This window comes from Acinetobacter sp. B51(2017), from assembly GCF_003711395.1.
Classification (GTDB): Bacteria; Pseudomonadota; Gammaproteobacteria; order Pseudomonadales; family Moraxellaceae; genus Acinetobacter.
This window is the reverse complement of record NZ_PJRJ01000023.1, coordinates 1-42,615: the sequence shown is the minus strand read 5'-3', so window position 1 is coordinate 42,615 and position 42,615 is coordinate 1. Positions and strand designations below refer to the sequence as shown.

The window sequence follows — 42,615 nt, the reverse complement described above, 5'->3', positions numbered from 1 at the left end:
CAATTACTGACAAAAAATTTGCTCAAATAAACTTCGAGAAATTCTTACCAATTATCAATGAAAATATATTCGATTGATCAACCAGTAAAAATCCACACAAGTTGTTCTTCATAATCTCTTAATGATTAACTTTATAGCTCGTCGCTAAAAAGTTAAAACACATTAAAACTCAATAATTTAACACTTGATGCTAAATCTATTTCGCTTTACTGCGTCGGTATGCAGGCCATTATAGGGTGTTTTTTTTGCTTAGCAAGCGCTATTTATAAAATAATATTATGAATGTTTATTTTTTAATCTAAAACGATTAAAAATACTGTTTTTAGGCAATTTTATAAGTCATTTAGCTTTAAAAAACTGAAAAATAGTATCTTTTAATCCTATTTATTTAGTTTTTAACTAAATGTGCCATGACTTCTAATAGCATCTCTTGCTTACCTTGATAATCTTCCGCCATACAAAGTATTTTGGCACGTTTAGGCAAATACTCTTGAACTAATGCAAATAATAAATACAAAGCGGCGATATCTAATTGCTTAAAATAGGCTAAGACTTGCTGATATTGTTGTTGCTTGATCTTCTTGGGTTGGTGTTCAAATAGAAATTTGAATACGCCATCTATATGTTGATCGTAGTAATGTTGTGTTTGGTAATACATGTCGTGATCTTGATTATAATAATGACTTTATTATTCATATTTACTGCTTATGCAAAATGGTCATTTTTTAATATTCATTATATTGCAAATTGATGTATAGCTATAAATGATCATGCAATAAAAATAGCGCTTTTCTTCACCTTTCGCTGCATAGTACATTTTTTCATCTTTGATTAGACTCAATCTTATTTTAATTGTGCTTACCTCATGCCAACTCAACTTTTACTGCGTTTAAGTATATTGCTCTGTGGTTTAATCCTGCTTGCCTTCGCGGTTGCCATATCGATTCGTTCTAATCTAGGTACATCGCCAATTTCATCTTTACCTTATGTATATAGTTTTATCTTGCCACTTTCTGTTGGCACACTCACTATTTTGATGCATGTGCTTATGATTGCGCTGCAAAAATTATTATTAAAAGATAATTTTCGTTGGACACGCTGGCTACAACTGCCTGTAGGTTTAATTTTTGGTTTAGGTATTGATCTCATGTTATGGCTCACCCAAAGTTGGTCACCTATAACTTATCTACAGCAAATTTTATATTGTTTAAGTAGCTGTGCCATTACAGCGATTGCTGTCTGTATGATTATTAAAGCCAATCTAATCTTTTTAGCGGGTGAAGGTTTATATCAAGCTTTTTCTTTACGCTTTAATTGGAACTTTGGTTCCTGCAAACTTTATGGTGATATTGCTTTAATTAGTATTGCAGTACTCAGTTCTTTATTTGTATTTCATCAAATTTTAGGGGTGCGTGAAGGTACTATTATCGCGGCAGTTTTGGTTGGAATATTGGTCAAGATGATGTTACCGCGTTTGGCATTTATTGAGTTTAAATAAGCATTGATTTTAAAGCGGCATAATGTACCCGAGCAGGGCCTTTTTTTAGACATAAAAAAAGAAAGAGATCTCTCCCAAAATCTCTCTCTCGGAGTTAGATCATCAAATGCGATCCAGTGTGTCTTATTATAATTATTTTCGTTAAATTCTTTGCTCAAAATTAAGATATCTTCCTTGAACGATATTCCTAATTTACACCCTCTGGACTGTGCTACACAGTCATAAGATGAAATCCATCCTAACGAGATTTTTATTCAAACGCAAGACTTTGGAAAAATTTAAACCTTGTTTTTATAAGGTTTTTTTTGAATTTGCTTATTTGTAATATAAATATAAAACTTTAGTTATAAAAAAAGCAGACCAAAGTCTGCTTTTTTTCAATAACTTAAAACAACTTAAGCGTTAAGTCTTAGTCAACAAAAGTGACTTTAGCAATGGCTTTTTTACTGGCTTGCACAATTAAAGTTGCTTTTTCTTTCACCGAATAACTGGTATCGACTGGCTGCCAGTCTACTTTCACCGCACCGCGACCTAAAGCATCTTTGGCTTGTGCTGAGTTTTTCACCAAACCTGCTTCACGTAAAATTGAAGTAATGAATAATTCACCACCAAATTCAGACAATGAAATCGTGATTTCTGGCGTACCTTCAGGCAATTCACCTTCAGTAATAATATTACCCGCACCTTTATGTGCATTGGCAGCAGCTTCCGCACCGTGGAATCGTTCAACCAATTCAAGGGCAAGAATCTTTTTCACTTCTTGTGGGTTACGACCTTCAGCCACTTCTTTTAATAGCTGTTGAATTTCTTCAATTGATTTAAAGCTTAATAGATCAAAGTAACGTTCAATTAAGGCATCTGGCATTGAAAGTACTTTTTGGTACATCGCGCCTGGTGCATCAAACACTGCAATATAGTTACCTAAAGATTTAGACATCTTATTCACGCCATCTAAACCTTCAAGAATTGGCACAGTAATACACACTTGTGCTTCTTGGTCATAACGACCTTGTAAGGTACGACCCATCAATAGGTTAAAGGTTTGGTCTGTACCACCAAGCTCAACATCTGCTTCTAAAGCCACAGAGTCATAGCCTTGTACCAATGGATACAAGAATTCGTGAATAGCGATTGGCTGATGGTTGTTATAACGCTTAGTAAAGTCATCACGTTCTAACATACGCGCCACAGTTTGCTGTGAAGCCAATTGAATTAAATCAGCCGCAGATTTTTGACCAAACCATTCAGAGTTAAATACCACTTTGGTTTTAGCAGGATCAAGAATTTTAAACACTTGTTCTTGATAGGTTTTCGCATTTTCTAACACTTTTTCACGCGACAATGGCGGACGTGTTGCGCTTTTACCAGTTGGGTCACCAATCATGGCAGTATAGTCACCGATCAAGAAATACACTTCATGACCAAGATCTTGGAATACTTTTAATTTATTAATTAAAACCGTGTGACCTAAGTGTAAGTCAGGTGCTGTCGGGTCAAAACCCGCTTTAATTTTTAATGGACGGTTCTGTTTTAATTTCTTTAGAAGATCTTCTTCAGAAATAATTTCGTGGGTGCCTCGTTGGATGAGGGCAAGTTGTTCTTCAGCCGGCAGGAAATTTGACATCACAAAATCCAAATAGATCAGTTATACAATTTGTGCGATATACTAACACTTTTTCAGCATCTTGCAGGCTTTAGAATAATCATGACAGCGATCTATATTGGGGTAATGACCGGCACAAGTATGGATGGTGTCGACATTGTTGCTGCTTCTTTTGATCCTCTGCAACTTCATGCCACCTTAACTTTGCCTTTTGATCCAGATCTACGTGATGAACTTATGGCACTCACTTTACCTGACGACAACGAAATTGATCGTATGGGGAAAGCCGATGTCGCGCTCGCACAAATGATTGGTCATGGCATTAATCAACTGATTCAAGACAATAATTTAGATAAAACCCAAATTAAAGCCATCGGCTCACACGGACAAACTATTCGTCATCGTCCTGAACACGGCTTTACCTTACAAATTGGCGACCCGAATATCATTACCGAAATCACGCAAATTCCGGTGATTTCTGATTTCCGCCGTCGTGATATGGCCGCAGGCGGTCAAGGTGCACCTTTAGTTCCGGCTTTCCATCAAGATATTTTCCAACATGAATCGATTCATCGCGTGATTTTAAACTTGGGCGGCATTGCTAATGTGAGTATGTTACCTGCCGGTCAACCAGACCAAGTATTTGGTTTTGATACAGGCCCTGCCAATATTCTCATGGACGCATGGTGTCATCGTTATACCGGTCAACCCTATGATGAAAATGGCAATTGGGCAGCCTATGGCACGCCTATTCGTAGCTTGCTAGACCGTTTACAAGAACATGAATTTTTCTCAAAAGAACCACCCAAAAGCACCGGTCGTGAAGACTTTAATTTAGAGTGGTTAGATGAGCAAATTTTAGATTGGCGCAGCAGTTTAGAATATGACGAGCTTGAAGATACGCCTGAAAACATACAAGCAACCTTAATGAAACTCACCACACGCGCCATTAAAAAAGCCATTTATCGTTCTGACATGCCAACTGGTGAAGTATATGTCTGTGGGGGTGGCGCCTATAACTCACATTTACTGGAACAATTGCGTTGGCGTTTACGTAAACATCAATGGACAGTGCAAACCACAGCAGACTTAGGTTTAAGCCCAACTTGGGTCGAAGCGACTGCTTTTGCTTGGCTCGCGATGCGTTTTGTTAACCAATTAAGTGGTAATTTACCTGCTGTAACCGGTGCTCATGGCTACCGTGTTTTAGGCACTATGACCTACGTGTGATTTTTAAAGCATAAAAAAAGCCCCAGATTCGGGGCTTTTTTTGATCGCAATCTTTAGATTGAGAAAGAAGAACCACAACCACAGGTTGTTGTCGCATTTGGGTTTTGCACCACAAAGCGCGAACCTTCTAAACCTTCAATATAATCAACAACAGATCCAACTAAATATTGGTAACTTAAAGAGTCAACCAACATTTTGACATCGCCATTTACAAACTCTGCATCATCTTCATTTTGGCTTTCAGCAAAGTTAAAGCCATAAGAGAAACCTGAACAACCACCACCTGTTACATAGACACGTAACATTAAATCTTGGTTGCCTTCGCTCTCACGCAATTGGCGAACTTTGTTCGCAGCACTATCCGTCAGCTCAAGCGCTTGATCAGTCATGGGGAGATTCCTCTAGTTAATCTGGTGGTCTTATGCGGCTAAGACAATTATGCAGTATAGCATAATCAATATATGGGGCACTTTTGAAGCTTTAAAGTGCTTAAAGTTGAGCTATTTTATCAAGTTTATTTTTCGAACAATATCAAAATTGCTTAGGTTTTGGCTTTTTTCTAATTTCCATTAGAATGAGGCATATTTTTTCTCTGTTCGATAATTTCATGATTCAGTTAGAGCAACTTTCTTTACGTCGCGGTGGACGTGTTCTTTTTCAAAAAGCGTCTATGCAATTGCATCCCGGTTGGAAAATTGGTTTAACAGGGGTCAATGGCGCTGGTAAATCGACTTTATTCTCTGCCCTACTCGGTGGTATGGAATCCGATAGCGGTAGTTTAACTCGTCCATCGGTATGGACAGTTGCGCATATGGCGCAGGAAATCAAGGCGCTCGATATGAAAGCCATTGATTTTGTATTGTCAGGGGATGAGGAATATTGGGATATTCAACATAAATTGGCTCATCCTGAACAGTTAAATAATGATGAAATGGCGCATCTGTATGGCCGTTTTGATGAAATTAATGGTTATTCAGCACCGTCTAAAGCATCACAACTCATGGCAGGTTTGGGTTTCTTTGAACATCAGTCTAATCTTGATGTGTCAAGTTTTTCAGGCGGTTGGCGTATGCGTTTGAATTTGGCGCGTACCTTAATGAGCCGTTCAGATTTACTCTTACTTGATGAGCCGACTAACCATTTAGATTTAGATGCAATTTTATGGCTTGAAGATTGGCTCAAAGCTTATGAAGGCACTTTAATTCTTATTTCACATGACCGTGATTTCTTAGATGCCATCACTGATCATATTTTACATATCGAAAATCAAGAGTTAGTACTATATACCGGTAACTATTCAACTTTTGAACGTACTCGTAGTGAACGTTTAGCACAGCAACAACAAGCCTTTGAAAAGCAACAAGAAACGCGTGCTCATTTACAGAAGTTCATTGATCGTTTTAAAGCCAAAGCGACAAAAGCTAAACAAGCGCAAAGCCGTATTAAACAGCTTGAACGTATGCAGGAGCTTTCAGCTGCCCACGTCGATACACCCTTTACCTTTAGTTTCCGTGAACCGACCAAAATGAGTTCACCACTTTTACAGATGGAAAGTGCCGACATTGGTTATGGCGACAAACTCATTGCCACCAATATCAATCTACAAATTACCCCAAATAGCCGTATTGGTTTATTGGGTATGAATGGTGCAGGTAAATCTACCTTAATTAAATCATTAGTAGGTGATTTACCCTTATTACGTGGCGAACGTAAAGCTTCTGAATTACTCAATATTGGTTATTTTGCGCAGCATCAAATGGATGCTTTAGATGGTAATGCCAGCCCAATGTTGCAATTAGCACGTATTGCCGATCCGAAAATTTCTGAAGCCAGCTTACGTTCATTTTTAGGGAGTTTTGGTTTTAGTGGCGAACGTATGGATACGCCAAGTGAGAGCTTCTCAGGCGGTGAACGCGCACGTTTAGCACTGGCTTTAATTGTATGGCAACGTCCAAACGTATTGGTACTCGACGAACCAACTAACCATTTAGACTTAGATATGCGTCATGCCTTAACCATGGCACTACAAGATTTTGAAGGTGCAGTGGTGTTGGTATCGCATGAACGTCAACTGATTGCCAGCGTATGTGACGAATTGATCTTAGTCAATAATGGTCGTTGCCGTGAGTTTGATGGTGACTTAGTTGCCTATGCCGAATGGTTACGTCAAGCACGTCTTGAGATGATGAAAAATGCAAATATTCCTACTGCACCTGTCACTTCACAAGTCGCTGATAAACCTACCATCTCTAAACTTGATAAAGAAGCACAGCGTAAATTGGCTGCACAGCGTCGTGAGCAAACGCGTCCAATTCGTAAAAATATCGAGAAAAATGAAGCACAAATTGCTAAATTACAGCCACGTTTAGCCCAAATCGAAACCTTGCTTGGTGATACCGCACTATACGAAGCCAGTCGCAAAGATGAGTTGCTGAAATTAATGAATGAGCAAACTGAGCTTAAAGCTAAAGTTGAGCAAGCCGAAGAACAAATGCTAGAACTGATGATGGAACTTGAGGAGCTTGAGGCTTCATTTGAAGAATAGATGAAGATATACACAGCTGCCTAAAAGTTATCCACAGTTTAGCGCCAAATAATCCTAGTTATCCGCAATAAAAGAGCACCTCTCGGGGTGCTTTCTTATCTTTATATATCATTAAAGCAAAAGAGGATAACTCAAAAGTTATCCACAGCATATGCTTAAATCAGCTGGTTTATCCGCAGCTGCTATATCTAACCTTATTTTAAAAAACGTAATTCGGTAATTTTCCATTCATTGTTATATACCCAAGTTTCTTGAATCTTACGTCTATCCTCTAAACTAATCAGTACTTTGCAATGTTGATTATCTACATCAAAGTCAAAATCTTCTGCTTCTACATCTAATTTTTGTGGTTTCCATACCCCATTTTGCACCGCGTGTGCAATTAAATCATAACGGGTGTAATTACTCTCAACTCGACCGTCTTGTTCATAAACGACTTTAAATTTTTGATCTTCATATTGGGCCAATACATCGTAATTACCAGTAAAAAATGCATCCATCCAAATATCGCGAATGCTTTCTAATTGCGTCGTATCCATCTTCTTCACCTCAATTTGAGTCACGATTATTGACGACTTTTTCTTCAACATAGCATAAAAAAAGCGCCCCAAAAGGCGCTTTTACAATTTAACACGATGGCTTAATTAAGCATCAATATCGGCATTTAACGCATTTTCTTCAATAAAGGCACGACGCGGTTCTACATCATCACCCATTAAGCAAGAGAACATACGATCTGCTTCAATCGCATCATCAATGGTCACTTGCAGCATGTTACGGTTTTCAGGATCCATGGTGGTTTCCCAAAGTTGTTCCGCGTTCATCTCACCCAAACCTTTATAGCGTTGGATCATCATGCCACGACGTGAGTCTTGTAAAATCTGCTGCCAAACTTGACGGAAAGTAGATACTTGAATTTTACGCTCGCCTTTTTGTAAGTAAGCACCATCTTCAAGCAAAGTAAACCAGCTCTTGGAGTTCTTTAATAAACGTGCATATTCAGCTGAAGCCAATAACGTATGATCAAGCAAATACGCATGCGGTAAGTTATGCACATACACCGTGATACGTGGGTAGTATGCAATGACAGCCTGACCCTCAGCATCTTGCTTTTCAAAGCTCTCTAAAGACAATTCGGGACGTAAATTTTCTTGTTGTTTCGCAATGGCTAAACGTAATTGCTCACCCCAATTTTCTACGTAATCACGATCTGTGACCTGATCAAGCTTAAATGCTTCTAGACCCAACAAACCATCGAGTAATGTTGCAGGATAACGCTGCGTTAAACGCTGAATACTCTTTTGCGAAGTTTGGTAATCTGTGATCACAGCGGCTAAAGCTTCACCACGAATTGCTGGTGCTTCAGCACTAATATGCAATTCAAGATCATCAATTGCGTTTGAAATTAAATATGTTTCAAGCGCATCGTTATCTTTAATATATTGCTCTTGCTTACCTTTTTTCAGTTTGTATAAAGGTGGCTGAGCAATATAGATATGACCACGTTCTACCAACTCAGGCATTTGACGGAAGAAGAAAGTTAATAACAAAGTACGAATATGTGAACCATCTACGTCAGCATCGGTCATGATGATGATTTTGTGGTAGCGCAATTTATCCGGATTGTATTCTTCACGACCAATACCACAGCCCAGTGCGGTAATTAAAGTACCCACTTCAGCTGAGGAAATCATACGGTCAAAACGCGCACGTTCTACGTTTAAGATTTTACCCTTAAGTGGCAGAATGGCTTGCATTTTACGGTTACGACCTTGTTTAGCTGAACCACCCGCAGAATCACCTTCGACCAAGTAAAGCTCTGATAAAGCTGGATCTTTTTCTTGGCAATCGGCTAATTTACCTGGTAAGCCGGCAATATCAAGCGCACTCTTACGACGTGTCATTTCACGCGCTTTACGTGCTGCATCACGGGCACGCGCTGCATCAATAATTTTGCCAGCAATTGATTTAGCTGCTTGCGGATTTTCTAATAAGTATTCAGAGAATGACTTATTCATCGCCTGTTCAACCGCTGTTTTCACTTCACTTGAAACCAATTTTTCTTTGGTTTGTGAAGAGAATTTTGGATCAGGTACTTTCACTGATACAATTGCAGTTAAACCTTCACGCGCATCATCACCAGAAACGGCAACTTTCTCTTTTTTGAGTAAGTTTTCGTTTTCCATATAGCTGTTTAAGCCACGGGTTAATGCCGCACGGAAACCAGCTAAATGCGTGCCGCCATCTTTTTGCGGAATATTATTAGTAAAGCAGCGTACATTTTCTTGATATGAATCATTCCATTGCAAAGCAACTTCAACACCAATGCCGTTTTCAGCTTGGGTGGTGAAGTGGAAGATTTCGTTCAGATGAGTTTTGCCTTGGTTAATGTATTTAACAAACTCAGATAAACCACCCGCAAAGTCAAATACGTGTTCTACATTAATACGCTCATCGCGTAAAACGATACGGACACCCGCATTTAAGAATGAAAGTTCACGTAAACGACGCGCTAAAATGTCTACACTAAAAATGGTTTGGCTAAAGGTTTCAGCACTTGGCCAAAAACGTACACGAGTACCCGTTTTTTCGGTTTCGCCAATCACAGTTAATGGAAATTGTGAATCACCATGACGGTATTCTTGCTGGTGAATTTTACCAGCACGATGAATAGTGAGTTCAAGTTTTTCTGATAATGCGTTTACAACAGAAACACCTACACCGTGTAGACCACCAGATACTTTATAGCTGTTATCGTCAAACTTACCGCCAGCATGCAGAATCGTTAAGATCACTTCTGCAGCAGACACACCTTCTTCAGGGTGAATATCGGTTGGAATACCACGACCGTTGTCGGCAACAGATACCGATTCATCTTCGTGAATAGTCACTAAAATTTCGTCACAGTGACCTGCCAAGGCTTCGTCAATTGAGTTATCAACGACCTCAAACACCATATGGTGTAAGCCTGTACCATCGTCTGTATCACCAATATACATGCCAGGACGTTTACGAACCGCGTCGAGGCCACGTAATACCTTGATACTAGAGGAATCATAAGCCTTTTCAATGGTTTGTTCTGTAGTAGAGACAGATTGATCTTCTGAACTCATGGTTTCTCCCTAGTGAAAAAATAGGTCTATCCAAAGATGGTTAAATCATTGTGTGACAAGGCGAACCTCACCGTTTTCAACTTTGAATAATTGATAAGAAATAGACAAATCATGTAAGTGCGTTTGCACTGCCTCATGGTCTAAAGTGGTAATAAAAACTTGGCTACCCAGTTGGCTCAAGCGCCCAATTAAACGTTGTTGTGCGGTTAAATCTAATTCTGCCGTCAGATCATCTAATAATACCACAGTTTCCTTATCACAAGCATGAAGCATTGCAATCTGTGACAGTTTTAAAGCAATGATTAACAGCTTTTTTTGCCCGCGTGATAGCACGACATCGGCATCACCCATCGGGGTTTTTAAACGTAAATCAGCACGATGCGGCCCATATTCGGTATAGCGTCGATCAAAGTCTTTTTGATGGTGACTGATGAGATCATTTAACAAACCTTGTTCACTATGAAAGCCAGCTTGATAATCGAGTTTAATCTCTAAATCAGGTAATAAGTGTTGTAAATCTTCAGCTAAATACTGCTGCCATTGCTCCACAATCATCAAGCGCTGCTGATGCAATATTTCGCCATACTGACTGAGCATCTGATTCCAAGGTTCTAAATCTTGCAAACTTAAATTGCGCTGGCTTTTTAGTAAGCTGTTGCGCTGTTTTAAAGCACGCGAATAATACTGCCAAGTATGGTAAAAATCAGGTTCCACGTGAAACATGAGCCAATCGAGTAATTGTCGACGTGGCTTGGCGCCATGATCGATAATATCGGTACTTAAGGGGTCAATCAGTTGCAGCGGTAATAAACGCGCTAACTGCCCTTGTGTCGCGATGTTATCACCATTGAGCTTAATGGTTTGTTCACCCGAAATCAGCTTTTGCATACCAATTTTATCGCTTGGCGATTGGGCAAAAACAATGGCATCAGGTTTGCTTTGCTGAATATAGTGTTTAGGCATATGGGTTCGAAAAGAGCGCCCTGTAGCAAGCAAATGAATGGCTTCTAATACCGAGGTCTTACCTGAGCCATTTGCCCCATAAAAGACGTTAAACGGCTGCAACTCTTGGAGTGCAACCGCTTCTAGATTTCGAACACGTTGAATATTTAAACGCGTAATATGCATAATGCTAAACGCTTAGACACGCATCGGCATGACCACATAAGTCTGATCAGGATGTGCTGTATCTTGTACTAATACCGAATGATTGGCTTCGGTCATGGTCATCGAAACGTCTTCGCCATCGAGTACATTCAGTACTTCAAGTAAATATTGCGAGTTGAATGACATCTCGAGTTCATCGCTATTGTACTGAATCGCCAGCTCTTCAGTTGCTTCATCTTGCTCTGGGTTATTGGCACGTAATTGCAATGCATCTTGTTTAAAGATTAAAAACACACCACGTAATTTTTCATTACTTAAGATCGATACACGTTGTAAAGATTGCTTAAATACGTCGTGACCAATCACCACAGTTTTATTACCACCACGCGGAATCACACGACGATAATCAGGGAATTTACCATCGATCAGTTTAGTCGTGAAACGTACAGTAATATCTGGCTGTTCTTTGTCACGATTTGGGGTATTAATCGTGATATTAAGTAATTCACGACCAATCAACAGTGATAATTGCTCATCTTCAATACTGAGTAAACGCTGCAATTCTGCCACTGCTTTACGCGGTACAATCGCTTGAATGGCTTGTGTGGCATTCGATGAAGCTAAGGTTTCACACAGTGCCAAACGATGACCATCGGTGGTTACTGCACGCAGTTGATTCTCTTCAACTTCAAGTAAAGTACCGGTTAAGTAAAAACGTACATCTTGTACTGCCATGGCAAAAGCAGTTTTTTCAAAGAGGCGTTTTAACTCACGCTGCGTTACAGTGACTTGTGTGCCCTGCGTGCTTTCTGTAGTTAACAGCGGATAATCTTCAGCAGGCAATGTCCCTAAAACAAAACGGCTACGACCTGAAGTCAGTACACAGCGTTGATCTTCAGACACCTGTAAATCAACGACTGCACCGTTCGGTAATGATTTACAGATATCGACGAGCTTACGTGCAGGAACGGTAGTTTCACCTGCTTTTAAACAAGCACCTTCAGCAAGCGCGGTACTTGCCACCAGCTCTACTTCTAGGTCAGAGCCTGTTACGGTTAAAGCCGTATTGGTCACCTGAACTTTAACGTTAGATAAGATATTAAGAGTATGACGACGTTCTACCGCGCCCACGACGTGAGAGAGAACATTAAGTAGGCTTTCTTTCGCGATTTTTAAACGCACAATACATTCCTCTAACAACTGAAGATGAAATTTTTCGATGAGTAATATGCGGCAGATAATGCCGCATTGCAAGGTCTAGCAATTGAATAAAACTTAATCAGCTTTGTAATAAACGCTGTAAGTTTTTATAGTCTTCGTTAAAGATTGGATCTTGTTCACGTAAGCTTTGTACTTTTTCACAAGCATGCATCACCGTACTATGATCACGGCCACCAAACGCCATACCAATTTCAGGGAAACTATCCCCAGTCAGTTCACGCGCTAAACCCATGGCTAACTGACGTGGACGTGCATAAATACGGGTACGTTTTGGACCCACTAATTCTTTTAGTGGAATACGGAAATATTCACTCACGACACGCTGAATGTTTTCGGTACTAATGGTGCGCGCCCGAATAGCCAGCACATCTTTTAAGGACTCACGTACCACATCCAAATCAATTGAAGTGCCTTTAAAGCGTGAAATCGCAACAACTTTATTGAGTGCGCCTTCTAATTCGCGCACGTTGGCGACCACTTGCTGCGCAATAAATAAAGCACAATTACGCGGTAAATCAACGCCAGTGCTTTCAGCTTTTTTTAGTAAAATTTCGATACGGGTTTCAATATCTGGTGGTTCAACCCCAACCGACAATCCCCAAGAGAACCGTGAAACCAAACGTGGATCAAGTTCAGTGAGCTCTTTTGGATAACGGTCAGAAGTTAAAATAATCTGTTTTGACTCATCTAACAAGGCGTTAAAGGTATAGAAAAACTCCACCAAACTCGCTTCTTTGCCTGCAAGTAAGTGAATATCATCTACCAGTAATAGATCTAAAGAACGACAATTCTTTTTAAACTCTTCAACTTTACCCTGCTGTAGCGATGTCACAAAATCTTGTACAAAGCTTTCTGCAGTCATGTACATGACACGCGCATTGGGCTTTGCTTGCAACAAAGCGTTGCCCACCGCTTGCATTAAATGGGTTTTACCTAAACCAGTCGGGCCATATAAAAATAATGGATTATGCTGCGGCTCACCTAACTGAGTAAGCACCTTACGACAGGTTTCTGCTGCCATTTGGTTAGAACGGCCTTCAACAAAAAGTGAGAAAGTAAATAAGGGATTGAGTAAGCGCTTACGATTGGCTTTAGCCGCTTCATCCTTGTCTTTTTTAGGTTTTGGACTATTCACCTGCGGGGTAGGGCTGTTTAAGGCGGCTGTGCTAGTTGCTGGTTGTTCACTTGGCGATAAAATTGCGCCAGGGCGTGAATCCACCAAAATTTCAACTTTCTGAATACGGCCTTCAGATAATTGCTCAGCCAAAATCGAGATTAATTCTAGATGGTGCTCTTGGATATAACGCGTCCAATACGGATTTGGCGCATATAGGCGCAAACTGTCTTGGGTTTCCTCTGCAACTAACGGTCGAATCCACATTGTGAACACATTTCCAGATAGCTCTTGTCGCAAGCGATCTAAGCAGTCTGTCCAAAGCATGTGAAACCCCTATATATCCGTTAACAGATTGAAAATTACCGCGCCAAGCCAAAGCGGGTCGCCATTCTAACCAAGTTATCCACATCTGTCATGAGCAATTGAGGCAATTTAGTAAAAAAAGCGCAAATTTAAATTTAAATCACAGTGTGGATAAGTTTATCCATAAGTTGTGGATAAAATATATCATAAAGTTATCCACAAATTATCCAAAAATTAAAAACATATTTATCCACAGTATAAATACATGTTTTAAAAAATAAAAAGTTGGTTATCCATAGAAAAAAGCGTCCCTAATAATAATAATATTAAATTTATAAATTTAAATTTATTATAAGCACCAAGTTTTTTGTGGATAAGTCAGAAAATCAAATGAATTTGCAATACAGAATACAGGTTATACACACACTATGAATAAGCTTGTGGATAAGTCTGTTAATATCGTTGTTGATATTTATTTTTTTAATTAAAAACAAATGTTTGAAATCAAATAAGCTTAGATAATTGCTCACTTGGTTTTTTTAAGTATTCAAAACAAAGTGGAAAAAATTACAATCTAATTACGTTACATTTGCCATTTTGCATTGACAGCTCAAGCAATGAGCACTAAAATCGCGGACCTTTATAGAAAGATCATTTTTGGAGTTTCAATATGAAACGTACATTCCAACCATCTGAATTAAAGCGTAAGCGCGTTCATGGTTTCCGTGCTCGTATGGCTACTAAAGCTGGTCGTCAAGTATTAGCTCGCCGTCGTGCAAAAGGTCGTCATAGCTTAACTGTTTAATCAATAGTTAAGACTTGACGGTTTTGGGTGTGATGACAACACTTTGCGGCTATAGCACAGAGGTTCGTTTACGCTGTGCTGCCGATTACAAAGGTGTGTTTGATGGTGCGCTTTTTAAAGTGCATCAACCCCATTTCTTATTTCTAGCAAAACATTCCGAACTGCCAAATAGCCGTTTGGGTTTAGTTGTTGCTAAGAAGAAAGTGCGCCGCGCACACGAAAGAAATAGAGTAAAACGACTTGCTCGCGAAAGTTTTCGCTTGCACCAACATCAATTAGGTTTGTTAGATATTGTCGTCATGCCCAAAATGGGAATTGAAGCAGTACCTAATGCCGAGTTGTATCAGCAACTACAATTTGCTTGGCAGAAGTTACAACGCCTTGCCAAAAAGCATTCAAAAATAGCTCCCTCCCCAGAAAAGTAGGGATGGCCAATGGTACGTCTACTGCATTGGTTCATTCGTTTCTATCAGATTGCGATTAGTCCATTACTTGGACCGCGTTGTCGTTATATTCCAACTTGTTCTCAATATGCTTTGGAAGCAGTCCATACGCATGGTGCTGTCTGTGGTGTGTGGTTATCTACGAAACGTATTTGCCGGTGCCATCCTTGGGGCGGATCGGGTTATGATCCTGTTCCAGCAAAAGCAATTCGTTTTATTTCCTTTCAGCAAATAGATTCTGATTCTCAAAAGCGTCTTGTTGCTGTACCCTTTCGTGATCGTTTATTGAACCAAAAACACTCTAACCACTTGGGGTAATAGATATGCAACAATGGGCCAGGATTGCAATTCTCGGTGCCATGTTTGTTGTCGCATATTTGCTCATTTTGGCTTGGCAAAAAGATTACGGTAATGCAGATAGTCAGCCGCAGCAACAAGCTGCCGTGGTATCGCATGATGTATCTGCAGATTTGCCAAACGGTCAGACGGCAGTTGCCGCTTCTGATTTGCCACAAGCAAATGTTACAGCACAACAGGCAACGGACACTACAGCACCTGTAAGTCAACAGCTTATTTCAGTACAAACTGACCTTTATCATCTTTGGATTAGTCCTAAAGGTGGTGATATTGTTCGTGTTGAATTACTCAATCATGACAAAAATAAAGATAGCGATGAACCATTCGTTATGCTTGAAAGTGATGACAAACGTACGTATGTCGCACAGTCTGGTTTGATTGGTCTTAATGGCCCAGACTCAAGCCGCAATGGTCGTCCTAATTATGAAGTTGAGAAAACTTCATATAGTTTAGCCGATGCTAAAGTTGGCAAAGATAAAGATGGTCAAGCAGTAAAAACGTTGACTGTACCAATGGTCTACAAAACTGCTGATGGTGTAGAGATCATTAAAACCTTTAGCTTCACTGAAGGCGAATACCCAATTGTGGTGAATCATAAAGTGGTTAACCGCAGTAGCCAACCTTGGCAGGGTCAAATGTTTGGTCAAATCAAACGTGATAACTCTGACGATCCAGGTAAATCAGATCAAGGGATCTTTACCCTTGGTACTTTCCTTGGTGGTGCATGGGGTACACCAGACGAGCATTACAACAAGTTGAAGTTTGATAACTTCAATGAAGAAAAAGTAAGTGTTGACGCAACAGGCGGTTGGGTTGCCATGGTTCAGCATTACTTTGTAAGCGCTTGGGTGCCAGGTGAAATTAAGTTGACCCAAAATGGTGGTCAGGCTTATGCAGCAAAACTTGAATCGCGTAAATCAACAGATGATATGAATATCATTGGTTTTACTTCGCCAGCGATTAATGTACCAGCAGGTACTGTGGCAGAAGTGGATGCGACGTTCTATTCAGGTCCAAAAATTCAATCTGAGCTTAAAGATTTAGCTGTTGGTTTAAACCAAACTGTAGATTACGGTTGGTTATGGCCAATTGCGAAGTTGTTATTTGTAGGTCTTGAGTTCTTCCATGGCTTAGTCGGTAACTGGGGCTGGGCAATTATCTTGCTTACCGTCCTTGTGAAGCTGATCTTGTGGCCATTATCGTCTAAGAGCTACCGCTCAATGGCGAAAATGCGTGTGATTGCACCTGAAATGCAACGCATGAAAGAAGAGTTTGGTGAAGACCGTATGCGCTTCTCACAAGAAATGATGGCACTGTATAAGCGCGAACAAGTGAATCCACTTGCAGGTTGCTTACCGCTATTGTTACAAATGCCAATTTTCCTTGCGTTGTATTGGGTGTTGATGGAATCTGTAGAGCTACGTCATGCGCCGTGGTTACTTTGGATTCAAGATTTATCTGCTATGGATCCATGGTTTATCTTGCCGCTGTTAATGGGCTTAACCATGTATATCCAACAGTCGTTAAATCCACAACCGACTGATCCAATGCAAGCTAAAGTATTTAAAATTATGCCGGTGATCTTCACAGTGTTCTTACTGTTCTTCCCTGCAGGTTTAGTACTTTACTGGATCGTCAATAACTTGATCACGATTTTGCAACAAAGTTTAATTAACAAATCTGTTGCTAAAGAACGTGAACAACGTGAAGGCTCAAGCCAGTAATACAACATTACTGACTAGCTGAATTAATCCGCTTAAGATGGTAATCTTAGGCGGATTTTTATTTGTGTTGTTAACAAAGATTTTTAGGTGAATTTTATGCAAACTCAAACCACTATTGCTGCGATTGCCACACCACCGGGGCGTGGTGGCGTTGGGGTAATTCGCCTATCTGGGCCAAAATCTTATGCGATTGCGGAAGCACTGACGCAGCAGCCGCTCGCAGCCGCACGCTATGCCGCTTTTCGTAAATTTTACGATGCAGCGGGTGAGATTATGGATGAAGGCCTAGCGATTGCCTTTCCAAATCCGCATTCTTTTACTGGTGAAGATGTAGTTGAGCTACAAGGTCATGGTGGGCCAGTCATTCAAAATGCCCTACTTGCGCGTTTATTTGAATTGGGTGCTATTGCTGCCAAAGCGGGTGAGTTCTCTATGCGTGCCTTTGAAAATGGTAAGCTAGATTTGGTGCAAGCAGAAGCAATTGCCGATCTAATTGATGCGACTTCACAAGCAGCAGCGCGTTCTGCAGTGCGTTCCCTACAAGGAGCTTTCTCAAGCAAAGTAAATCGCGTTTTAGAGCAACTGATTCATTTACGTTTGCATGTTGAAGCGGCGATTGACTTCCCTGAAGAAGAAATTGACTTTTTGGCGGACGGTAAAATTCTAAGTTTGCTTGATGGTGTTGCAGGTGCTGTCACTCAAGTACAGCAATCGGCACGTCAAGGTCAGCTGTTACGTGAAGGTTTGCAAGTGGTAATTGCTGGTAAACCAAATGCGGGTAAATCATCGCTGTTAAATACCCTAGCAGGTATTGAGCGCGCGATTGTGACCGACATTGCCGGAACAACGCGTGATGTCTTACACGAAAAAATTACTTTAAACGGTTTACCAATTACTTTAACCGATACCGCAGGTTTACGTGAAACTGGCGATATTGTGGAAAAAGAAGGCATTCGCCGTGCCATTAAAGAAATTGAGCAAGCCGATTTACTATTGCTGGTCTATGACTTAAGCCAAGGCGAAGATCCACTCCTATTAGCGCAAGAATACTTTGCTGATTACATTGAGCCTAAACGTCTGATGTTGATTGGTAATAAATGCGACTTAATCAATACGGATGCAGTGATTGGCGATTTAAATGGTTTCCGCCACATCACGGTTTCTGCCAAGCAAGAAACAGGCGTACAGTCGCTCATCGATGCGATTACAGCACATGCAGGCTTCCAACCTGAGGAAGATACCTTTATTGCGCGTACCCGTCATTTAGACGCCATGAAGCGCACACAATACTATCTTGCTGAAGCGCGTGAGCAACTTGTGGTGTATAACGCAGGTGAGTTAGTGGCTGAGTCATTACGTTTAGCGCAAAATGCGTTAGGCGAAATTACCGGTGACTTTAGCGCAGATGATTTACTTGGCAAAATCTTTGGCTCGTTCTGTATTGGTAAATAATCTAAAAGCCCTCATTTGAGGGCTTTTTATTGGGTAATGCTTAAATTTCTCAGTTTAAGCCTGTAGATATCTTGGGTTTTTTTGCTCAAACTGTGGATAACTCAAGGTTTATCCATTGCTTAAAATCACAAGCTAAATCAGTACATTTAGCAGATCTTGTGGACAACTCGCATACACGATGTTGATAAGTCAAACTTTATCCACAGGTGGGTGTTTATTTTTAAAAATATTATTAAAATCAAATATTTAAAATAATAATTAGATTGGTGTTTTAGTCTTTACTCTTGAGTAAGGTTAAGAGAAAAATCTTAAAAAATTATACCTCATCATATTGAAAAAAATTGCTGATCTCATCGTTCCACGTGAAACCTAATTGCTGTTGTGTTTAAGTAAGTTAGGCACATAAAATCGCTAAATTTTTAATAGAAAAGCGTAGAATCGAGCAGTATATAAATCTAACACTTGAGTATCTTAGATATGAAAAAAACTATATTGAGCATGTTATTGCTCAGCTTATCTAGCTTTGCTTTTGCTAATGTAAATACTGCTCAACAGAATTTAGCCAAAAACTATCCAAATCTAGCTGTAAGCAACATCGCAAACACAGAGATGCGCGGTATTTATAGTGCTGAAATTGATGGACAAGTGGTGTATTTAAATGAAGATGCAGAGCATTTAATTGCAGGCAATATGCTGCGTCTAAAAGATCAAAAAAGTCTGACTCAAGAACTGATTGTTAAAAATAACACGATTAATTGGAACAGCTTACCACTCAAAAATGCAATTAAATCGGTACGGGGGAATGGCAAACGTCAGCTTGCGATCTTTTCTGACCCAAATTGCCCATATTGTCAACAGCTTGAAGTAGAGCTGAAAAAACTCAATGATGTGACTCTATATACTTTTGTTTTGCCGTTAAAACCACAGTCGGTTGCGCCATCAAAACAAGTCTATTGTGAAGCGAATCCTGATTTTGCATGGCAGCAATTGATTGGCAAAGGTATTGCACCAAAATCCAATAAAAGCTGTAGTAATCCAATTAATGCCAATTTGGAATTAGCTAAAAAATTAGGTGTTTCAGGTACACCTGCAATTATTTTTTCTAATGGTTACCGTGTTTTAGGTGCCCATCCTGCCAGTGAAATTGAAGCAATGTGGCGTGAATTAGGTTTATAGTTGATTCAGTAAAATGCTAAAAAAGCCCTAAATTTTAGGGCTTTTTTATAGATATTTTTAAGATTTTTTACTTAACATGTTGTAAATAAATAAAATGATAATTGCACCGATAATGGAAGCAATAAAACCTGCGGCTGAGTTTTCACCATATAGACCAAGTAAGCGCCCAGCATAGGTCGCAAGCAAGGAACCTGCAATCCCAAGTACGGTTGTCATTAAGAAACCGGCTTTATCGTCACCTGGATGTAGCGCTCTGGCAATTAAACCTGCAACAAAACCCACGACAATTGCAACGATGAGTGACCACATAAGTTGTCTCCTCTAGAATTGATGATTGTTGTTTCAATTTTATCGATCTATTCTATGATTCAACATTAGTGCTCATCACTAAAGCCAAATTACGCTAAAAAATGTTGATTTTTTGTGCAAAAATCTCATTTAAAAAATAAAAAAGTGGCCTTCGGCCACTTTCTAATGCATGAGTCTTAAAGACCAATTTCACCAATAAATGGAATATGACGATATTTTTGATCGTAATCTAAGCCATAACCGACAATAAACTTATCTTCCACTTCAAAACCTAAAAACTTCACTTCAAGTTCGATTTCACGGCGTGAAGGTTTACTCACCAAAGTACACAACTCAATTGAGTTTGGTTCACGCGTTTTTAAAATCTCTAATACTTTACTTAAGGTATTGCCTGAATCGATAATATCTTCAACCACAAGTACGTCTTTACCGCGGATTTCGCCATCTAAATCTTTTAAGATTTTGACATCGCGTGTTGAAACTGTACCACCACCATAACTTGATACAGTCATAAAATCCAGTTCATGAGGTTTAGTAATAGTACGACAAAGATCAGCCATAAAGATTACTGAACCGCGAAGTAAGCCAATCAGCACTAGTTCTTTGTCGCTATTTGCATAATGTGCATTAATTTTGGCGCCAAGTTCTTGAACTTTCGCTTGAATTTCTTCAGCAGAAATCATCACCTTCATTTCAACAGACATGGGTAGATACCTAAAAAGCAAAATCAAAAATAAAAAAGGTGTTGACCTGCAACACCCCTAAACAATGTTTTAATTTTAAAGCATCTTGCCTGGTGTTGCACCCGTTTTAGTGTTGAAAATGTAACCGCAAGCGGCTAAGCGTCTTTATTTTAAGCCTGATAGACACATTGCCCAAATACGTAAGTCGCCACAATATTACGATCATCTCCCATGGTGACCAATGCAAATAAACTATCTTCTAGATTTTTAGCACGGCTTTGGCGTAGAGCTTGTAAGGCAGTGGCGTTTAAATCCAGCACGACAAAATCAGCCTCTTTACCTTGCTTAAAGTTACCCAACTTATCGTCTAAGCTTAAGGCTTTAGCACTACCTAAAGTCGCATGATACAGCGCCTCAAAGGCAGACAATTTATTGCCTTGTAACTGCTGCACTTTATAAGCTTCATTGAGGGTTTGTAGTTGGTTAAAGGAAGTACCTGCGCCAATATCTGTGCCTAAACCGACTTTAACTTGTTTTTCCCAAGCTTTGTGCAATGGGAATAAACCGCTACCTAAAAATAGGTTTGAGGTTGGGCAAAAGGCAATTGCTGAATCTGTATCATGCATACATTGCCATTCGTGTTCTTCTAAATGAACACAATGCGCGAATACTGATTTAGAACCAGTTAAGCCATAATGATGGTAGACATCTAAATAGCCATTTTGTGAAGGAAAAAGTTCTTTGACCCATGCGATTTCGTTCTTGTTTTCGCTTAAATGGGTATGTACATAAACATCTGGATACTCAGCTTTAAGCTGCCCTGCTTTTGTCAGTTGTGCTTCAGTAGAAGTGGGTGCAAAGCGTGGCGTAATGGCGTAGAGGTTACGTCCTTGACCATGCCACTTCTCAATAAGCGCTTTTGAATCGGTATAAGCGCTGTCTGCTGTGTCACAGAGGTCTTCAGGCGCATGACGATCCATTAAAACTTTACCTGCAATCACGCGCATATTTTTGCGAGTTGCAGCTTCAAACAAGGCATCAACTGATTCAGGATGCACTGTGGCAAAGACCAAAGCTGTCGTCGTACCGTTTTTGAGTAGTTCTTGAATAAAGAATTCGGCAATTTTCGTGGCGTATTCAGGCTCTTTAAATTGTAATTCTGTCGGGAAGGTATAAGTATTAAGCCACTCTAATAGTTGTTCGCCATACGCACCGATCATCTCAGTTTGTGGGAAATGAATATGCGTATCAATAAAACCAGGGACAATCAATTGTTGAGGATAATGCTCGACTGGAATGTTGGCATCTAACAAATGTTGACCATCTTGCCATGCACCAAAATAGGTAATTTTGCCATTTTGACTGATGAGTAAACCATCTTCTACATATCGCACTTGGTCGTGAATTTCACGCGCTTGGGCAACTGTATTCTGAATATCGAGGAAGCGACCGCGGATCGCCGTCGTTGCAATTACAGAAGACATTTTTAACCTGCGAGTTGTGTTTTTTCAATTGATTGTACCTAATATTGCTGACTCAAACTGTATAATGTTTACTCAGTCCCCATTCGGCTAAAATACGGCGATACAAAGTTGAGGAACGATCTGCTTCAAAATGTGCTTCCATCATTAAATCTAGCGGTAATTCTTCTGGTTTTTGCGATTCGACCATCTCTTGGTCTTCGGCAAAGATTTGCGCGTTAAAAGCATAAACAGCTTCTAAGTCGCCAGTTTGGTCAAAATTACGTGTTAAAGGCACAAATAAACGAGTTTTGTTGTGTGAGATAGGACAACAGGCATTTAAGATTTTGAGTACACCATCCTCAGGGAAATCTACGGTTAAAATTGCACTAAACGGTGGATATACTTCAAAGGTACGTTTCCATTCAAAATCTTGTGGGGCTAGATGTTGTAAGTCATGCGGATAGTTACTGATATCGCTGGTATAAACGCTCTTTAAACCATAATCTGTGCGTTCACTTTGGTATTTAGGTACCACAGGGTTGTCACGACGGGCAAAGGCTTGGTGATGCACCCAAGCAAAATGTGCTACATCAATAAAGCCTTCTAGTTGACGACCACTTGAACCTGCAATATCCACAAATGGCGGCAAGATTGCTTGATGCTCGGGTTGATCCCATGTGTCTAATACTGGAATATTGGCGCTATCAACATCACGACCAAAAATGCTCGTCCAAATCAGTCCATATCGCTCGAGCACAGGAAATTTAATTAAACGAAAGCGCTCAGAGATTTTTTTTAAATCAGGCTGAGCAGGAATTTTATTACATTGACCATCAGCACCATAATGCAGCCCATGATAAGGACAGATAATATTTTCATCTTCGACCCAACCTTTTGTGAGTGGGACACCTCGATGTGGGCAAATGTCCCGAACCAAATGAATTGCACCACTTTGCGTTTGATATAGCGCCATATTCACATCTAATAAAGTCACACGTTGTGGCTGCATCGACACATCTTGCACCCGTGCTACGGGATACCAATGTTGTGCGAGAATTTGCCAATCGCTGGCATCAAATTGACTATGACAGGGTTGATCAAACGGCTGTAGCGTCGGGATAATGGCATTCATGCTGTGTTCCTTAAAGATGTGGCTGAACACAACTACAATGCAAATTCTTTGCCAAGATAAAAGACAACTTTTGCCCTTTATCTTTAGGGCTTAAATGCGTAAAGTGTGAAAATTAATCAATTTAGAGCCAAGATTTGTATGTATTTTTGGAATAGCAAAGCCCTTGCCCATGAGTTGTCTGCCAATACTTTAGAAAAAAAACATTATAAAAATTATTATCTAATGACAGCTTTGTTGGTTTCTTTGGTGTACTACTATGGCATGTATTCACCTTACTTTAATTTAAATATTATTGCAGTTGAAGGTTTAATGACCTTAGCAATTATGGCGATCGGAATTCAAGCTGCTTATCGTGCCAATGGTGGGGATGATGGTGAACACTTTATTAGCCGTATTACTGCCTTATCTTTTCCAATTTTGGTGCAAACTACGCTAGCAGGTGTGGTATTTGGGGGCATTTTATTGGGTTTATATTTTGCCTTGAATTTAGAAGGCACCGCCTTTGACGAATGGTACGAATGGACAATCTCTGCTTTTACCCTATTTTTACAAATTTTATTTTTTAGTCGTTTAGTGTTTTATATGCGCCGTGTAGCAGCACATAGTATCTAAATAATAAGAAAGTGGCGAAAGCCACTTTTTTATTCGACAAAATAATGTGCAGCAAAATGCGCATCGTTACCAATCACCTCAAAGACATCTTCACGCAAGGACATGCCATGACATTGATCACCTACCATCCATAAACCTAAGGTCGGTAGCATGCCATCATATAATGGCGTTTTAACCCATCTTTGCATCACATAACCAGATTGATCATATTCATCAAAATGAAAACTGCCCGAAGCAGCGCCATAATCTAGATTATTTTGAACGATGTTGATATTGGCGCCTTCGCGTGACAATACTGGTTTACGTGCCCATTTGCCTTGATAATTATGCTGTGGATCATAAATATGCGTTTCAGCCAGTAAGGGATGATTTGGATAACGTTGCCATAGCTCAACTAAGAGGGCTTTATTAGATAAAAGCATTTTCCAACACGGTTCGATCCAATCTATGTTTACTTCAGGTCGAAGAAACTGGCTAAATTGTTCTTGCCATAACCATTCCCAAGGGTACAACTTAAATAGATGCCGAATTGGTTGTTCGGCTAGATCAACAAAGTCGGTTTCATCCCAACCAATGTTTTCCATAGATAATTCATGAACATTCAGTCCCGCTTGGAAAGCAGTATCCATGAGATATTCTAAATTGCCCCAATCTTCACGACCTGCTTCTTGGCAGGCAGCGAAATGTATATGTTGACCTGCGCTGTACATGTGTTGCCAACGTGCAATGAGTGCTTCGTGAATACTATTAAATTGATCACGATTGGCAATATGTTGTACTTGCTCTAGCCAATGCCACTGCGCCACCGAAGCTTCGAGTAAACCAGTTGGCGTGTCAGCGTTGTATTCGAGCATTTTAATATTCTGACCATCATAAGCAAAGTCAAAACGCCCATAGAGCATGGGACTTTGTTTGCGCCATGAGTCTTCAATACAAGCAATGGCAGCAGGTGCAAGTTTAAAATAATCAGGATAATTGCCCTGTTGTACCATGTCTGCGACAAGGTCTAAGCACATCGCATGTAATTCATTGCTGGCATCTTCAAGCTGTTCAATCTGTTGCAGACTAAACTCATAGGCGACACCCTCAGACCAATACATGGAGCCGTCGCGTGAAGCCAAATCAAAATAATCGAAGCCAATGTCACGCTGCTGCTGTTGCCAATCTTGACGCGGTGGCAGTAACACCCGTTTCATATTTTAGCCTCCGAAAGATGTTCCACCGGTTGCACGTCCAAAACCGCCACGGCGAATAGGTTTAGATTTAGCATCTTTAAAAACATGTTGCGACATAACAGGTTGATTGATATGACGTGTGCCTTGAGCAGTTAAAGTACGACCTAGGTATTTGACTTTACGGTTATTGCTATAGTACTGCGGACCAATATAGAAAATTTGATAGTTGCTTGAGGCAGTGCGATAAGAGCTGGTGCTGTTATAAGGCTCACACAGGTTTTGGTCCCAATCTTGGCTACAATAATATTGGCTGTTATAGATATCTTGTTGCAAGCGACCAGAATTACTACACGCAGCCAATAATACTGGAACTACGACCAAACTCAGTTTTTTGCTGCGCATGTATCAGACCTTTAAGGCTATTTCTTAATATAAAATGAACTTTAAGCATAGGCAGCTGATGAATTAAAGTACAGCATTTTTGCGACCAAAATATAGTAAATTTCCATAAAAAAAGCCCGACCTAAGTCGGGCTTAAATATTTTGTTTTATAGCATTTCTTGACGTTTACTATGTCGAATAGATAACCATGCTGTAATACCTAACACCACGACAATAAAGCTCAGTGAAATCCAAATTGGCATATGGAACACATCTAGCATTAGCATCTTAAAGCCGATAAACAATAAGATAATACCTAAGCCATACGGTAAATAATGCATTTTAGATGCAGCGCCTGACAGTAAAAAGAACATTGCGCGGAGGCCTAAAATTGCCATTAAGTTAGCGGTCAATACAATGAATGGATCAGAGGTGACTGCAAAGATCGCAGGAATAGAGTCGACTGCAAAAATTACGTCCGATGCTTCTACTAATAACAACACTAAAAATAAAGGTGTGGCCCATAACATACCATTTTCACGGACAAAGAATTTATTGCCGTGCATTTGCGGTGTAATGCGCATGTGCTTACGTAGGAATTTTAAGATCGCCATATCTTCGATATTGGTATCTTCTTCGTCCTGACCTTTTAAGAATTTGAAGCCGGTATATACCAAGAATGCACCAAAGATATACAAGACCCAAGAGAATTCTTGAACAAACCAAGCGCCAATAAAAATAAAGATGGTACGTAAAATAATTGCACCAAGTACTCCATAGAGTAACAATTGGCGCTGTAATGCGGGTGGAATTGCAAAGGCTGCAAAAATCATTAGCCAAACGAAGACGTTATCCACTGCCAAAGATTTTTCGAGTAAGTAACCGGCAAAGTATTCCATCACTTTGGCATTGGCGATGGTCACGCCCGCAGTCTGTTGTAAATACAGCCACAGTCCGCCACCAAATAAAGCCGCAACAGTCACCCATGCGATGCTCCAATAGGCAGCAGTTTTAATTTTAACGTCTTGACCTTGGTTTTGGCGAAAGCCTAAAAAGTCGATGACTAACATGACAGTCACTAGGCCAAAAAACGCCAAGTACAGCCAAAGATTGCCAATAGTTTCCATGTGTGTGCTCCACATCAAGCAACTGGCCATAAAAAAACCTTGACCAGTTGCTAGACACAATTTGTCTATAACAACATGATCAAGGTCTTGCCTACATGGTGATCCTAAAACGTGATCATCATGCTCAGATACCGACTTTTTGCAAAGTGTAATGACGATAGTCTGACACCTAAGCGACGATGTAGCTTAGGCTTGGAGGAGGCTACTCCCCTTGTTCAAAATAAATTTTGTTTTGAGCGAAGCTCAAATATGGCTTAAGCATGGCACAATTTATGGTAAAGGGCAATTTCTATACTGTGCTAATTAGGTAAAAAATCCCTGCGTTGCACTAAATAAAGAGCCAACATGCTACCAATCAGGGCAAGACTCCCGCCCACTATACCAATATAGGCTAAGCCTAAATGTTCAATCACTAAACTGCCCAACAGGGCCCCAGTCCCAATGCCTACGTTATATAGGCCTGAAAAAATTGCCATCGCGACATCGGTGGCATCATGTGCTAGATTTAAGGTTTTCGCTTGTTGAGCTAGACCAAAACAAATAATACCAATACCCCAAAATAAACTTAAACAGCTAAGCGCTATAAAACTTTGGCTCATGGGTAGCAGTAACAATAAGGAAATCGATAATAACAAGCAGCTTAATGGAATTGCAGTACGGGTTAATTTCACTGCAAATTTACCAAATAGATAAGAGCCAACAAAACCTGCAGCGCCAAATGCTAAAAGGAAACACGTAGTTTGGTAAGAACTCAATTTCGCTACTATCAAACTAAATGGTTCAATATAGCTATAGGCAGTAAATTGCGCCGTGATGATGATAATAGTTAACGCAAAAACCAGCAGTAGACTAGGACGACGTACAAATAATTTTAAGCTTTGCGCAGAGCCAGCATTAATGCTTGGTAAGCGTGGTAAGGTTTTAGCTAAGATAAGACAAACCAAGCTGGCGCCAAGACCAATTAAAGCAAAGCTATTGCGCCACCCATAAGCCTCGCCAATCATGCGCCCAAGTGGAATGCCTAAGACCATAGCTAAGGCAGTCCCTGTGGCTAATAAACCGAGTGCCTGAAACGCTTTACCTTGTGGTGCAACTCGCACCGCCAAAGATGCTGTAATTGACCAAAATAAAGCATGCGCAATTGCAATGCCAATCCGACTAAGCATTAACATGCCAAAACTTGAGGCAAAATAAGAGCCAACATGACTGACAATAAAGGTGATAAACACCAAGATTAATAGTAAACGCCGCTCAATATTTTGAGTGAGTAACATGATGGGTAATGACAATAAGGCCACTACCCATGCGTAAATGGTGAGCATAATACCCACATCTGTAGCAGGCATATGAAAGCTGCGACCAATATCACTTAGCAATGCAACAGGGATAAATTCCGTGGTATTAAAAATAAAAGCCGCAAAGGCTAAACCAATCACACAAATCCATTGTCGTGTGGTGTTTGGGAGTGAGTGCGCAGACATAAGAAAAGTCGCTAAAAAATATGTGCTGAGTTTAGGCTGATCCTTCACTGCTGTTAAGCGACAATTTGCCAAAATAAACACAACAGTGTAAGCCGCAGAATCTGTAATGATTAATGGATGGAACAGAAAAGAAGGTCATAAAATATGGATATTGAGCATCTAGATAGCCCAACCAAAGGTGCATTTTTTATTTTTGAAAACGAGCAACGTTTAGCAGAGATGGAATATACATGGGCAGGTGATGATAAATTTATCATTGAACATACCATGGTGAGTGATGAGCTGAAAGGTCAAGGCGTAGGACGCAAATTACTGGATCGTGCTGTAGCTTTTGCACGAGACAAAAAAATCAAAATTATGCCACTCTGCCCTTTTGCTAAGTCTGTATTTGATAAAGATCCGAGCATTGCTGATGTTTTATACTAAGCTATGAATCATGCCCAATAAGGAACAACAATGAATTTTCAACATCAAGATAATGGACGTAAAGGTGAGTTTTTTCTAAATAATGAGCAAGGTCAGCGTATTGCTGAAATTAGTTATGTTTGGAGCAATGAGTATACTATTATTGCCGACCATACATGGGTTGATGATTCTCTACGAGGTCAAGGTATGGCACGTCAATTGTTAGATCATTTAGCGGAATTTGCCCGTGAAAAATCATTAAAGATTATTGCAACCTGTTCTTATGTGCTGGTGATGTTTAAACGTGACTCCAAAGCTTTTGCTGATGTTGCGGCTTAAATCAAAAAGCCCGCGATTGCGGGCCTTTTAATATGCAAGATTTAAGCTTTGAGTGCCGCAATTAGTTTTTGATGTAAACCATCAAAACCACCGTTAGACATAATCACCACAGCATCGCCCTCACCTGCTTGTTGGCTAACTTTAGCAATAATTTCATCTAAGCTACGAGCAACCATCGCTTGGTTGGACGCAGCATCAATCACAGGTTGTAGATCCCAATCTAAACCTTCGGGTTGATACCAAATCACTTCATCAGCTAGACGTGCTGAATGTGCTAAACCATCTTTATGACTACCCATACGCATGGTATTGGAACGTGGTTCAATAACTGCCCACAGCTTACGTTCACCTAAACGCTTACGTGCGCCTTCAAGGGTGGTATCAATGGCAGTTGGGTGATGGGCAAAGTCATCATAGACTTCGATGCCACGTACAGTGCCTAAAAGCTCCATACGACGTTTTACACCGCCAAAATTAGACAAAGCTTCACATGCTGTGTCAATTGCAACCCCAACATGTTCAGCTGCGGCAATCGTGGCTAAGGCATTGGCAACACTATGCTGCCCCGTCATATTCCAGCGAACTTCACCTTTCACTACGCCGTGTTGCAACACTTTAAAATGTGAACCATCAGCAGATAATTGCTCAGCATATAATTCAGCTTTCGCATTGGCATCTAATGAGGTACGTACCACAGGCGTCCAGCAGCCTTGTTCTAGTACTTCATCAATATTGCTTTCAGTCATTGGTGCAATAATCCGACCTTCTGATGGAATAGTACGTACTAAATGATGGAACTGTTTTTGAATAGCGGCAAGATCATCAAAAATATCCGCATGGTCAAATTCTAAGTTATTCAAAATGGCAGTTTTTGGGTGGTAATGCACGAATTTAGAACGCTTATCAAAGAATGCAGAATCATATTCATCGGCTTCGACACAGAAGTATTTACCGACACCTAAACGCGCACTCTCTTTAAAGCCAAGTGGTACACCACCAATTAAGAAACCCGGTTCTAAGCCAGCTTGATCGAGTACCCAAGCTAGCATGGTTGTAGTTGTGGTTTTACCATGTGTACCAGCAACACCTAATACATGTTTACCTTGTAGTACATGATCGGCTAAAAACTGTGGACCTGAAATATATGCTAAGCCTTCATTTAACATATATTCTACTGCATCAATGCCGCGCTTCATGGCATTGCCCACAATCACCAAATCTGGGTGTGGTTGCAAGTGACTACGGTCATAGCCTTGCATTAAGGTAATGCCTGCATTTTCAAGTTGGGTCGACATCGGTGGATACACATTCTGATCTGAACCTGTAACCGTATGTCCAAGATCGCGTGCTAACAATGCCAATGAGCCCATAAAGGTGCCGCAAATACCCAAAATATGCAGATGCATACGCTTAACTCCACTGCGTTTTATCACAAGCTTAGTGCTGTGTTGAATAATAGAATGAAGCAAACCATAGCAAGGCTATCTGTGAAAAGATAGTTTTTCTTATGCTAGATGATGCAAAAAAATTGCAGAACGATTTAGTATTTACAGCAAAAAACTTACACTAACGCTTCTATAAACTTTTAGACACGCTCATGCTATTTCCTTTGCTGTTATTGATTATTGCCAACTGTTTTATGACCCTTGCATGGTATGGTCATTTAAAGTTTTTACCGCATGATGCACCCATGTGGCAGGCGATTTTATTCAGTTGGGTGATTGCTTTATTTGAATATAGTTTAATGATTCCTGCGACAAAATTATTGGCACAGCAGGGTTGGGCTGTGGGGCAAATGAAAATTACCCAAGAAGTGGTCACCTTGTTGGTTTTTGTACCATTTATGATTTTTCTATTTAAACAGCCATTTAAGTTAGATTATATTTGGGCAGCTTTGTGTTTATGCGGTTGTATTTATTTTGTATTCCGTGGTCAATAAGCAATTCATTCTATAGATAAAATGCAAATTTAAATAAAAAAATAATAAAAATCGTGCGTTGCTTTGACCGTTAAATTTTGGTCATTGCTATTTTAAGGCTATAATGGGCCTTGATTCATGAGAGCTTGGACGCTCGTCCAAGGTCTGTCTTTCCTTACTTCAGTTGGAATATTTGCAATGAACGCGGCTGCTACACAAGATGCTCCTTTAGTTGGAATTATCATGGGTTCTCAATCAGATTGGGCAACTTTAGAACACACTGCCAATATGCTTAAGCAGCTTGGTGTACCTTTCGAAGCCGAAGTCGTTTCTGCACACCGTACCCCAGACCGTCTATTTGAATACGCAGAACAAGCGCGTGACCGTGGTATTCAAGTGATTATTGCGGGCGCAGGTGGCGCAGCACATTTACCGGGTATGTGTGCTGCAAAAACTGATTTACCTGTTTTGGGTGTGCCTGTGAAATCTTCAATCTTAAATGGTGTGGATTCATTACTTTCTATTGTACAAATGCCAGCAGGTATTGCGGTAGGTACTTTAGCGATTGGCCCTGCGGGTGCAACCAATGCGGCAATTATGGCAGCACAAATTTTAGGCTTAACACGTCCTGAAATTGCTAAAAATGTAGCAGATTTCCGTGCAGCACAAACTGAAAAAGTGGCAAGTAAAAATATTCCGGGTCAGGCATAAAACGGGACATAGGTTATGAAAAAAACCATCGGTATTTTTGGTGGCGGTCAGCTCGGTCGTATGATGGCGCAAGCGGCATTACCTCTAAATATTCAATGTACCTTCTTTGAAGCCAGTACAGATTGTCCATCTGCAGCACTCGGTCAAGTTTATTCAACTCAAGCGCCTCACGGTTTACAGGACTTTATTCAAAGTGCTGATGTGTTTAGCTTAGAGTTTGAAAATACGCCATTGGCTGATGTGGATGTGTTGACCCAGCAAAAAGATTTGCATCCACCACGCCAAGCTTTAGCCATTGCACAGCATCGTCTTTCAGAAAAAGCTTTGTTTGATGAATTGGCTATTCCTGTAGCACCGTATAAAGCTGTGACATCTATTGAAAGCTTAACTGCTGCCGTGGCTGAACTCGGTTTACCGATCGTACTTAAAACTTCGCGTGGTGGTTACGACGGTAAAGGTCAATTTGTATTGCGTAGTGCAGATCAAATTGAGCAAGCATGGGCAGAACTTGGCCCTGCCGGCGAACTGATTGCAGAAAGTTTTGTCACATTCTCGCGTGAAGTTTCAATTATTGCAGTACGTGGTCAAAATGGTGAAGTAAAAACTTGGCCATTGGCTGAAAACCATCATCACAATGGTATCTTGTCGCACTCGATTGTACCTGCGCCAAATAGTGCAGACCTACAACCTGTAGCAGAAGACTACATCACGCGTTTACTCAATCACTTAAACTATGTGGGTGTGTTAACTTTAGAGTTATTTGTCACCGACAAAGGTTTATATGCCAACGAGATGGCACCGCGTGTGCATAACTCAGGGCATTGGTCGATTGAAGGTGCGGTGTGCTCACAATTTGAAAACCATGTACGTGCAGTAGCAGGTTTACCACTCGGTTCAACTGAGATTATTCATCCAAGCGTGTTGGTGAATATTATTGGTCAACATCCTAAAACTGAAGACGTTTTGGCTTTAGAAGGTGCGCATTTACATCTGTATAATAAATCTGAACGTACAGGTCGTAAGATTGGTCATATTACCTTGATGCCTAATGATTCAGCACAGTTGACCACCTTGTGTCGTCAGTTGGCAAAAATCTTACCTAATCCATTGGCACTCAGCGAAGATATGAACATCTAAGCAGTCAATTGGCCAATAAAAAAGCGATCACCGAGTGGGTCGCTTTTTTTATTGTGTAAATTCAGGCAGAATTCGCCTCCTTCGCATTCGCATGCATATTGGTTTTGATCGTCAATCACAATATTCTCCCACCTTTGTGATACAGCACGGTCTTAACCAATACTTAAAATGCTGCGCTAAAATTTAAATTCAAAATAAGCATGACGATTTTTTTAACGCTAAAAAATCTAAAATTTGTCCACAATCACAACTTATCCACTTAATAATCCATAGACTTATCAACAGAATTATCCAGTTTTTAGATAGTTTAAATTTAAATATTTTTCTTTAAATTTAAAAAAATCCTCATTATTTCAACAAGCTTATTTAATTAGCTTACTTTTTAAATTTAAAACTATATTGCCTGGCGAAGATTTTAAATTTAAATCGCAGTTATGAATTTAAATTTACCGAATATGACTTTAATTTTTAGTGCAGAATGCTAAGGTAAAGAAAATTTAAATTTAAAAAGGGATGTTATGCAACGCATTGCTTTGCTTTTAGGGTCATTGACTTTAGCCATGACGGCTCAGGCAGAATTGCTGATCAATGGTAAGCCAGTTTCAGTGACATCAGGCGCTATTTCGTCAGCTCACTATAGTACACATAATAATTTTCAAAGTTGCTTAAATAATTTGCGTAGTCAGGCGATTGCTAAAGGGGTATCAGCTGCCAGTTACGTGCGTTATACCCAAAATCTCAGTCCAGATTATTCTGTAATTGAACGATTAAACTACCAACCAGAGTTTTCTACACCAATTTGGGATTATTTATCAGGTTTGGTGGATGAAGAACGCGTGCAATTAGGGCGTCAAAAACTTGCTGAACATCGTTCAGTATTAAATCGTGTAGAAGCCGCTTATGGTGTACCTGCCCATGTAGTGGTTGCAGTTTGGGGCGTAGAAAGCAATTTTGGCGATATTTCTGGTAAATATCCCTTATTACAAGCTTTGGGTACTTTAAGTTGTGAAGGGCGTCGCCAAAGTTATTTCCGTGGTGAGTTTTTTGCCGCGATGCGTATTTTGCAACGCGGTGATGTGAGTCAAGAGCAACTTAAAGGTTCATGGGCTGGGGCATTTGGTCATACCCAGTTTATGCCAACTACTTACGAAGAGTTAGCCGTTGATTTTGATGGTGACGGACGTCGTAATTTAGTCTCAAGTACTACAGATGCTTTAGCATCCACCGCAAATTTCTTAAAAAAACGCGGTTGGCAAACTGGTCAACCATGGGGCTTTGAAGTGAAGCTGCCAGCGGGTATGTCCCTAAATGGTGAAAGCCGCCGTAATAAAAAATCTTTGCAGCATTGGCTAGATCGTGGTGTAGTACGTGCTGATGGTGCGCCCTTGATACAAGGCAATTTAAGCTATTCTTCGCAAGCTGGTTTGATGGCACCAGCAGGTGCTAATGGTCCAGCATTTTTAGTCTTTAAAAACTTTGATGCGATTTATGCTTACAATGCAGCAGAAAGTTATGCTTTAGCCATTGCACATTTATCTGATCGAATTCGTGGTCAAGGCCCATTCATGCAGTCATGGCCAACCGATGATGCAGGGACTTCGCGTGCAGAACGTCGTGAAATTCAAAATATGTTATTAGAACGTGGTCATGATATTGGTACAGCAGATGGTTTAATTGGCGATAAAACTCGCAAAGCGATTATGGCTGAGCAAACCCGTTTAGGTCTGGTGGCAACGGGGCGGGCAGGGCAGAAAATCCTGCAAGCCTTACGCCAAGATCGTGCTCGTCAGCTCATGCGTTAAATTGCAACAAAAAAAGGTCTGTAGTTACAGACCTTTTTTATTTTTAAGATTAGTCACATAGTTTAACTGCATCTAACAAATCAAAAACAATGGTGGTCACATCTTGGCTTAAATTACGGTTATTAAAAATTTCATAAGCGCTAATAGTAATATCTGTATCGCTTGGTAATTGACGTTGTTCTTCTTCAATTAAGTCATTAATTGGCAATAAAGTTTGTTTTACTTGTAAATGCAAAACATCTTCAAAGTTAATATTATCCTCTTCGAGCTCAATCATTTTCTCATTAAAATAAGGCAATAAAATTGAATGTAAGTAAGGGCCAATTTCAACAATATCAAAGATTTCAATATCGCGAGTTTCTTCAACAGTGCTGATATGGTCATTTGCTTCAATCAGAATATGGTAGTAACTCACAAGCCTCTCCAAAGATGTTTTGTTCTCATAGAAGCTTCACAATAGCATGAAAAACTTGGATGTGTTGGAGATTAAAGAAAATACGCCTATAAAAAGTAAGGGATTTTTACACTATAAAATCAATTTAAACTATTGTTTAAGTAAAAGTTTTAAATCAGCTGGGCTTAACTGAAAATTTGTTGCATCTTGCTTTTGTAAAATAGGATGCATTAAACCATAAGGGTCATCATGATGTGGTAAGCCCAAAGCATGACCAAATTCATGTGCCAAAGTTAAGCGTAAATCATCTTTAGAACTAAACTCATAAATCGCAATCTGCCTACCATTAAATAAGCCTTTATCAAATTTTTTACCAGAAAAGCGCGCATTAAAGCCAGAAACTTCTTGGGAAAGTTCCGCGTTTAAGGTATTTAATTCGCTGACTTCCTGATTTAGGATCTGAATTTTTTGATTATGCGTCGCAATTTGATCCGTTAAGCGCTGCTGTTGTTGCTGTAAATGTAATTTTTGATCTTGTAGGGCAAAACGTTGTTCGGCAGATGCACCACCACGCGCATTCAAATGTTGGACTTGCTGATTATATAAGTGGGTCGCTTGATTCAGATCATCGCGTTTTTGACTGAGCTGTTGTTGCAACGCTTGAATGTGCTGCTTGAGTTGTTCAGCTTGTAAATGGCGTTGCTGCCAGAGCGCTTGTCTAGATTCAATATACTCGAGTTGTTGTTGACGAGAATTACTTTCTAACTGCCTTTCATCATAAATTAAATCAATGGTGAGTTTGGCCTTTGGGTCATACACAAAGTAATCTTTACCGCCGGCTTGTTGCCAAATGTGCGTCGCTTCTACTGCCAGTTTTTCTACTTCAGAAGGGCTAATGCCAAAACGTGGATCAATTTCCCCAATACGATAGCGAATGCGCTGATCAAAAGGCGCTAAAATCCTTTCACTGATTGGATTTTGCCTCAGATGCGGATAGTGAATGTTTTGATACAGCAGACAAAAACCAAATCCAAGCAACAGCAATAACAACAAAAAACGCAGCATAAACTTTATCTTTATATTTTTTAACTAATTTAGCGCAAATTTTTCGCAGAAAAAATAGCTTTATGTGTGATCAAATATTAATTAATAAGGCTTAGGCCTATAAAAAAACCGCGCTTACGCGCGGTCTTTTGTAGATGACAAATTATTTTTTGTCGTCTTTTACTTCTTTGAATTCAGCATCTACAACGCCGTCATCTGCTTTTTGTGCCTGACTTGCATCACCTTGGAACGCGTTAGGGTCAAAACCTTGCGCGCCACCCGCTTGTTGAGCAGCTTCATAAGCACGTTGAGTGATTGGCATAATGATGTTTTGCAGCGCTTCAGTTTTCGCTTTAATTTCTTCAACATCATTTTCTTTAGTCGCAGCTTCTAATTCAGAAACAGCAGTTTCAACCGCAGTTTTTTCGTCAGCTGTTACTTGTTCGCCAAGATCTTTTACTGCTTTTTGAGAAGAAGCAACTAAAGCATCTGCTTCGTTACGTGCTTTTGCAAGCTCTTCAAATTTACGATCTTCTTCAGCATTCGCTTCAGCGTCACGGATCATTGCTTCGATTTCAGCATCAGACAAACCTGAGTTTGCTTTAATCTGGATTGATTGCTCTTTACCAGTGCTCTTATCTTTTGCAGATACTTTCAAGATACCATCAGCGTTGATATCGAAAGATACTTCAATTTGTGGCACACCGCGTGGAGCAGGTGGGATGTCGCCTAATTGGAAGTTACCTAACAATTTGTTTTGCTGAGCCATTTTACGTTCACCTTGGTAAACAGAAATGTCTACAGCAGGTTGGTTGTCAGCAGCAGTTGAGAACACTTGAGATTTCTTCGCAGGAATCGTGGTGTTTTTCTCGATGATTGCTGTTAACACGCCGCCCATTGTTTCGATACCAAGGGTAAGTGGAGTCACGTCAAGTAAAAGTACGTCAGTTTTGTCACCTGAAAGTACCGCACCTTGAATCGCAGCACCCATTGCTACAGCTTCGTCTGGGTTCACGTCTTTACGTGGCTCACGACCAAAGAACTCTTGTACTTTTTGTTGTACAAGTGGCATACGTGATTGACCACCAACTAAAATTACGTCAGAGATGTCGCTTGTTGAAAGACCAGCATCTTTAAGTGCAATCTTACATGGCTCAATGGTACGCGCAACTAAGTCAGCAACTAAACCTTCAAGTTTTGCACGCGTTACGTTGATCACTAAGTGTTTAGGACCAGTTGCATCGGCAGTGATGTATGGTAGGTTGATTTCAGTTGCGTTAGAAGATGAAAGTTCGATCTTGGCTTTTTCAGCAGCTTCTTTTAAACGTTGCAGCGCAAGCGGATCTTGTTTCAAGTTTACGTTTTGCTCTTTCTTGAATTCTTCAACAAGGAATTCAATTAAAGCGTTATCGAAGTCTTCACCACCTAAGAATGTATCACCGTTTGTAGACAACACTTCAATTTGTTGGTCGCCATCAAGGTCAGCGATTTCAATGATTGATACGTCAAAAGTACCACCACCTAAGTCGTAAACCGCGATTTTACGGTCGCCTTCTTTTTTGTCCATACCGAACGCAAGTGCAGCTGCAGTTGGTTCGTTGATGATACGTTTAACTTCTAAACCTGCAATTTTACCTGCATCTTTCGTCGCTTGACGCTGTGCATCGTTGAAGTAAGCAGGAACAGTAATAACTGCTTCAGTTACTGTTTCACCTAAGTAATCTTCAGCTGTTTTCTTCATCTTTTTCAAGATTTCAGCAGAGATTTGCTGTGGAGCAAGTTTCTTGTCGTTTACATCAACCCAAGCATCGCCATTGTCTGCTTTGATGATTTTGTATGGTACAAGACCGATATCTTTTTGTACGGCTTGGTCTTGGTACTTACGACCGATCAAACGTTTGATCGCGAATAAAGTGTTTTTAGGGTTGGTTACTGCTTGACGTTTTGCAGATTGACCTACAAGGATCTCGCCATCTTTATACGCAATAATCGATGGAGTTGTACGTGCGCCTTCAGCGTTTTCGATTACTTTAACGTTGTCGCCTTCAAGTACTGCTACGCAAGAGTTTGTAGTACCTAAGTCAATACCAATGATTTTAGCCATTTGGGTGTTTCCTCAATAATTCTGTTGTGATGTTTCACTTGTTATTCGATATGAGAGCCATTGAAGATTTTTCAAGTAAATTTTTTGAAAATATTTTCTAAGCTCTCGAATTTTTTGCTTTTAAGCACCAACCATAACCATAGCAGGACGTAATAAACGACCATTTAGGCTATAGCCTTTTTGTAATACTGTGCCAATTTCGTTGGCTTTCGCATCTGGAGCAATACCCACAGCCTGATGCAAATCTGCATTAAAGCCATTTGCGGTATCTACAACGACAACACCAAATTTTTCTAAAGTAGTCAGCAGACCTTTAAGGGTAAGTTCAACACCTTCAGATAAAGGCGTTTTTTCTTCACCAACAGCAGCAATCGCACGCTCTAGGTTATCCACTGTATCAAGCAATTCTTTAGCGAACTTTTCTAAAACAGCTTCTTTATGTTTGTCAGATTCGCGTTGAATACGCTCTACACTTTTTTGCGCTTCGTAAACTGCATTCGCAGTACGTGCTTTTTCTAGCTTTAGGTCACCTTCGAGCTGGGCAATTTGCTCTTGTAAAGATTCAACGGTAACTTCAGCCTGCTCAGTTTCGGCTTGAGTTTGCGCTGTTGTTGGTTCCGCTTGCTCTAAGTCTTGAGCTTGCTCATTTTGCTCAGTCGCCATTGCTTTACTCCGTTTGAATGGGTTCTTAAACATGTACAGTCCTTTGGCATCAGCTCTAACTCTGTTAACTCTGAACTGCCATGAGTTTGATAAATTTCATGATTGCTAATAGAAATCGGGGCGGGGATTGGAAATTCAAGCATTAAACCCATTAAATCTAGAAATAATCTGTGTTGCATGATTTTTAACATGCGCTGAATTAAGGCTTGAATAACAAGCAGCATATTTAAAATTATCAGCAAAATCAGCTGATTTGACTCTAAAAGCTTACGGAATAAATCATTTATATGATAAAAAATTTAGTTTAAGATTATGAAATTTAATATTTTATTATAATTATGAACACTTGTAGGGGGAGGATTTATATTTAAAAACGATCAATATTTGACTAAATAAGTATTTCTCAAATGAGTGGTTTTTGCATACTATTTATTCAGATTCTATGGCTGTAGTTTCCTTTTCGATATTTTGAAATGTGTTTTTCAGGACTTATCCAACCTCTGGATGAGTCTTTTTTTTGCCCAAAAAAGAAGCGCTTGAGACGCTTCTGATTTTGGACTTAGCGCTGTCGTTGCTGTTCAAAATATTTAATGGCTTGTTGACGCTTTTCTTCATTGCTGCGACGTTGTTCAGCAGCACGTTTTTGCTGATCAGCTTGTCGATCTCTTTTTAACTGTTCTTGGCGTTGTTTTTGCGCATTTTGTTCACGCTGACGTTGTTGAAGCTGTTGTTCACGTTTACGTTGCTGTTCAAGTTGCTCACGACGTTTACGGTCTAAATTTTGATGACGATCACGTTGTTGCTGTAATTGCTGTTCACGTCGTTTTTGTTCCAATTGACTACGTTCGCGTTGTTGTTGTAAACGCTGACGCTCTAATTCATTTTTTTGACGCTGAAGTTGTAATTGGCGGTTACGGTTTTGTTCAGCTAAACGACGACGCTCTAGCTCTAAGCGTTGACGTTGTTGCAAGTCATAACGATTGTCGTAGTTGCGGTCGTAACTACGATCATAACGACCATCGTAATAACCATCTTCTGGAAAAGCCACACAACCCACAGCTAAAAATGTGGTCGCCAGCGACAATAATATAAGTTTTTTAGCCATGCTGCTGATCCTTATGCCAAAATCTAAACTATAAATAGCATAACGGATAGATCAAGCGCGCTGTGTTATAGATTAGATGACTTATATAACGATATAGTGGCAAAAGACTTTGATCATGTAGAAATTATGAAGATATTGAGCTTAATTTAGGAATCACAATAAATGATAACAATAAAACAAATAGTGCAGCGTAGCCGAGTTCCTGCCGTGCGGCTGATTGATCATTTGCCGCAATTTAGCCAACGTGCCTTGGTAAAACTGTTGGGTTATCCTTATGACTATCCACAACTCGATCCATTAACAGCATGTTTAATGGCAATGCAACACAAGCAAGGTCGTGCAGGTTTTCTAGCGCAAGATTTATCCCGCACACGTCAGTATTATGAACAAAAAATAAAGCTGTTATCTACTTATAAAACTAAGATTCGACAGATTCAAGATTTACGTTTGCCCTTAGCCAGTGGCACGCTCAAAGCACGCCATTATCATCCGCAGCCAAATAAAAAATTAGCTATGTTAGTGTTTTATCATGGAGGTGGTTTTGTAGCAGGTAGTCTAGACACGCATGATGAAATTTGTCGCTTACTGGCCAAAACCATGCAAGTGCAAGTATTAAGTGTGCAGTATCCTTTAGCACCTGAGGCCAATCCACAGCAGGTCATTGAGGCGAGTCAGCAAGCACTAGAATGGGTTTATCAAAATCGTCGTCAACTAAATATTTATAAAGGTCGCATTGCGATTGCTGGTGATAGTGCTGGCGGCAATATTTGTGCAGTCGTGGCACAGCGCAGTATTCAACAAGCTTATGCGGTCAAGGCACAATTACTGATTTATCCTTGTATTGATTTGCAATATAGCTATCCTTCGCAACAACGCTTTGCTTATGGTTTAAGCTTAACTGCAACTGATGTGAAACGCGTGAAACAACTGTATGCTGAACAACATCATGTAGAATTTGATGATCCGCTGATCTCGCCTGTGTATGCCGAGCCAAATCCATCTTTAGCTGCAAGCTTTATTGTGACAGCAGGGCATGATGTATTGCGTGATGAGGCGGAATTTTACGCAGAAAAGTTGGCTGCTCATGGCTGTAAAGTCCAATATCAAACTTATATAGAGCAAGCACATGGATTTATCCACTTAACAGCTATTTCCAAACAGGCAAAAAAATGCTGCTTAGACATTGCTAAGCAATTTAAAAAGTTTTGGTGGGCGCATGCTTAAGGTGTTTCACGTGAAACATGCTTGAGCTGCTGCACCTTAGCTTCGGGTAAGATCAGTTGTACTTCTGGCATATAAAAACTATGGATATAGCGTGCGTGATTAAAATTTGGAAATAATCCATCGGTATTGTGCCATTGCACCGATTTTAATTTACATAACTTACCGCGAAATTGAGGTGTAAACACATAGCGCTGGCCTTGCCAATGTTGCTGTACGTTTAAAATACTGTCGGGCAATTGGTGACTATTAATATAAAAGCTCGCATTATTTTTCGCATGATTTAGTTGAATCATCATACTGTGCTCTGCTGTCTTAATTTCGCAATACATGGCTGTATTGGTCTGGATCCAATTAAACTCTGCTAACTCTTTAGGCAGACCCCAAAAGGTCTGTCCAGATAAGATGGATTCTGGATGAGAAACTAAAATTTTAACGATGGAGGAATAACGCTGTCTTTGTTGTGTAGGATGATCGACAATAAATAACGCATCATAAACGCCAATTGGGGTAGATTGATAACGTAGTAAAACTACATGCAGCATATGCCCAGTACGAGAAGCCTGTAAATTAAAGGCTTTGGCATGCTGTAAAAACTGTGGACTGGCCCAGTAATTTAAAATATAGGCTTCACCATGGCATTGCCAAGGTGGATAGTGTTTCAGCTCAGCTAAGTGTTGTCGTTGTGTCATATCAATTCCCTTTTTGATGATTACGACTGTTTTATTTATAGTGAACGACTAATATCAAGAAATTAAAGTAGAAAAGATTGGGATTAGTAAACAAATGTTAAAGAAAACTTTAGCTGCTAGTGTATTGGTTGTTGCAAGTATAAATAGTTATGCTGCAAATAGTGTGATTGAAATGAAAACCACAATGGGTAAAATTGAAATCGAACTCTTTAATGAGCAAGCGCCAATCACGACAAAAAACTTTGAAAGTTATGTGAAAAAGAAATTTTATAATGGGACGATTTTTCATCGTGCTATTCCAGGCTTTATGCTGCAAGGTGGTGGCATGACAGCAGAGATGCAAGAAAAACCAACGGGGAAAGCAATTATCAATGAGGCCAGTAATGGCATTAAAAATACCCGTGGTAGTGTTGCAATGGCGCGTACTAACGATCCTAACTCTGCCAAAAGTCAATTTTTTATTAATGTGGCAGATAATGGCTTGTTAGATAAAAGCACAGAAAATGCAGGTTATGCTGTGTTTGGACAGGTGATTAAAGGCATGGAAGTGGTGGATCAAATTGTTAAGCTGCCTATTACAGGTTATGGTTCACATCCAGATATGCCAAAAAATCCAGTTAAAATTATTACGATGCAAATTAAGACAAAGACGAAATAATTTTAAAAAAAACTTTTGAAATTATAATTTTATGCACTATTTTGAGAGTATTGTGCTTTTATTGGTGTATAAAAAACAAACACTTGATTGTTTTTGCTTGGTAAAAAGCTTGCCAAGGTAAAAAAACGCCCTATAATGGCCTGCATACCGACGCAGTAAAGCGAAATAGATTTAGCATCAAGTGTTAAATTATTGAGTTTTAATGTGTTTTAACTTTTTAGCGACGAGCTATAAAGTTAATCATTAAGAGATTATGAAGAACAACTTGTGTGGATTTTTACTGGTTGATCAATCGAATATATTTTCATTGATAATTGGTAAGAATTTCTCGAAGTTTATTTGAGCAAATTTTTTGTCAGTAATTG

The 42,615-nt window shown here is 39.9% G+C and carries 41 protein-coding genes; 18 read left to right on the top strand and 23 right to left on the bottom strand.

Going from position 1 to position 42,615, the window contains the following annotated elements:
- Positions 1 to 388: 388 nt before the first annotated feature.
- Positions 389 to 658, bottom strand: coding sequence for a hypothetical protein (locus CYK47_RS11295; protein ID WP_122901829.1), 270 nt, complete (start codon positions 656 to 658; stop codon positions 389 to 391).
- A gap of 207 nt (positions 659 to 865) precedes the next feature.
- Between CYK47_RS11295 and CYK47_RS11290 the strand changes: the two genes are divergently transcribed.
- Positions 866 to 1,498 (top strand): YczE/YyaS/YitT family protein, encoded by a 633-nt coding sequence (locus CYK47_RS11290; RefSeq protein ID WP_122901827.1) that lies wholly within the window; start codon positions 866 to 868, stop codon positions 1,496 to 1,498.
- Between the two features lie 409 nt (positions 1,499 to 1,907).
- On the opposite strand, the gene tyrS is transcribed toward CYK47_RS11290, so the two are convergent.
- Complete coding sequence (gene tyrS, locus CYK47_RS11285; RefSeq protein WP_171407320.1) at positions 1,908 to 3,140, bottom strand: tyrosine--tRNA ligase; 1,233 nt, start codon at positions 3,138 to 3,140, stop codon at positions 1,908 to 1,910.
- A gap of 63 nt (positions 3,141 to 3,203) precedes the next feature.
- Between tyrS and CYK47_RS11280 the strand changes: the two genes are divergently transcribed.
- Positions 3,204 to 4,331: an anhydro-N-acetylmuramic acid kinase gene (locus CYK47_RS11280; protein WP_122901823.1), complete on the top strand. Its 1,128-nt coding sequence runs from the start codon at positions 3,204 to 3,206 to the stop codon at positions 4,329 to 4,331.
- Positions 4,332 to 4,384: 53 nt separating this feature from the next.
- Here CYK47_RS11280 and erpA read toward each other — a convergent pair whose 3' ends face one another.
- Positions 4,385 to 4,720, bottom strand: a complete 336-nt coding sequence (erpA, locus tag CYK47_RS11275) for an iron-sulfur cluster insertion protein ErpA (RefSeq protein ID WP_122901821.1) — start codon at positions 4,718 to 4,720, stop codon at positions 4,385 to 4,387.
- A 218-nt stretch (positions 4,721 to 4,938) separates the two neighbouring features.
- Here erpA and abc-f point away from each other — a divergent pair, with 218 nt between their 5' ends.
- Positions 4,939 to 6,876 (top strand): ribosomal protection-like ABC-F family protein, encoded by a 1,938-nt coding sequence (abc-f, locus tag CYK47_RS11270; RefSeq protein ID WP_122901819.1) that lies wholly within the window; start codon positions 4,939 to 4,941, stop codon positions 6,874 to 6,876.
- A gap of 194 nt (positions 6,877 to 7,070) precedes the next feature.
- On the opposite strand, the gene CYK47_RS11265 is transcribed toward abc-f, so the two are convergent.
- The 5 genes from CYK47_RS11265 to dnaA form a co-directional block, all read right to left on the bottom strand.
- The gene (locus tag CYK47_RS11265; RefSeq protein ID WP_122901817.1) at positions 7,071 to 7,415 is read right to left on the bottom strand and encodes a hypothetical protein; all 345 of its coding nucleotides are present in this window, start codon (positions 7,413 to 7,415) and stop codon (positions 7,071 to 7,073) included.
- Between the two features lie 105 nt (positions 7,416 to 7,520).
- Positions 7,521 to 9,989, bottom strand: coding sequence for a DNA topoisomerase (ATP-hydrolyzing) subunit B (gyrB, locus tag CYK47_RS11260; protein WP_122901815.1), 2,469 nt, complete (start codon positions 9,987 to 9,989; stop codon positions 7,521 to 7,523).
- Between the two features lie 45 nt (positions 9,990 to 10,034).
- On the bottom strand, positions 10,035 to 11,117 hold the full coding sequence (gene recF / locus CYK47_RS11255) for a DNA replication/repair protein RecF (protein ID WP_122901813.1): 1,083 nt from the start codon (positions 11,115 to 11,117) through the stop codon (positions 10,035 to 10,037).
- 12 nt (positions 11,118 to 11,129) lie between these two features.
- On the bottom strand, positions 11,130 to 12,278 hold the full coding sequence (gene dnaN / locus CYK47_RS11250; protein ID WP_122901811.1) for a DNA polymerase III subunit beta: 1,149 nt from the start codon (positions 12,276 to 12,278) through the stop codon (positions 11,130 to 11,132).
- A gap of 97 nt (positions 12,279 to 12,375) precedes the next feature.
- A complete protein-coding gene (gene dnaA, locus CYK47_RS11245; protein WP_122901809.1) occupies positions 12,376 to 13,758 on the bottom strand; it encodes a chromosomal replication initiator protein DnaA in 1,383 nt (460 codons plus the stop codon).
- Between the two features lie 649 nt (positions 13,759 to 14,407).
- On the opposite strand from dnaA, the gene rpmH reads away from it, so the two are divergent.
- The 6 genes from rpmH to CYK47_RS11215 all read left to right on the top strand — a co-directional run bounded on the left by rpmH (position 14,408) and on the right by CYK47_RS11215 (position 19,694).
- On the top strand, positions 14,408 to 14,542 hold the full coding sequence (rpmH, locus tag CYK47_RS11240) for a 50S ribosomal protein L34 (RefSeq protein WP_000831329.1): 135 nt from the start codon (positions 14,408 to 14,410) through the stop codon (positions 14,540 to 14,542).
- Between the two features lie 32 nt (positions 14,543 to 14,574).
- Positions 14,575 to 14,967 (top strand): ribonuclease P protein component, encoded by a 393-nt coding sequence (gene rnpA / locus CYK47_RS11235; protein ID WP_122901801.1) that lies wholly within the window; start codon positions 14,575 to 14,577, stop codon positions 14,965 to 14,967.
- A gap of 9 nt (positions 14,968 to 14,976) precedes the next feature.
- Positions 14,977 to 15,303 (top strand): membrane protein insertion efficiency factor YidD, encoded by a 327-nt coding sequence (yidD, locus tag CYK47_RS11230; protein ID WP_122901799.1) that lies wholly within the window; start codon positions 14,977 to 14,979, stop codon positions 15,301 to 15,303.
- 5 nt (positions 15,304 to 15,308) lie between these two features.
- The gene (gene yidC, locus CYK47_RS11225; protein ID WP_122901797.1) at positions 15,309 to 17,066 is read left to right on the top strand and encodes a membrane protein insertase YidC; all 1,758 of its coding nucleotides are present in this window, start codon (positions 15,309 to 15,311) and stop codon (positions 17,064 to 17,066) included.
- A gap of 96 nt (positions 17,067 to 17,162) precedes the next feature.
- Positions 17,163 to 18,518 (top strand): tRNA uridine-5-carboxymethylaminomethyl(34) synthesis GTPase MnmE, encoded by a 1,356-nt coding sequence (gene mnmE / locus CYK47_RS11220; RefSeq protein WP_122901795.1) that lies wholly within the window; start codon positions 17,163 to 17,165, stop codon positions 18,516 to 18,518.
- A 477-nt stretch (positions 18,519 to 18,995) separates the two neighbouring features.
- Positions 18,996 to 19,694, top strand: coding sequence for a DsbC family protein (locus tag CYK47_RS11215; RefSeq protein WP_122901793.1), 699 nt, complete (start codon positions 18,996 to 18,998; stop codon positions 19,692 to 19,694).
- Between the two features lie 57 nt (positions 19,695 to 19,751).
- On the opposite strand, the gene CYK47_RS11210 is transcribed toward CYK47_RS11215, so the two are convergent.
- The 4 genes from CYK47_RS11210 to CYK47_RS11195 form a co-directional block, all read right to left on the bottom strand.
- Entirely contained in the window at positions 19,752 to 20,003 is a 252-nt protein-coding gene (locus CYK47_RS11210; RefSeq protein WP_122901790.1) for a GlsB/YeaQ/YmgE family stress response membrane protein, read from the bottom strand.
- Positions 20,004 to 20,179: 176 nt separating this feature from the next.
- A complete protein-coding gene (hpt, locus tag CYK47_RS11205) occupies positions 20,180 to 20,707 on the bottom strand; it encodes a hypoxanthine phosphoribosyltransferase (protein WP_122901788.1) in 528 nt (175 codons plus the stop codon).
- Between the two features lie 149 nt (positions 20,708 to 20,856).
- Positions 20,857 to 22,170 (bottom strand): guanine deaminase, encoded by a 1,314-nt coding sequence (gene guaD, locus CYK47_RS11200; RefSeq protein ID WP_122901786.1) that lies wholly within the window; start codon positions 22,168 to 22,170, stop codon positions 20,857 to 20,859.
- 52 nt (positions 22,171 to 22,222) lie between these two features.
- Positions 22,223 to 23,281, bottom strand: a complete 1,059-nt coding sequence (locus CYK47_RS11195) for a Rieske 2Fe-2S domain-containing protein (protein ID WP_122901784.1) — start codon at positions 23,279 to 23,281, stop codon at positions 22,223 to 22,225.
- Between the two features lie 138 nt (positions 23,282 to 23,419).
- Here CYK47_RS11195 and CYK47_RS11190 point away from each other — a divergent pair, with 138 nt between their 5' ends.
- Entirely contained in the window at positions 23,420 to 23,893 is a 474-nt protein-coding gene (locus CYK47_RS11190; protein WP_122901782.1) for a hypothetical protein, read from the top strand.
- Positions 23,894 to 23,922: 29 nt separating this feature from the next.
- Here the strand turns inward: CYK47_RS11190 and CYK47_RS11185 are convergent, their stop codons facing one another.
- From CYK47_RS11185 to CYK47_RS11170, 4 genes are all read right to left on the bottom strand, one after another.
- A complete protein-coding gene (locus tag CYK47_RS11185; RefSeq protein ID WP_122901779.1) occupies positions 23,923 to 25,089 on the bottom strand; it encodes a glutathionylspermidine synthase family protein in 1,167 nt (388 codons plus the stop codon).
- Between the two features lie 3 nt (positions 25,090 to 25,092).
- Positions 25,093 to 25,470 carry a hypothetical protein gene (locus CYK47_RS11180; RefSeq protein WP_122901777.1) on the bottom strand — a complete coding sequence of 126 codons (378 nt, stop codon included), beginning with the start codon at positions 25,468 to 25,470 and terminating at the stop codon, positions 25,093 to 25,095.
- A 146-nt stretch (positions 25,471 to 25,616) separates the two neighbouring features.
- A complete protein-coding gene (locus CYK47_RS11175; protein WP_122901776.1) occupies positions 25,617 to 26,576 on the bottom strand; it encodes a TerC family protein in 960 nt (319 codons plus the stop codon).
- Between the two features lie 299 nt (positions 26,577 to 26,875).
- Positions 26,876 to 28,057: a sugar transporter gene (locus CYK47_RS11170; RefSeq protein WP_122901774.1), complete on the bottom strand. Its 1,182-nt coding sequence runs from the start codon at positions 28,055 to 28,057 to the stop codon at positions 26,876 to 26,878.
- A 144-nt stretch (positions 28,058 to 28,201) separates the two neighbouring features.
- Between CYK47_RS11170 and CYK47_RS11165 the strand changes: the two genes are divergently transcribed.
- Both CYK47_RS11165 and CYK47_RS11160 read left to right on the top strand, forming a co-directional pair.
- On the top strand, positions 28,202 to 28,483 hold the full coding sequence (locus CYK47_RS11165) for a GNAT family N-acetyltransferase (protein ID WP_122901771.1): 282 nt from the start codon (positions 28,202 to 28,204) through the stop codon (positions 28,481 to 28,483).
- A 30-nt stretch (positions 28,484 to 28,513) separates the two neighbouring features.
- Positions 28,514 to 28,801 (top strand): GNAT family N-acetyltransferase, encoded by a 288-nt coding sequence (locus tag CYK47_RS11160; RefSeq protein ID WP_122901769.1) that lies wholly within the window; start codon positions 28,514 to 28,516, stop codon positions 28,799 to 28,801.
- 41 nt (positions 28,802 to 28,842) lie between these two features.
- Here the strand turns inward: CYK47_RS11160 and mpl are convergent, their stop codons facing one another.
- The gene (gene mpl / locus CYK47_RS11155; protein ID WP_122901767.1) at positions 28,843 to 30,207 is read right to left on the bottom strand and encodes a UDP-N-acetylmuramate:L-alanyl-gamma-D-glutamyl-meso-diaminopimelate ligase; all 1,365 of its coding nucleotides are present in this window, start codon (positions 30,205 to 30,207) and stop codon (positions 28,843 to 28,845) included.
- A 191-nt stretch (positions 30,208 to 30,398) separates the two neighbouring features.
- On the opposite strand from mpl, the gene CYK47_RS11150 reads away from it, so the two are divergent.
- The 4 genes from CYK47_RS11150 to CYK47_RS11135 all read left to right on the top strand — a co-directional run bounded on the left by CYK47_RS11150 (position 30,399) and on the right by CYK47_RS11135 (position 34,369).
- A complete protein-coding gene (locus CYK47_RS11150; protein WP_122901765.1) occupies positions 30,399 to 30,740 on the top strand; it encodes a DMT family protein in 342 nt (113 codons plus the stop codon).
- Positions 30,741 to 30,917: 177 nt separating this feature from the next.
- On the top strand, positions 30,918 to 31,430 hold the full coding sequence (gene purE, locus CYK47_RS11145; protein ID WP_122901763.1) for a 5-(carboxyamino)imidazole ribonucleotide mutase: 513 nt from the start codon (positions 30,918 to 30,920) through the stop codon (positions 31,428 to 31,430).
- Positions 31,431 to 31,445: 15 nt separating this feature from the next.
- Positions 31,446 to 32,567, top strand: a complete 1,122-nt coding sequence (locus CYK47_RS11140) for a 5-(carboxyamino)imidazole ribonucleotide synthase (protein WP_122901761.1) — start codon at positions 31,446 to 31,448, stop codon at positions 32,565 to 32,567.
- A 518-nt stretch (positions 32,568 to 33,085) separates the two neighbouring features.
- A complete protein-coding gene (locus CYK47_RS11135; protein ID WP_122901759.1) occupies positions 33,086 to 34,369 on the top strand; it encodes a lytic murein transglycosylase in 1,284 nt (427 codons plus the stop codon).
- A gap of 49 nt (positions 34,370 to 34,418) precedes the next feature.
- On the opposite strand, the gene CYK47_RS11130 is transcribed toward CYK47_RS11135, so the two are convergent.
- The 5 genes from CYK47_RS11130 to CYK47_RS11110 form a co-directional block, all read right to left on the bottom strand.
- Positions 34,419 to 34,784 (bottom strand): hypothetical protein, encoded by a 366-nt coding sequence (locus CYK47_RS11130; protein WP_122901757.1) that lies wholly within the window; start codon positions 34,782 to 34,784, stop codon positions 34,419 to 34,421.
- A 129-nt stretch (positions 34,785 to 34,913) separates the two neighbouring features.
- Positions 34,914 to 35,828, bottom strand: a complete 915-nt coding sequence (locus CYK47_RS11125; RefSeq protein WP_122901755.1) for a matrixin family metalloprotease — start codon at positions 35,826 to 35,828, stop codon at positions 34,914 to 34,916.
- Positions 35,829 to 35,970: 142 nt separating this feature from the next.
- Complete coding sequence (gene dnaK / locus CYK47_RS11120) at positions 35,971 to 37,911, bottom strand: molecular chaperone DnaK (RefSeq protein ID WP_122901753.1); 1,941 nt, start codon at positions 37,909 to 37,911, stop codon at positions 35,971 to 35,973.
- A 120-nt stretch (positions 37,912 to 38,031) separates the two neighbouring features.
- Positions 38,032 to 38,574 carry a nucleotide exchange factor GrpE gene (gene grpE / locus CYK47_RS11115; protein ID WP_122901831.1) on the bottom strand — a complete coding sequence of 181 codons (543 nt, stop codon included), beginning with the start codon at positions 38,572 to 38,574 and terminating at the stop codon, positions 38,032 to 38,034.
- Positions 38,575 to 39,133: 559 nt separating this feature from the next.
- On the bottom strand, positions 39,134 to 39,679 hold the full coding sequence (locus CYK47_RS11110) for a hypothetical protein (RefSeq protein ID WP_122901751.1): 546 nt from the start codon (positions 39,677 to 39,679) through the stop codon (positions 39,134 to 39,136).
- Between the two features lie 162 nt (positions 39,680 to 39,841).
- Between CYK47_RS11110 and CYK47_RS11105 the strand changes: the two genes are divergently transcribed.
- The gene (locus tag CYK47_RS11105) at positions 39,842 to 40,903 is read left to right on the top strand and encodes an alpha/beta hydrolase (RefSeq protein WP_122901749.1); all 1,062 of its coding nucleotides are present in this window, start codon (positions 39,842 to 39,844) and stop codon (positions 40,901 to 40,903) included.
- Here CYK47_RS11105 and CYK47_RS11100 read toward each other — a convergent pair.
- A complete protein-coding gene (locus tag CYK47_RS11100; RefSeq protein ID WP_122901747.1) occupies positions 40,900 to 41,592 on the bottom strand; it encodes an acetoacetate decarboxylase family protein in 693 nt (230 codons plus the stop codon). The two genes, CYK47_RS11105 and CYK47_RS11100, sit on opposite strands and share 4 nt — an antisense overlap.
- Before the next feature lie 94 nt (positions 41,593 to 41,686).
- On the opposite strand from CYK47_RS11100, the gene CYK47_RS11095 reads away from it, so the two are divergent.
- Complete coding sequence (locus CYK47_RS11095; protein WP_122901745.1) at positions 41,687 to 42,250, top strand: peptidylprolyl isomerase; 564 nt, start codon at positions 41,687 to 41,689, stop codon at positions 42,248 to 42,250.
- Positions 42,251 to 42,615 lie beyond the last annotated feature (365 nt).

Coding starts and splice junctions, on each gene's coding strand:
- CYK47_RS11110 (WP_122901751.1), bottom strand. CDS start 39,679: ATGGCTAAAAAACTTATATTATTGTCGCTGGCGACCACATTTTTAGCT.
- gyrB (WP_122901815.1), bottom strand. CDS start 9,989: ATGAGTTCAGAAGATCAATCTGTCTCTACTACAGAACAAACCATTGAA.
- CYK47_RS11135 (WP_122901759.1), top strand. CDS start 33,086: ATGCAACGCATTGCTTTGCTTTTAGGGTCATTGACTTTAGCCATGACG.
- purE (WP_122901763.1), top strand. CDS start 30,918: ATGAACGCGGCTGCTACACAAGATGCTCCTTTAGTTGGAATTATCATG.
- CYK47_RS11280 (WP_122901823.1), top strand. CDS start 3,204: ATGACAGCGATCTATATTGGGGTAATGACCGGCACAAGTATGGATGGT.
- yidD (WP_122901799.1), top strand. CDS start 14,977: ATGGTACGTCTACTGCATTGGTTCATTCGTTTCTATCAGATTGCGATT.
- CYK47_RS11165 (WP_122901771.1), top strand. CDS start 28,202: ATGGATATTGAGCATCTAGATAGCCCAACCAAAGGTGCATTTTTTATT.
- CYK47_RS11295 (WP_122901829.1), bottom strand. CDS start 658: ATGTATTACCAAACACAACATTACTACGATCAACATATAGATGGCGTA.
- CYK47_RS11140 (WP_122901761.1), top strand. CDS start 31,446: ATGAAAAAAACCATCGGTATTTTTGGTGGCGGTCAGCTCGGTCGTATG.
- CYK47_RS11150 (WP_122901765.1), top strand. CDS start 30,399: ATGCTATTTCCTTTGCTGTTATTGATTATTGCCAACTGTTTTATGACC.
- rpmH (WP_000831329.1), top strand. CDS start 14,408: ATGAAACGTACATTCCAACCATCTGAATTAAAGCGTAAGCGCGTTCAT.
- CYK47_RS11265 (WP_122901817.1), bottom strand. CDS start 7,415: ATGGATACGACGCAATTAGAAAGCATTCGCGATATTTGGATGGATGCA.
- CYK47_RS11190 (WP_122901782.1), top strand. CDS start 23,420: ATGTATTTTTGGAATAGCAAAGCCCTTGCCCATGAGTTGTCTGCCAAT.
- CYK47_RS11290 (WP_122901827.1), top strand. CDS start 866: ATGCCAACTCAACTTTTACTGCGTTTAAGTATATTGCTCTGTGGTTTA.
- dnaK (WP_122901753.1), bottom strand. CDS start 37,911: ATGGCTAAAATCATTGGTATTGACTTAGGTACTACAAACTCTTGCGTA.
- recF (WP_122901813.1), bottom strand. CDS start 11,117: ATGCATATTACGCGTTTAAATATTCAACGTGTTCGAAATCTAGAAGCG.
- yidC (WP_122901797.1), top strand. CDS start 15,309: ATGCAACAATGGGCCAGGATTGCAATTCTCGGTGCCATGTTTGTTGTC.
- erpA (WP_122901821.1), bottom strand. CDS start 4,720: ATGACTGATCAAGCGCTTGAGCTGACGGATAGTGCTGCGAACAAAGTT.
- CYK47_RS11185 (WP_122901779.1), bottom strand. CDS start 25,089: ATGAAACGGGTGTTACTGCCACCGCGTCAAGATTGGCAACAGCAGCAG.
- dnaA (WP_122901809.1), bottom strand. CDS start 13,758: ATGCTTTGGACAGACTGCTTAGATCGCTTGCGACAAGAGCTATCTGGA.
- abc-f (WP_122901819.1), top strand. CDS start 4,939: ATGATTCAGTTAGAGCAACTTTCTTTACGTCGCGGTGGACGTGTTCTT.
- CYK47_RS11215 (WP_122901793.1), top strand. CDS start 18,996: ATGAAAAAAACTATATTGAGCATGTTATTGCTCAGCTTATCTAGCTTT.
- CYK47_RS11105 (WP_122901749.1), top strand. CDS start 39,842: ATGATAACAATAAAACAAATAGTGCAGCGTAGCCGAGTTCCTGCCGTG.
- rnpA (WP_122901801.1), top strand. CDS start 14,575: ATGACAACACTTTGCGGCTATAGCACAGAGGTTCGTTTACGCTGTGCT.
- CYK47_RS11195 (WP_122901784.1), bottom strand. CDS start 23,281: ATGAATGCCATTATCCCGACGCTACAGCCGTTTGATCAACCCTGTCAT.
- CYK47_RS11210 (WP_122901790.1), bottom strand. CDS start 20,003: ATGTGGTCACTCATCGTTGCAATTGTCGTGGGTTTTGTTGCAGGTTTA.
- CYK47_RS11100 (WP_122901747.1), bottom strand. CDS start 41,592: ATGACACAACGACAACACTTAGCTGAGCTGAAACACTATCCACCTTGG.
- CYK47_RS11175 (WP_122901776.1), bottom strand. CDS start 26,576: ATGGAAACTATTGGCAATCTTTGGCTGTACTTGGCGTTTTTTGGCCTA.
- mnmE (WP_122901795.1), top strand. CDS start 17,163: ATGCAAACTCAAACCACTATTGCTGCGATTGCCACACCACCGGGGCGT.
- grpE (WP_122901831.1), bottom strand. CDS start 38,574: ATGGCGACTGAGCAAAATGAGCAAGCTCAAGACTTAGAGCAAGCGGAA.
- CYK47_RS11125 (WP_122901755.1), bottom strand. CDS start 35,828: ATGCTGCGTTTTTTGTTGTTATTGCTGTTGCTTGGATTTGGTTTTTGT.
- mpl (WP_122901767.1), bottom strand. CDS start 30,207: ATGCATCTGCATATTTTGGGTATTTGCGGCACCTTTATGGGCTCATTG.
- CYK47_RS11180 (WP_122901777.1), bottom strand. CDS start 25,470: ATGCGCAGCAAAAAACTGAGTTTGGTCGTAGTTCCAGTATTATTGGCT.
- hpt (WP_122901788.1), bottom strand. CDS start 20,707: ATGTCTGTTGAAATGAAGGTGATGATTTCTGCTGAAGAAATTCAAGCG.
- guaD (WP_122901786.1), bottom strand. CDS start 22,170: ATGTCTTCTGTAATTGCAACGACGGCGATCCGCGGTCGCTTCCTCGAT.
- CYK47_RS11095 (WP_122901745.1), top strand. CDS start 41,687: ATGTTAAAGAAAACTTTAGCTGCTAGTGTATTGGTTGTTGCAAGTATA.
- CYK47_RS11170 (WP_122901774.1), bottom strand. CDS start 28,057: ATGTCTGCGCACTCACTCCCAAACACCACACGACAATGGATTTGTGTG.
- CYK47_RS11160 (WP_122901769.1), top strand. CDS start 28,514: ATGAATTTTCAACATCAAGATAATGGACGTAAAGGTGAGTTTTTTCTA.